This is a genomic window from Phaeovulum sp. W22_SRMD_FR3 (assembly GCF_052113705.1).
Lineage (GTDB): Bacteria > Pseudomonadota > Alphaproteobacteria > Rhodobacterales > Rhodobacteraceae > JBGQOG01.
This window is the reverse complement of the sequence record NZ_JBGQOG010000005.1, coordinates 170,155-227,825: the sequence shown is the minus strand read 5'-3', so window position 1 is coordinate 227,825 and position 57,671 is coordinate 170,155. Positions and strand designations below refer to the sequence as shown.

Genomic DNA, 57,671 nt, shown 5'->3' with positions numbered 1-57,671 from the left:
CCAATGTGCAGGCGATGCTCGATTATGGTCAGGTGGCCAATCTCGGCGCGCATCTCTCGGGGCAATTGGGGGCGCAGGCGCATTTCGCCAATGGTCTGGCGGCACTCTATCTCGCGACCGGGCAGGATGCGGCCTGCGTGGCCGAAAGTGCCGTCGGCATCACCCGGATGGAGGCGCGGGGCGAGGATCTCTTTTGCTCGGTGACGCTCCCCAATATCCTTGTGGGGTCCGTGGGCGGCGGCACCGGGCTGCCCAGCCAGTCTGCGGGGCTGAATGTGCTGGGGCTGAAGGGCGCGGGCAAGGCTGCCGCTCTGGCCGAGGTGGTGGCGGCCACCTGTCTGTGCGGTGAGATTTCGATTGTGGCCGCGATTGCGGCAGGGCATTTCAGCCGCGCCCATGAAAATCTGGCGCGCCACAGATGAGCCTTTCCGCCCTCTGGACCTATCAGCGCGAGCGGTTTCCGCTGGCGAAAACCGCGCCGCTGCTGGCGGTGTTTTCCGCCGCAAGCCTTTGTGTGCCCGCCGTACTGGCCGGGCGACCCCTGCCGGGCGCCGGCGCCTTTCTGGCGGGGTTCCTCATTGCCATGCTGGTGTTTTTCCAGATGCGCGTCTGCGATGAATACAAGGATCGCGAGGATGACCGGCGCTTTCGCCCGGACCGCCCGATCCCGCGCGGCCTCGTGTCGCTGCGCCAGATCCTCGCGCTCGGGGCGGCCTCGCTGCCGCTGACGGCGCTGGTGGCCTGGGCCTGGTATCCACCGGTTCTGTGGCTGCTGGCGCTCGTCTGGGCCTGGCTGGCCGCGATGACGGCCGAGTTTGGCGCCCCCAGTTGGCTCAAGGCGCGCCCGCTGCTCTATCTCATCAGCCATATGGCAATCATGCCGCTGATTGATCTCCTCCTGACCGGGCTGGAATGGCTGCCCGGCGGTGGGGTCGCGCCCGGCCTCTGGCTGTTTCTGACCCTCTCCTTTGTGAATGGCTGCGTGCTGGAGATTGGCCGCAAGCTCTGGTCGCCCGCGCATGAAATCGCCGGGGTCGAGACCTATTCCGCGCTTTGGGGGCCGCGTAAAGCCGCGCTGATCTGGACGGGTTCGGTGGCACTCTCCTTTGCATTTCTGCTGGCGCTGGGGGTGGCAACCGGCACAGCGCTGCTCAGCCTGATCCTCGGCGGCATCGGCGTGGCCTGCTGCGCGGCCAGCGCGGCTCTGTACGCCAAATCCCCCACGGCACAGGCCGAAAAGCGCATGGACAGCATCGCCGGACTTTGGGTCTTTGCCTGCTACGCGCTGGCCGGATTGGCCCCGGCTCTGATGAGGGTTTTCTGATGTCCTATCTCGTGCCGCAAGCGGCAGCTCTGCAGGTGGATCAGGTCGGCGGCAAGGCCGCAGCACTCGCCCGGCTGGCAGGTTTCGGCTTTCACCCGCCCGCCTTTTTCGTGATCCGCGCCGAGGCATTTGCCGAAAGCCACCCCTGCGACGGGCTGGACGCCGCGCTGGCCACACTGGGCGATGGCCCCTTTGCGGTGCGCAGCTCGGCCCGTCAGGAAGACGGCGCCGCCCACAGCCATGCGGGCCAATTCGAGACGCTGCTGAATGTCGCGGCGCCCGATGTCTGGCAGGCGGCAGAGAAGGTCTGGCGCTCGGGCTTTGCCGAGGGGGTTGCGACCTATCGCAAGATGACCTCCGGCAGTACCGCCGAAGGCCCCGCCGTCATCGTGCAAAGGATGATCGACGCTCAGGCCGCAGGCGTGGCCTTTTCCGCCGATCCGGTCACCGGGCAGCGCGGCGTTGTCGTCCTCTCGGCCATTGCGGGGCTGGGAGAGCGGCTGGTTTCGGGCGAGGCGGATGGCGAGGACTGGCGCATCGGCACCACCCTCTCCGGCCCCGAGGCCCCAAAGGTCCTCACCCCCGCGCAGGCGCAAGAGGTCGCAGCGCTCGCCCGCCGGGCCGAGGCGGCCTTTGGCGCGCCGCAGGACATCGAATGGGCCTTTGACGCCACGGGCCTGCACATCCTGCAATCACGCCCGATCACCACGCCGCTGCTGCCCGCACCGCAAGCCGATACCGCCCTGACCATCTTTGACAATTCCAACATCGTCGAAAGCTATCCCGGCATGGTCAGCCCGCTGACCTATTCCTTTGCCGTTCACGTCTATACAAGGGTTTACATCGCCTTTGTGGCGCTCTTGGGGGTGCCCGAGCCCACCATCGCCGCCAATGCCCCGGTCTTTGGCAATATGCTCGGCCGGGTGGACGGGCGGGTCTATTACAATCTGGTCAACTGGTACCGGGCGCTGGCGCTCTTGCCCGGGTTTTCGCTGAACCGGGCCTATATGGAAACCATGATGGGGGTGGCGACCCCCATGCCCGCCGAGGTGACCGATGCCATCGGCCCGCCCCCGGCACACGGGCTGGCGCGCGGGCGGGAATATCTGAAACTGGCCCGGGTCGGCGGCAATCTGCTCTGGCAGGCGCTGCGCCTGCCCCGCACCCGGGCGCGGTTTTACGGGCGGCTCAATGCCGCGCTGAACAGCGGGCTGGACACCGACACCGCCGGGCCCACCGCGCTCGCGGCGGAATACCGGCGGATCGAGAGCACGCTTCTGGACCGCTGGGACGCGCCTTTGGTCAATGATTTCCTTTGCATGATCGCCTTTGGCGCCTCGCGCAATCTGATGGGGAAATGGCTGGGGCCTGCCGGGCTGGCCCTGCACAATGACCTGATGATCGGTCAGGGCGACATCATCTCGGCCGAACCCGCGCAACGCATCGGCAGGATCGGGCAGATGGTGGCGGCGGCGGGCCTCACCGAAGCGCTGCGGGAGGCGGGGCTGGCGGCGCTGACGGGGCATCCCGCGATCATGGCGGAGGTGCAGAGCTATCTGGCGAAATTCGGCGACCGCTGTACCGAAGAGCTGAAGCTGGAAAGCATTCCGCTCGGCGAGGACCCCACGAGCCTCATTCAGGCGATTGTGGCCTCGGCCACGCGCGGCGTTGCCACCCCGGCAGCGCCGCACATGCCCGATCCCGATTGGACGCGCCTCTTTCCCAAAAGCCCGGTCCGGCGGCGGCTGGCCAAAGCCCTGATGTCCTGGACCAAGGCCCGCGTGCGCGACCGCGAGAACCTGCGTTTTGAGCGGACCCGGATCTTTGGCTACACAAGGCGGGTGTTTCTGGCGCTGGGGCGCGAGTTCGCCGCGCGCGGCCTGATTGCGGCGCCGCGGGACATTTTCTTTCTGACCGTGGAGGAGGCATTGGGCGCGGTGGAGGGCGCGGGCCTGTCGCCGGACCTGAAATCCCTCGTTGCGCTGCGCCGTGCCGAGGATGCCGCAGCGGCGCTGCGCCCCGATCCGCCCGAACGCATCGAACTGCGCGGCCCGGCGATTGCCCCCCTGTGGGAGACGACCGCCACCGCACAGGATGCCGCAACACATCGGGTGGCAACGGGCTGCTCTGCCGGCCGGGTCACCGCCCGCGCCCGGGTGATCCGCGATCCGCGGACCGAGACGCTGACGCCCGGCGATATTCTGGTGGCGCGCCACACCGACCCCGGCTGGATCGCGGTCTTTTGCAACGCCTCCGCGATCGTGGTCGAGCGCGGCTCGCTCTTGTCGCATTCCGCCATTGTGGCGCGCGAATTGGGCATCCCTTGCGTCGTCGGGCTGAAAGGTGCGACTGATTGGATCAGGGATGGCGAAATGATTGCCGTCGACGGGGCCACGGGGCGGGTAGAGAAGACCGATGCAAAGCTCTGAGATTGCGGCGAAAGCCGCCTTTGATCACATCCGCTATGCCCAATTGTGGGAGGATGCCGATGTTCTGACGCAGGCCTTGGGCGATTGCCGGGGCGGCACTCTGGTGTCGATCTGCGCGGCGGGCGACAATGCGCTGGCGATGCTGACATTGGACCCGGCGAAAGTGGTGGTGGTCGACCTCTCCCCGGCGCAGATCGCCTGCCTGAACCTGCGGATCGGCGCGTTCCGGCACCTCACCCATCCCGAGTTTCTGGAGCTGATGGGCGCGCGCCCCAGCACAAGGCGCAGGGCATTGATGGCGCAGGCGCTGACCGGCGCCGATGCGGAGACCCGCGCCTTGTGGGACAACCTCGCCGGAGAGGTGGCGCTGCACGGGGCGGGCGGCGTCGGCAAATTCGAGCGCTATTTCCGCACCTTCCGCACCCGCCTCTTGCCGCTGGTGCATGCGCCAAAGACCATCGATGCGATCTTCGTCTCGCGGCCCCTGCCCGAACGTCAGGCCTTTCTGGACAAGCGTTTCAATACCTGGCGCTGGCGGCTCTTGCTGAACGCCTTTTTCTCGCGCTTTGTCATGGGGCGGATGGGCCGGGACAAGGCGTTTTTTGACCATGTCGCGGGCAGCCCGGCGCAGCATGTGGCGCGGCGCATTCGCCATGCCGCCGTCACCTGCGATCCGGCGGATAACCCCTATCTGCACTGGATCATGAAGGGCACACACGGTGCCGCCCTGCCGATGACCTGGCGGGCCGAGCATTTTGACACGATCCGGGCGCGGCTCGACCGTCTCGACATCCGCCCCGGCTCGCTTGAGGCTTTTGTCTCGACCGGGGAAAAAGCCGACGGGTTCAACCTCTCGGATATCTTTGAATATATGTCGCCCGAGGTTTTCGCCTCGGTCTATGGCACCATTGTGAACGCCGCATCGCCGGGGGCGCGGCTGGTCTATTGGAACATGATGGCGCCGCGCCGGGTGCCCGCCGCCCATGCCGCGCGGGTGACCACCCTGACCGGGGTCGAGGAAAGGCTGAAGGCCGTCGACAAGGCATTCTTCTACTCCGATTTCGTGGTGGAAGAGGTGCAGGGGTGAGTGCCGCGCTGCAAATGGCGCTGGCGCTCGGCTCGGTCGCGGTACTCTTGGGGTTGATGGCGATTGTCCGCGCCCTCGCGCCGCGCTGGGGCATCGGCAGCGAGCTGCAACGCAAAATCGTGCATATCGGCACCGGCATCTATGCCATCCTCTTGCCCTGGCTGTTTCCGGACCGCTGGCCGATCTACGCGCTTTTGGCCGTGACGCTGGGGGTGATGCTGGTGCTGCGGCTGCCCAATTCGGGGCTGGGCACGACGCTGCATGGGGTCAAACGGACCTCTTATGGCGATCTCCTGCTGGCGGTCTCGGTCGGGCTTTGTCTGTTTTTCGCGGGCGATCAGCTCTATCTTTATGTCCTGCCGCTGGCGGTGCTCACCCTGGCGGATGCGATGGCGGCCTTGGCGGGCAGCACCTATGGCACGCGGTTCTTCGCGGTGGAGGAAGGCCAGAAGAGCGTTGAGGGCAGCACTGTCTTTTTCGCCGTCACCCTTCTGATCTCGGTCATCTGCCTGATGCTGATGACCCCCTTTGCGCCTGTGAATATCCTCGTGCTGTCGCTCATGGTGGCGGCCTTTGGCACCTTTGTCGAGGCGGTCAGCTGGCGCGGTTTTGACAACCTGTTCCTGCCGATGGGCCTGCTGATCTTTCTGTCGGTCCATGCCGCGGATCCGCTGGCGGATCTCATGATCCTTGCCGCCATTTTCGCGGGCACCATCCTTGCCTTCAAACGCATCGCGCCGAAAATCGGCCTGACCCATCATGCGGCGCGCGTCTATGTGACGGCGGTATTCCTGCTGCTGGCGGTGATCGACTGGCAAAATGCCGTCTTTCCGATCTGCACTCTGGCCGCCCATGTCTGGAGCCGGACGACGGCGCCGGGTGACAGCGCATTCCCGGATCTGGACGTTGTTGCAAGTCTGGCGCTGGTCAGTTTTGGCGCCTGGACGCTTGGTGATGCCACCGGCTACAACGCAATTTCCTTTTATGGCATGATCACCATGGCGATGACGACCGCGCTCGGCGCGCTCGCGCTGACCCCGCAACCGCGCGCGCGGCAGATCGGCACCCTGCTCTGCCTTCTGGGCGGGGCCTGCCTGATCCGCGCCGGGGTGATCGGCCTGAACCCCGCGGGCACGAACTGGAACGGCCCGATGTGGCCCGGGGTCATCGCCTGTCTGGCGCTGAGCGCCCTTCTTCCGACGCTGTCGCCAAAGGCTTTTGCGGCGCGGCGCATGCTCAAGGTGACTCTGCTGTCGCTGGCGGTGCCGGTGCCGGCCTATCTTTACGCCATGGCTGTTGCAGGGGGATCACTATGACAGAACAGGTTTTCAAAACCGAGGGCGCACGCCTCACCCTCTATCCGGACGGCCCTGCGTGGGAGGGCGCCCCGGCTGCCACCTTCGGGGCGTTCAGCTGTAAAACCGCGGCCGCCGGGGCCGAGGTTCTGGCGCAGGCAATCGCATCTGCACGGGCGCAGGGGCTGCGGCAGATCATCGGTCCGATGGATGGCGACACCTGGCACAGCTATCGCTTCGTCACCAGAACCGATGGCAGCCCGGCGTTCTTGCTCGAGCCTGCGCCGAATGACATCGGGCTTGCGGTGGTCAAGGCGGCGGGCTTCCGCCAGATCAGCAGCTATTTTTCGGCACGCGTTCCGTTGGCGCAGACCGCGCTGACGGCACCGCCCGCCACCACCGATTTCACGGTCGAGACCTGGGATGGCAGCGACCCCGAGGCGCTGTTCCATCAGGTCTATGACCTCTCCTGTAGCGCCTTTTCACAAAACGCTTTTTACAAGCCGATCAGCCGCGCGGCTTTTCTGGCGATGTACATGCCACTGGTGCCGATGCTGAAGCGCGAGCTGATCTTTTTCGCCCGCAGGCCGGATGCATCGCTGGCGGGGTTTCTCTTCGGCACCCCGAATTACGCCGAGGGGCCAAGCCCGTCCGGCGTGATCCTGAAAACCTATGCCAGCCTCGCGCGCGGGGCCGGGCAGCATATGGCCTATGCCTTTCACAAGGCCGCCGCCGCGGCGGGCTATGCAACCGCCATCCATGCGCTGATCCATGACGACAACCTCTCTGCCCTGCGCAGCGCCTCGGAAGGGGCCGAGGTGTTCCGGGCCTATGGGCTTTTCGGGCGCAAACTGGATGGCTAGCCTGCTCGGGAATTTCGCGGCAGCCGTGGCGCGGCACCCGCAGCGGGTGGCGATTGTGGATGGCAGCGGCCGTGAAACGACCTTTGCGCAGCTGCAGGCGCGGGCGCAGGGCCTGGCGCGGTTCTGGCAGATGCGGGGCGTGCAAAAAGGGGACCGCGTGCTGGTGGCGATGCCCCTCAATGCCGATCTTTACGCCAGCCTCGCGGCGCTGTGGGCAGTTGGGGCAACGGCGGTGCTGCCCGAGCCTGCGATGGGGCTGGCCGGGCTGCGCCATGCCGCGAAAACCGTGGGGGCGGTGGCCTATTGCAGCGCGGGGCCGTATGGCCTGCTCAGATACCTGCTGCCCGCCCTGTGGCGCCTGCGCCCCTTGCCCCTGCGCAGCCGGGCGGGCGCCGCGCCGGATCTTGCGCCCCCGGCCGCGCATGACATCGCGCTGATTTCCTTCACCTCGGGCACCAGTGGCGCGCCCAAGGCCATTGCGCGCAGCCACGGCTTCCTGAACGCGCAACATCAGGCCATCGCCCCCCTGTTGCACAGCGCGGCGGCCGAGCGTGATCTGGTCGCGTTTCCGGTGTTTGTGCTGATCAACATCGCCAGTGGCCAAACATCGGTCCTGCCCAACTGGAAGATGTCACGTCTGGCCTCACTGTCCCCCGCAGCGATGGCCGACTGGATGCAACGCCAGCAGGTCACCCGCGCCCTGATCCCCCCGTCGCTGTGCGAAAAGCTGGCGATGGCCCCGGTTCCCGCCGGGCTCCACAGCGTCTTTACCGGCGGCGGCCCGGTGTTTCCGGATACCCTGGCCAAGATGGCGGCGGCGAAACCGGGGCTGACGCGGATGTGCGTCTATGGCTCGACCGAGGCCGAGCCGATTGCGCATCTGGACGCGGCAGAGATCACCGACGATGACCTCGCCCGAATGACCGCCGGGCATGGTTTGCTGGTGGGCCATCCGGTGCCGGGCCTGCAACTGCGCCTTGTGGGGGGGGAAATTCAGGTGGCCGGGGCGCATGTGAACAACGGCTATCTCGACCCCCGGCATGACATCGACAACAAGATCCGTGAGGGCGCCGTGATCTGGCACCGGACGGGGGATGCGGGATCGCTCGACACGCAGGGGCGTCTGTGGCTGCTCGGGCGGATGGGGTCAGAGGTTGAGATGCCGGGCGGGCCGGTGTTTCCCTTCGCCGTCGAGGTGGCCGCGCATGGCTGGGAGGGGGTCGCGCAATGCGCCTTTGTCAGCGCAGAGGACGGCCCCTGTCTGGTGATTGCAGGCGCCGAACGTCATCTGCCCGATTGGCAGCGAAAGGCGCGCGCCATGGGCATTTGCACCGTGACCGTGCTGGCCGAAATACCGATGGACCGCCGTCACGCGTCAAAAGTCGACCGCGCCGCGCTGAGGGCCCTGATGCGGTGATGCCCGCTGCGGGGCGGCGCCGCCCTCAGACCCCCGATTGCACCGCCGGTTCCAGATCCGCCCCCCAGCGCTGGATCAATCCGCGCGCCTGTGCAAAGCGGGCGCGCCAGACGCGCCCGTCCCGTTGCGGATCTATCCGCCGGGTCACTTCCTGCACAGGCGGCACCTCTCCCGTCACCTCGCCCGCCATGAGGGCCACGCCAATCGCCGTGCGCTCATTCTGATCCGAGAGCACCAGCGCATGCCCGCTGCAATCGGCCAGAAACTGCATCATATAGCCATTGGCCGCCATCCCCCCGTCGACCGAGATCGGCCCGGTCAGTGGCTGCACCGCCGCAATGGCCGCCAGCGCCTCGGCCATGCGCAGCGCGACGCCCTCAAGCAGCGCCTGCATCAGATCGCGCGGCGCGGTGGCCAGCGTCATGCCCAGCCAACCGCCGCGCGCGCTGCGGTCCCAATGCGGACAGCCGAGCCCCGCCAGCGCCGGCACAAAGACCAACCCGCGGCCAATCGCGGCGGGCGCTTCGAACTGGTTGATCTCGCTGAAGGTTTTGAACAGCCCCAGATCGCGCGCCCAATTGACTGCCGCCGCCGCTGTGGTCACCCCGGCATCCAGCGCATAGACCGGTGCCTGGCCCGCGCGCTGCCAGGCCAGCGTTTGCAAAGGCCCCTCGCAGGGCGCAAGCGGCTTTTCGGTGACGGCCAGGGCAAAGGCCCCGGTGCCAAAGGTCACCTTGGCATCCCCCGGCGCCCGGCAGCCATGCCCGAACAGCGCCGCCTGCTGATCGGTGAGGCTGGCGGCCAGCGGCAGGCCCGGCGCAAGCGCGCCCAGATCGCCACTGGAGGCGGTGATCCGCGGCAAGGCCTGCAACGGCACATCAAAAATCCGACAGAGTTCCGGGTCCCACTCGCAGGTCGCGAGGTTCATCAGCGAGGTCCGCGCGGCAGTGGTGACATCGGTCTCGAACCGCCCGGTCAGCTGCCAGCGGAACCAGGCGTCGGTGGTGCCAAGGCAAAGCCGCCCCCGCGCCGCCAGCGCCGCCGCCGCCGGGTTGTGCCGCAGGATCCAACCGAGCTTTGCCGCCGAGAAATAGGCATCCAGCGGCAGCCCCGCCCGCGCCATCACCTCCGGCCCCAACCCCGCCGCCGCCATCTCCGCAATGACATCCGCTGTGCGGCTGTCTTGCCAGACGATCACCGGCCCCACCGGCACCCCGCTCTCCGCATCCCAGCCCAGACAGCTTTCGCCCTGATTGGCCAGCCCCACCGCGCCCGCCCCCGCCGAGATCCCCGCCGCAAGACAGGCCCTGAGATGGGAGAGAAGTTCCTGCGGATCATGCTCCACCCAGCCGGGTTGCGGATAGAGCTGGCGGTGCGTCAGGCTCGCCAGCACTTCGGCCCGCCCATCGGGCGTCAGCAGCACCGCGCGGGTGCTGGTGGTGCCCTGATCCAATGCCAAAAGCTTCATGTCTCTGCCTCCAGCGCAAGGTCGAAATCCCCCGGCCCCGCCGCCGCCAGCAACCCGGGCTTGAGATGCAGCCGCCGCTCGGGACGCGCGGTCATCGCCTGCGCCGCGATCTCGGCCCCCGCCTGCCGCAGGACCAGCCGCCCCCGCATCTCCGCCGCCGCCCGCAGCTGCGGCGCGAGCGCCACCGGCACCCCCGGCACCATCGGCACCCGCCGTTGCGGCACCAGATAGGCCAGCGCCCCGGCCGCACGGATATGCTGTGCCACATCCGCATCCGGCAGCGCGCCCGACAGGCTCGCGGCCAGCGCCGCCGCCACACGCCGCCCCTCGGCCCAGCACCAGCCCGCCGTCTCGACCGGGTGCAACAGATTGCCCGCCGCGAAGTAACCCGGATCCGAGCAGCGCCCGTATTGATCCACCTCCGGCCCGCCCGAGGCCGGGTCAAAGCGCAGATGGCTGGCGCGGATCAGGCTTGCCTCGGGACGAAACTTTCCGCTGATGATCACGCCGTCGCAGGGCAGGGTCCGCTCCGTCCCCCGGTGGCGCAGGGTCACCCCCTCGACCTGATGCCTGCCATGGATGGCGACAAGCGCGGTTTCCAGATGCAGCGGCACCCCCAACGCGCGCGGCAAGAGCGGCGCGGGCCAGCGGGCGGTGACGCGGCTGCCCGGCTCGATCATCGCCCGCGGGCGGATCCCGGCATGGCGGCAGGTGAGCAGCGCGGAGAACGCCACCATCTCGCTGCCCAGAATGACCGGCTGCAGGTAGGGGCGCGGCAGGCCGTGGCTTTGCGGCAGATAGACCAGCTGTTGCAGCGCCCCGGTGGAGAGCACGCCGCCAGGTTTGCTGCCGCCGATCCCGCGCGCGGCGCGGCTGCTTTCGCGCAGACCCGTCGCCAGAAGCACGCGCCGCGCGCCGATCTCAGAGGGCCCCTCCGGCGTGGTTACGCTTAGGCGCGGCCCCGGATGCAGTGCGGTCACCGTGGTGCGGGTGGCCACCAGCACCCCCGCCGCCCGCGCCTCTGCCACCAGCCGCGCCGCATAGGCAGGCCCGCGCATCAGGCGCTGAAACTCCCGCATGCCAAAGGGATAATGCCCGCAATGGCGCGGAATGCCGCCCGCCTCGGCCTCGCGCTCCAGCACCACCACGCTGTGGCCCTGCGCCCGCAGCTGGATGGCCGCCGCCAGCCCTGCCGGACCGCCGCCGACAATGACCACATCCGCCCTCTCTGGCAGCGTCATATCGCGCCCTCCCCGCCCAGCATCGGCTGCGCCAAGCGCCCCTCGGTCATCTCGGCCAAGGCACCGGTGCAATAGAACCCCTGACAGCGCCCCATCGTCACCCGCGTGCGCCGCTTGAGCCCCGCCAAGCTGCGGGCGGCGAGCGGCCCCTCAAGCGCCGCCGCCACCTCTCGCCGGGTCACCAGCTCGCAATGGCACAGGATGCCGCCATGGCCGGGGCGCTGCCAGTCGCGCACCTCGCCCTCGGCCAGCATCGGCATCTGCGGCCAGACCGGATCGGTCAGCGGCCCGCCAAAGCCCGGCAAAAGCCCCGCCACATGCTGCGCCAGCCCCAGGGCCGCACTCAGACCGGTGGAGCGGATGCCGCCAAGGCCGAGATAGTGCATCCCCGGTTCATGCCGGATCCGGTAGTGCTTTTCGTCGCTCGCGGGCCGCAGCCCGGCATAGATCGCCGTCACCTCATGCCCCGCGAGACCGGGCAGGATCTCTGCCCCCCGCCGCTGCAATGCCGCCAGCGTTTCCGGCACCAGATCGGCGCGGTCTCGCTCGGGCTGTTCCTCGGCCGTCGGGCCGACCAGCAAATTGCCAAAGGCTGTGCGGCAGACCACGATGCCCTTGGTCGTGGCGCTGGGGACCGGCAGCAGGATATGCCTGGCCAGCGCGGCGGCGGATTTGTCATAGACCACGAACTGCCCCTTGCGCGGGCGGATCTCAAAGCTGGCGGTGCCGGTCAGCATGGCCTCCACCCGGTCGCCATAAAGCCCCGCCGCATTGATCACCTGCCGCGCCTGCACCGGGCCCTGCGGCGTTGTCAGGTGCCAGCGTTCGCCGTCGAAAATCCCCGCCGTCACCGGGCAATCGCGCCGCATTTCTGCGCCGTTCACCAAGGCTTGCATCAGATAACCCTGCGGCGCCGACCAGGGGTCGATCAGATATTCGCGGGGCACCCGAAAGCCCCCGCGCACCGCCGGGTTCAACGCCGGTTCCAGACGCAGCAGCGCCTCTGGCCCCAGTTCCTCCAGATCCTCCACCGCATTCGCCCGCGCCTGCGCCATCAGGCCGGGCAGTTGCGCCAGTTCCTCCTCCGTCCAGGCGAGCACCAGTGCACCCGCACGGATCAGCGGCAGGTTGAGCCGCGCCCGGATCTCGAGATATTCTGCATGGCCCGCCGCGACACAGGCCGCCTCCAGCGAGCCGGTCGGCGCGTCAAAGCCGGTGTGCAGGATCGCGCTGTTGCCCTTGGAAGCGCCGTCGAGCACATCCGCCGCCTTTTCCAGCACCACCACCCTTGCGCCCGAAAGCGTCAGCCGACGCGCCACCGCACAGCCCACGACACCCGCGCCGATGATGGCCACATCATACGCCCCGCGCGCCGGGGCCGCCTGTTCCGCCATCATCCACTCCTGCATCTGATGAGTCGCAGCCTTGCGAATAATGCCCGTTCGGTCAATTAAATTTCCGTTCGGTAGAAAATTCTTGCGAAAACCGCCCAAAAATCCGACCATCGGCCCCGGATTGGCGGAGGCCCGGATGAAACCCAGAGCACGACAGGCGCGGATTGCCGACAGGATCAGCGCCGAAGGCGCCGCCACGGTTGAGGCTTTGGCCGCGGCTTTCGACGTCTCGCCGGAGACCATCCGCCGCGATCTGGGGCTGTTGGCGCAGGCGGGGCTGGTGACCAAGGTGCATGGCGGTGCGGCCCGCCCGCGGCTGACGGTGGAGGCCAGTTTTCAGCAGCGGATGGCCGAGAATGCCGCCGCCAAGGCGCAGATCGCACAGAAACTGGTGGCGGAAGTGCCTGTGGGCGCCACCCTCTTCATGGACACCGGCAGCACGACCTTGGCCGCGGCCGAAGCACTGGCCCCGCGCGGCGGCCTGCGGGTGATCACCAATGCGCTGCGGATCGCGCAGGTGATGGGCGCGGGCGGCTCCGAGATTTACCTGCTCGGCGGGCGGTTCGGCCCCGACAATGGGCAGACCCTCGGACCGCTGGCCCTGACACAAATCGCCGGGTTCCAGGCGGATTTCGCGGTGCTGACCCTCGCGGCGCTGGCCCCGGCGGGCGCGATGGATGCCGATTTCGACGAGGCGCAGGTCGCCCGGGCGATGGCCGCGCGGGCGGGCCAGCGGATCTTGCTGGCGGATGCCACGAAATTCGACCGTCACGCCGCCTTTCCCATTTGCGAACTGGCCGAGATCGACCTGTTGATCAGCGATCAGCCGCCCCAAGGCAGGCTGCTGCACGCCCTTGATGCGGCGGGCGTGCGCCGCCTCTAGCCAAGGCTCAGCCGACCCGCCGATAGGGCACCTTTCGCGCCAGCCAGCAACCAATGGTCAGCCCCGCAATCGCCCCGGAAGCATCCCGGTGGAAGCGCAGCGTCCAGTCGCCCGGCGCGGGGGCATCCAGCGTGCGCCGACAGGCCATCACCCAAAGATCTGCCGCAACCGGGGTCAGCCGCTCCATCGCGCCCTGCCCCAGCAAGCCCTTGAAACCGGCGTAGAAAACCCCGCCACGCTCGGTGATCTCCATCTCTCCGGTGATCTCGCCGCAGGCATAAAGCCCGGCAATATCGGTCTGCGCGGGGCCGGTGACGCGCGGCACCAGCCCCGCCAGATTGTCCCCCGGACGCCGCAGCATCATGCCGCCCTGCCCGCGCTCCAGCGTCATTTCGGCGCTGACGGCCAGCGTCTCGCTCTCCAGCCGCATCTGGTCTGGCACGGTGCCATAGCGCGCCTGCACCCCGTGCCCCTGCGGCGCCACGCGCAACAAAAGCCCGGTCTCGGCATCCCAGTAGCTGCCCGCCCATTCCGGCCCCGGCACCTCCCCCGGCGGCGGTGCGCTCTGACCCAAGGCCGCGCGCATCAGGCTTTCGGCGGCGCTGTAGGCGCTGGCCTCGTGGTTGAAAAGCACGACGACCGACAGCCGCGCCGCCGCCGCGTGAAAGCGTTGCGCGCGAAAGCCGCGCAATGCGCCGCCATGCCCGGTCACCCGCAATCCGGCGATCTGATCGTGGCGCAGCCCGTAGCCATAGCGCGCGGGCCGCCCATCGCTGAACTGCTGCGGCGCGCTCATCCGGGCATAGAGCCCGTCGGCTGCGTCGCGGCTCTGGTCGATCCAACGCTCCCAGGCCAGCATGTCGTGCAGGCTGGCGGCCATCCCGGCATCGCCCGTCCAATAGATGCGGTTCCGCGCCGGGAAATAGCCCAGAGCTGCGCTGCCCTCATAGCCCACCACACCATCCGCGGGGTGGCTGGTGTCGGCGTTCAACCCCGCCGTTTCCATCCCGGCGGGTGCAAAGAGCCGTGCGGAGAGAAGCTCATCAAGCGACCGCCCCGTGGTTTCCTCCAGCATTTCGCCCAGCAGACGGAAATTGCCGTTGCTGTAGGAATAGTGGCTGCCGGGGGTGAAATGCGTGCTCCGCGTCTCAGCCAGCGCGGGAAGCGACATTTCGGGGCCAAAGACATCCTCGGTCTGCGCGCCCTGCAAAACGGTCATCGCCCAGTAATCGCGCAGGCCCGATTGGTTGTGGCACAGATGCTCCAAGGTCGGGCGCGGCCCGGTCAGATTGGGCAGATAGCCGTCGATCACCGCCTGTTGCCGCGCCCGGTCGCCGGGCAGCTCCAGGAAAAGCCCGCAGGTGAACTGCTTGGTGATCGAGCAGATCGGCAGCCGCAGCGTCGCCGACATCGGCAGACGCCGCGCCAGATCGGCGTAGCCCCAGGCATGGGCGGCAATCACCTGCCCCTCGAACACCACGCCTGCGACGCCCCCCGGCCCGGTGAAAAGATCGGGCAGCGCGGCAAGCGCCGCCTCCAGTGCCGGTCGGTCAATCTCGGTCATGCTGCGTGCCTTTCTGCTGCCTTTAGGCCGGTTTTAGGGGATCTGCCGTCAGGCCGCGAGGGCCGCGGCATCGGCGGGGAAAATTTCCCCGGCGGTCAGATGGCGCGCGATCAGCCCCTGCCCCAGCGCTTCCGCCGTGAAATCCGCGATCATCTTCGCATTGGCGGCCAATCCGCTGGCCGCCCAATCGGGGCGCAGATGCGCCTCGGCGCAGGCGATGTCCTGCAGGATCCAGGGCGTGGTTTCCGCATATTTGCGGCGTTTTTCCTGCCACATCGCAAAGGACCGGTCGTAGAGATCACTGAGCGCTGCCGCCAACCAGGGATGCGCCGCCGCCACCTCTGCCTTCAGCCCGAGGATATGCATCCCCGGCACATAGCCCACGCGGCTGTAATAGCCGATTTCCGCGCTGCGGAAATCGGTGACCAGCTGACGGAAAGGCGAGTCGGGCGCAAAGAACCCGACCGGCATGAAGGGGGTAAACAGCGCGTCAAGCCCCCCGTCCATCAGCGCCTCCATCATCGGCTGCTCGCCCGCCAGCGCCTCGATCTGGCCGGGGCGGGCAAAGCGGCCCAGCCGGTCGGTGATCGGATGCGCGGCGGTCAGCCGCCCGGCGTACCAGCGCGCGTCCTCGACCCCGACTCCGGCATCGGCCAATGCCGCGCGCGTCCAGGTGTTGCCGCTGTCCTGCCAGCCGGTGACGCCGATCCTGCAGCCCGCCAGATCCTCAAGCCGGGTCATCGGGCTGGATTTCAGCGTCAGGATGCAGCGGTGCCGGAAACCGCGCATCAGGAAACAGGGAACGCCCAGGACTTGCCCATCCCCCGCGCTGCGCGCCTGCAGATAGCGGCTGAACGACAGCTCGGCCCCGTCATAGGCGGGGTCGCTTGCCAGATCATCGACCAATGTCCCCACCCGCTCGATCCGCAGATCAATCCGCGGATCGACGATATCCCCCAGCAACAGCGGGGTCAGATAATCCCAATCGCGCAGGGCAAGACGGACGGTCAGCTTCATCGGCATTCTCCGGACAGGCCGCCGGAGACTGCCTCCGGCCATGGGGCGAGAGGACCGCAGGCGCGGGCCGGGGTCCAATCGAAAAAACTTTGATCGGACTTCGATAATTTTGATCGTGGCATGCGCACGATGCCTGATTGCGCGGCAAAAACCCGGCCGGTGACGGTTTGGATCCGCGGCCTCAACGCCCCCGCGCACCGCGAATTTGCTCGGGCCGATCACTTGCAGACTGGGCTTTTCCATTGAAAATCAATATACAAACATCACGGTTCGGAAATTCGCCACCTGTCACAGAGGTGCCAAGGAAAAGAAATCTATCCGTCATAAAAGTTTTTTCGATTGGACAGCACCCGCCCCCCCGGCGTTCGATCCACCCCAAGACGAGGCACAAGCCCGCATCCCCTCCAACAGCTCCGAGGTAACCATGAAACGCTCTTCCATGATGGGTCCCACCGCCACCCGCCGCGCCGTTCTGCTCAGCCTGGGTGCGGGTGTTGCAGCCCTCGCATTGCCGCAGGGCCTGCGCGCGCAATCGGCCGGATCCGTGCTGAAATTCGGCCTCTCCACCTTCCCGCCGACGATCAAGCCCTTTGACAACACCGGGGGGGCGGCCAACACCGTCAAGCTGATGATGTACCGCGGGCTGATGGGCTATGACGCCTCGGGCAAGCTCTTGCCGGAAGTGGCGGAAAGCGTGGAATGGAGCGATCCGCAAACCGCCGTCTTCAAGATCCGCGCCAACGCGGTCTTCCATGACGGCAGCCCGGTGACCGCCGCCGATGTAATCTATTCTTTGGGCGAAATCACCAAGGAAGGCTCGACCGCCTATCTGAAAAGCGACCTGACGATCATCACCGATGTCACCGCTGTCGACGATAAAACCGTACAGATCACCCTGAACAGCCCGAGCGCGATTTTCCTCGATCTGATGGCCAGCTATTGTTGCCCGGTGATCTCGGCGAAAAGCACCGAAGATGCGGTGATCGGCGCCGGTCCCTTCACGATGAAGGGCAGCGAAAAAGGCGTTTATATCGAGCTGGAACGCTTCCCGGATTATTACATGTCGGATCAGCCGAATGTGGATGGCATCCGCTTCATCGCCTATGCCGATGAAAACCTGCGCTATGCGGCGCTGGAGGCGGGCGATGTCGATCTGATCGAATATCTGCCCTGGACGCAGTTTGACGCGGTCGAGGCATCGGACAGCCTGCAGATGAAGAGCACGTTGGGGCCGTTCATGTTCCTCTTGTTCAACGTCACCGAGGGCCCCTTTGCCAATGCCAAGGTGCGGCAGGCGGTGGGCTATGCGATCGAGCGTCAGGATGTCGTCGATGGCGCCTTTGCCGGGCGTGGCGTGCCGCTGTACGGCCTGCCGAACCCGCAGGGCTCGCCGTTTGACCTCGCGGATCCGGCGCATGAATGGAGCTTTGACATCGAGAAGGCCAAGGCTTTGCTCGCCGAAGCGGGCTATCCGAACGGCTTTGACTGCCGCCTGCTGGCCACCGCGACCTATGGGATGCACCAGGACACCGCCTCTGTTGTGCAGGCCTATCTCTCGATGATCGGCATCAATGCGACGCTGGATCTGCCCGATTGGGGCACCCGCGTCACCGCCGGCAAGGAGGGCAAATATGACATCGCGGTGCATGGCACCTCGGGCAATTACAACGACCCCGATGCGCTCTGGTCGCTGCTCTATTCCGGCAACCCATCCTATCTGCAATCCTTCGGCTTCAAGAGTACGCGGATCGATGGCCTTCTGGAACAGGGCCGCGCCGAGGTGGACCCCGAGAAGCGCAAGGCGATCTATCAGGACCTCGTCGTCGCCTATTACGAAGAAGTGCCGCAGGTGCCGCTCAACTGGCGCATTCAGGCCTATGCGATGAAGAAAACCGTCACCGGGTTCGAGGAGCTTCCGGGCTTCCTCAGCGGCTCCTCGGCCTATGCGCTGGACGAGACGAAACTGGGCTGACGATACTGGGGTAAGGAGTTCCGCATGCTGGCTTTTCTGATGCGTCGGGTGGTGGCGGCGGCTGCCATGCTGCTGGTTGTCGGCACGATCATCTTCTCGCTGTTGATGATCGTGCCGGGCGATCCGGCGGAACTCCTGCTGTCCACCGGCGGCGGCTCGGCGACGCCGGAAGCCATTGCCAATCTGCGCGCCGAAATGGGCCTCGATCAGCCGGTCTGGGTGCAATATGCGGATTTCCTGCGCAACAGTCTGGCGTTCGATTTCGGCCGCTCCATCGTCGATGACGGCTCGATCTCGGCCGCCATCGCACTGCGGCTGCCACGCACGCTGGAAATCATCATCGTCGGCGCTGTTCTGGCGCTGACCTTGGCGATCCCGGCGGGCACGGCGGCGGGGCTGCGGGCGGGCGGGCGGTTTGACATTGCCGCCTCCGGCCTCAACGCGCTGCTGACCTCGGTGCCGGGTTTTGTGATCGGCACGCTCTTCATCTATTTCTTCGCGCAAACGCTCGGCTGGTTGCCGGCGGGGGGCTATGTCTCCTTTGCCAGCAACCCGGGCCAGCATCTGCAAATGCTGGTGCTGCCCGCGCTGACAGTGGGGCTGCATCTGGCAACCATCGTCTTTCGGATGACCCGGGCGAGCGTGCTCGAGATGCGCGGCCATGACTGGGTGCGCACCGCCACCGCCAAGGGGCTGCGCCGCAGGCTGGTGGTGCGCCGCCATATCCTGCGCAATGCGATGGGGCCGGTGATCACCGTCGTCGGGCTGCAGCTTGGCATCCTGCTCGGCTCCACCGTGCTGGTCGAATTCGTCTACAACTGGCCCGGCCTCAGCGGCCTTCTGGTCACCGCGGTCGAGCAGCGCGACTATCCCACCGTGCGCGCCATCATCCTGACCGTCGCCGCCCTGTTCATCGGCATCAATCTGGTGATCGACATCCTGTCCTCGCTCTTGGACCCGAGGATCCGCCTGAAATGACATTGCTTCCCAAACGCTTTCCCAAACGGATGATCCTGCCCAGCCTGCTTCTGGCGGCGCTGATCCTGATCCCCTTTGCCGCACCGCTGATCACCGGCGCAGACCCCGTCAAGATCGCCGTGCGCGACCGTCTGGCCGCCCCGAGCCTGAGCCACTGGCTGGGGCAGGATGAATTTGGCCGCGACCGTCTGGCGCGCGTGCTGTACGGCGGCCAGGTCTCGCTGACGGTGGCCTTTGTCGCCACCTCGATCGCCTGTATCGTCGGCACGCTCTTTGGCCTGATCGGTGCCTATTTCCGCGGCCCGTTTGAGTTTATGACGACGCGGCTGGCCGATGTGGTGCTGTGTTTCCCGCCCATTCTGCTGGCGCTGCTGGTGGTCACCCTCTTTGGCCCCGGCGCAGGCACGCTGGTCGCCGTGCTCTCGGTGCTCTATTTCCCCAGCTTCGCCCGTATCGCCTTTTCCGAGGCCCTGCGCGTCTCCGCCCTCGATTTCGTTGAAGCCTCCCGCGCGCTTGGCACCTCCTCCTGGCGCATCGTCTTGCGCACCGTGCTGCCCAACATCGCGGGCCCCGTCTCGGTGCAATATTCGCTGACCGCCGCTGCCGCGATCACCATTGAAAGCGGGCTGTCGTTCCTCGGCCTTGGCGTTGTGCCCCCGGCCCCCTCCTGGGGCCAGATGATCCGCGGCGCGCGCCAGTTCATGAACCAGGACCCTTTGGGGATCATCATCCCCTGCGCCGCCCTCGTGCTGACCATCTATGCGATCAATTTCTTCTGCGACCGGCTGCGCGACACGCTTGATCCCAAAGGCGCCTCGGCACGCGGCAAGGATGAGACGTCGCGCCCGCTGTCGCTGGCCGAACGCCCCGCCGAGGAGGCCGGGGATGTGGTCGCCGCCATCCACAATCTGAAACTGGAAGTGCCGCGCCCCGGCAGCCCGATCACCCTGATCAATGACCTCTCGCTGACCCTGCGCGCCAATCAATGCACGGCGCTGGTGGGCGAGAGCGGATCCGGCAAATCGCTGTCCTCGCTGGCGCTGATGGGGCTGTTGCCGGGCGGCATCCGGCAGGCGGGCGGCACCTTGCGGCTGCGGCGCAAATCGGGCGAGATGATCGACCTCGGCACCCAGAGCCCCCGCGCGCTGGAGGATATCCGCGGCAATGATGTGGCGATGATCTTTCAGGAGCCGATGACCGCGCTGAACCCGATCCACAAGGTCGGCGCGCAGATGGTCGAGGCTTTGCTGGCGCATGAGCCGATGTCGGCGGCCGCCGCCCGCACCCGCGCGATTGCGCTCTTGGAACGGGTGGGGATCAACGAGGCCGCGCGGCGCTTTGACGGCTATCCGCATGAAATGTCGGGCGGGATGCGGCAGCGGGTGATGATCGCCATGGCGCTGACCTGCGCGCCGCGCCTCTTGATCGCGGATGAGCCGACAACCGCGCTCGACGTGACAATTCAGGCCGAGATTATCGAACTGCTGCAAAGTCTTCGGCAGGATCAGGCGCAGGGGCTCAGCCTGTTGTTCATCAGCCATAACCTTGGCATTGTCGCCGATATCGCCGACCGTGTGGCAGTGATGTATTCGGGCCAGGTGGTCGAGGAAGGCCCCGCGTCCGAGGTTTTGCGCGATCCGCATCACCCCTATACCCGCGCGCTGCTGGACAGCATGCCCTCCTCGCATGAGGGGCTGCATTCCACCCGCGGCGACCGGCTGCCCGCGATTTCCGGCACGCCGCCCTTGCCCGACGCCCGCCCCTCGGGCTGCGCTTTCCGCGACCGTTGCCCGATGGCCCTTGCCGCCTGCGCCGAGACGGAACCAGCCCTCTTCCCCCACAGCGATGGCACAAGATCGGTGCGCTGCCTGCGCGCCCCCGAAGCGCCCGCCCTGCCCCAAGCCGCGGAGGATGCCGCATGAGCCAGACACCGCTGCTGGAAATCCACGACTTGAACAAAAGCTATCCCGTTGGCCGCAGTGGCATCTTCGGCAAGAAGATGATGCAGGTTCTGCGCGATGTCAGCCTGACCGTGCAGCCCGGCGAAGTGCTGGGGCTGGTCGGTGAAAGTGGCTCGGGCAAAAGCACGATCGGCAAGGCGGTGCTGCGGTTGATCCCCTCGCAAAGCGGCGCGATGCGCTTTGACGGGCAGGATCTGAACACCCTCGCCCCCGAGGCGCTCCGTGCGCTGCGCAAAGAGATGCAGATCATCTTTCAGGACCCCTATGCCAGCCTCGATCCGCGCAAATCCATTCGCGCGGTGCTGGCGGAGGCGCTGGACACCCATCAGCTGCATCTGGGCCCCGCGCGAGAGGGGCGTTTGCGCGAACTGATGGGGCTGGTCGGGCTGAACCCCAGCTTTCTCGACCGCCTCCCGCATGAATTTTCCGGCGGCCAGCGGCAGCGGATCGGCATTGCCCGCGCGCTGGCGGTAGAGCCGCGTTTCATCGTCTGTGATGAGGCGGTCTCGGCGCTCGATGTCTCGATCCAGGCGCAGGTGCTGAACCTTCTGGCCGATCTGCGCGCCAAGACCGGGATTTCGCTGTTGTTCATCAGCCATGACCTCTCGGTCGTGCGCTATATTTCTGACCGGGTGATGGTGCTTTACCTCGGGCGGGTGATGGAGGTCGGCCCCGCCGATGAGATCCATTTCGCGCCGAAACACCCCTATACCGCGGCCCTGATCTCGGCTGAACCCAGCCTGCATCACGATGGCCGCCGCATCCGCCTGACCGGCGAGATCCCCTCGCCGCTCTCTCCGCCCTCCGGCTGTGTGTTCCGCAGCCGCTGCCCCTATGCGCAGGACGCCTGCGCCCAAAGCGTTCCGCCCCTGCGGACGGTGGGCGCCGGCCATCAAACCGCCTGCCTCCGAGACGACATTCTGTAAGGAAATCACACATGCTGACCGATAAAATCAAGATCGCTGAATTGACCAGCGAGGAAGCCCGGCAATTTTTGAACGAGGATGCGGTGATCCTCTTGCCGATGGGCTCGCTCGAAGATCAGGGCACGCACGCGCCGATGGGCGATTATCTTGCCGCCGAAGCGGTGGCGCTGGACATTGCGCGCGCTGCGCGGGCCGACGGTATTCCCACTTTCATCGCCCCGGTGATCCCCTTTGGCGGTGCCGATTACTTCGGCTCGTCGCATGGCGGTATCGCACTGTCGCAATCGACGCTGGTGGCGGTGCTTGACGACATGTTCGCCTGCCTCGCGCGGCATGGGCTGACCAAGGTGCTGGTGATCAACGGCCATGGCGGCAATGTCACCGCGATCAACGATGTCTCGCTGAAATGGCGGCAGACAAACGGCATGTTCGTCGCCTCGATGTATCTGTGGCAAATCAGCTATGAATTGCTGAAAGACATCCTCGGGGCTGAGGCTGCGGCGAAATCCTCGGGCCATGGCGGCGATCCCTTGACCTCGGTCGGGCTGCATTACTACCCCGAGATCCTGCGCATGGATCTGGCGAAAGCGCCGCCGAAAGGCCAGACCGCGATGGGGGTTGAGGTGGCGGGCTTTGCCGCGCTGAAATATGCCGGTGCCCGCCTGCAGGCCCCGATCGAGGCGCTGGAAACCGCGCCTCATGGCGTCTGGGGCGGCGATCCGGTCTATTGCTCGGCCGAGACCGGGGCGGCGTTGACCGCGCGGCTGGTCAGCATCGGCGCGGGCTTTATCCGCGACCATGTGTCCAAGCGGTTTGCGGCCTGATCCTCGGGTCACCCCGGGCTTCCGGCACACAGCCGGAAGCCCCCGATCAAAGGCGGATCATGGACCTTTACGCGGATTTCCTCGCCGCCCTGCGGCAGGCGGGCTTTGCCGGTGATCTGAGCGCGCGCGCCTCGGACCGGCTGGTGCTGGCCACCGACAATTCCATCTATCAGGTGACGCCGGAGGCGGTGGCCCATCCGCGCCATGCCGGGGATCTGCGCCTGATCGCAGAGCTGTTGGCGCGGCCCGAATTTGCCGGGGTGGTGATCCGCCCACGCGGCGGCGGCACCGGCACCAATGGCCAGTCGCTGGGCCATGGCCTCGTGGTCGATTGCGCCCGCCACATGACCGGCATTCTGGAAATCAACGCGACTGAGCGTTGGGTGCGGGTTGAACCGGGGGTGATCAAGGATCAGCTCAACACCGCCCTTGCGCCGCATGGGCTGTTCTTTGCGCCCGAACTCTCCACATCGTCGCGCGCGACCATCGGCGGCATGATCTCGACCGATGCCTGCGGTCAGGGGTCCTGTGCCTATGGCAAAACCTCGGACCATGTGCTGAACCTGACGCTGGTCATGGCGGGGGGCGAGGTGCTGGACACCGGGCCGCAGGACCCGGAAACGCTGGCCAAGCATCCGGGCCGCGCGGGCGAGATTTTGCGGCTTCTGGCAGGGATCGCCACCGATCAGGCCGCATTGATCGCCGAGCGTTTCCCGAAGATGAACCGCAGCCTCACCGGCTATGATCTGGCGCATATCCGCCGCCCCGACGGGCGCATCGATGCGGGCGCGGTGATCTGCGGCGCCGAGGGAACGCTGGGTCTGATCGCCGAGGCGCGGCTGAACCTCTTGCCGATCCCGCGCCTCGCCACGGTGATCTTGCTCTTTTACGACGATTTCCAATCGGCGCTGCGCGATGGGCAGGTGCTGGCACCACTCGGGGCCACCTCGATTGAAACCATCGACAGCCGGGTGCTCAACCTCGCGCGCGCCGATCCGGTCTGGGCGGGGGTGGCGGCCTGTTTCCCCGATGCCACCGCGCAGGGTGTGAACATGGTGGAGATCACCGCCGATGATCCGGCAGAACTGGAGGCGCGGATCGCCCGGCTGCAGGCGGTCCTTGCCACACCGATGCCGGGACGGCGGGGACAGGCCCGCGCCGATGGCGCCGCCGTCGCCCGCATCTGGGAGATGCGCAAGAAGGCCGTGGGCCTCTTGGGGCGCAGCGGCACCACCCGCCGCCCCCTGCCCTTTGTCGAGGATTGCGCGGTGCCGCCCGCCGCGCTGGAGCCCTTTATCGCCGGGTTCCGCGCCATTCTGGATGCCGAAGGGCTGGATTATGGCATGTTTGGCCATGTGGATGCCGGGGTGCTGCACGTCCGCCCCGCGCTTGATCTGACCGATCATGCGCAAGAGCCGCTGATCCGCCGCGTGACCGAAAAGGTGCAAACCCTCGCGCGGCAGCATGGCGGGCTCCTTTGGGGCGAGCATGGCAAGGGCATGCGCTCGGAATATGTGCCCGAAGTTTTCGGGCCGCTCTATCCCAGCCTGCAGGCGATCAAGGCCGCTTTTGATCCCGGCAACCAGATGAACCCGGGCAAGATCGCCGCGCCCGTGACGGCAACCGATGCCGCGCCACTGTTGCGCATCGACGGGGTGCCGCTCCGGGGTCAGCAGGATCGGCAGATCGCGCCCGCGATCCGCGCGGATTATGCCCCCGCGCTGGCCTGCAATGGCAATGGCGCCTGCTTTGCCCAGAGCGCCGCCGAGGTGATGTGTCCCTCGTATAAGATCACCCTGGACCGGCGGCATTCGCCGAAAGGCCGCGCGGGCCTCGTGCGCGAATGGCTGCGGCAGGGCGGCCCCGAGGGACGGGCCGAGCCGACGTTTGAGGCCGAGGTGAAAGCGGCGCTCGACGGGTGCCTGTCGTGCCGCGCCTGTTCGCGGGCCTGTCCGGTGCAGGTGGATGTGCCGCGCTTTCGGGTGAAGTTTCTCGAAAGCTGGTACAGCCGCCACCGCCGCCCGCTGGCCGATCACGCCCTCGCCTGGCTCGAGCCGCTCTTGCCTCTGGCCGAGCGTCTGCGCCCGTTGTTCAACGCGGCCACCAGCGGCCCCTGCGCGGCCTTCCTCCGCCGGATCGGCCTGCAGCATCTGCCGCAGATGCCCGCCGTGAACTTTCGCCAGCGCGCCGCGCGCGAGGGCCTGCCCCTGTTGCCTGCGGGGGCGCTGCCCGATCCGGCCAGCAATGTCGTGTTGGTGCCCGATGCCTTTACCCGGTTCTTTGAACCCAATCTGCTGCTTGACCTTGCCGCCGTGATCCGGGCTTTGGGATATCAACCCTGGCTCGCCCCCTACCGCCCCAGCGGCAAACCCCTGCATGTGCTGGGCCGCCTCACCGCCTACCGTCGCACCGCCGAGCGGCAGGTGGCACTATTGGACCGGCTGCACGCGGCCGGATTGCCGCTGATCGGCCTCGAACCCGCGGTGGTGCTGAGCTACCGCGATGATTATGCCGAGGCTCTGGGGCGCGAGGGGCCACCGGTGCTCTTGCCGCAGGAATGGCTGCGCACGCACATGGCCGCGCGGGCCACGACAGGGACAAAAATCGGAGCTACGGCGGGGACACCGCTGCGCGCGCGTCTGCTCAGCCATTGCACCGAATCCACGCTCTGCCCCGACAGCGCGGGCGATTGGGCGGCGATCTTTGCGCATCTGGGCGTCACGCTGGAGCGGCCCAAAACCGGCTGTTGCGGCATGGCGGGCACCTGGGGGCATGAGACCCGCAATGCGAAAGCCAGCGCCGGGATCTTTGCGCAATCCTGGGCCGCGCAGATGGAGGCGGGCGATCTGCCGCTGCTCGCCACAGGTTTTTCCTGCCGCTGTCAGGCAGAGATTCAAGCGGGGGCGACGCTGCGCCACCCGATCAGCCTGTTGCGCGAGCTGCTGGCCTGATCAGGTCGGGCGGAAACTGACATAGCGCGGATGCGCCACCGCCCATTCCTCTGCCGCCTGCCGGGCGAGCTGAAAGATCGCCTCGGTCTGCGCCTTGCGCGCCTTGTTCACATGCACGCAGCGGATGTCGAGCGGCGCGAGCTTCACCGTGGTGGGAATCTCGACCAGCATCCCGGTGGCAATCTCTTGCTCCAGCGCCGCCAGCGGCACGGCGGACGCCCCATAGCCCGCCTTGACCAGATCGCAGATCGTGCTCATCGAATTGCCGGTATGGCGCGAATTCGGCCGCCGCTTGGTTTCCTCGATCAAATCCGCCACCGGGCCGAACAAAGGCGAGGTATGCGGATAAAGCACCAACGGCAATTCGCGCAGCTCATCGGGCGTCAGCGGGCGGGTGATCTCGCCCACCACATCGGGACGCGCGACCCAGCCCACGTCATAGAGCACCGAGAAACTGTTCTGGATCTGCGGCAGCCCCGCCTCGCCGGTGACAAAGGCCATGTCGAGCGCGCCGGATTTCACCTGCGGGCGCAGATCGACATTGGCACCGGAATAGAAATCCACCAAGGGCGCATCGGCCATGGTCGCGATCTTGCGGCGCAGGGTGATGCCCCAGGTGATGGTGACCATCGACACCAGTCCAATCGTATAACGCCTTTTTTGCTTCAGCATCAGACGGCTGGTCAATGCCTCGCTCAGATTGAGGAAGGTTTCCGCATATTCCGCCACTTCATGACCCTGTTCGGTCAGGGTGAAATCCGCCTCGGAGCGGTCGATCAGCGGTACGCCAAAACTATCCTCAAGCCCGGAAATGCGCGCAGAAACAGCCGGTTGCGTCAAGCCGATGTGATCGGCGACGCGCTGATAACTTTTAAGACGGGTGAGCCAGTAAAAGGCTTCCAACTGTTTGAAGTTCATGGGCGGAGCCTAACGCAACCCGGATGAAATTCCACATAAATATTTTCTATGGGCAGCCGCAGAATTTTTGCTTTGACGCAGCGCCCCCCACTGCGGTGAATGGGACAACCCTGATGCAATACCCAGTTGAGGACCCGCCATGAGCATTGCCGTCTCCCTGCCCGCCGAAGACAAGACCGAATGGTGGTGCCAGATGCTGCGCGATCTGATGCCCGATTGGGACATCTATCCGATGAGCAAAGTGCCCGACCCCGAAAAGGTGACCTATTCGGTGGTCTGGCGGCCGACAACCGGCGCGATGACGCCGTTCAAGAACCTGAAGGCCATCGTTTCGCTCGGCGCGGGCATCGACCATGTGCTGGCCGACAAGGAACTGCCCGAAGATGTGCCGATCATCCGCACCGTCGGCACCGATCTGACGCAACGGATGAAGGAATATGTGGCGCTGCATGTGCTGCGCCATCACCGCGAATTGCCCGCCATTCAGGCCAATCAGAACCGTCAGGCCTGGGAGCAGATCATCGTGCCGCCCGCCACCGGACGCCGCGTCGGCGTGATGGGGCTGGGCAATCTCGGGGCGGCGGCGGCGGAACTGCTTACCCAGATCGGCTTTCAGGTGGCGGGCTGGTCGCGGGCACCGAAGGACATCCCGGGCGTGCAATGCTATGCCGGGGCCGAAGGTTTCGGCGCGTTTCTTGAGGGCACCGAGATCCTCGTTTGCCTCTTGCCGCTGACCGAGAACACCCGTGGCATCCTGAATGCCGATACGTTCAACCGCCTCAAACGCGGCGCCTCGGTGATCAATGCCGCGCGGGGGCCGCATCTGGTGGACAGCGATCTGATCGAGGCGCTGAATTCCGGCCAGATCGGCGGCGCCACGCTGGATGTGTTCCATGTTGAACCCCTGCCCGCCGCGCATCCGTTCTGGACGCATCCCAAGGTCACCGTCACGCCGCATGTCGCCTCGCTGATCGATGCGCCGACCGGCAGCAAGATCGTGGCGAAGAACATCCGCACCTTCCAGGAAACCGGCAGTGTGCCCGATCTGGCCGATGCCAAACGCGGCTATTAAACGCGCCTTCCCTACCCCTTTCCCCCTCCCTCCCTGTCCTCCGGCACGTTCGCGTGACCGGAGGTTTTTTTGATTATTTACGGTTAGTTACGTGAATCGTCACGGCCCGTTATCGCCGCCCCACCGCCCCAAATTTTTTCGATACCCACCGAAGAAAAATTCGATTGGACTTTATCCGCCCCAGATCGTTGCATCGGATCTGCAAAGGGACATCCGAAGCCCCGCCACTTTCTGTTCCGCCGCCAGAGCCTCTGGCAAAGCGGAACCTGCCCCCGCACTGCACCGCCCCAAGACGGCCCCGCTTGGCCGCCCTGGCCGAGGCGTGCCCGGTCAGATCCAAACCCGAAAAACAGGGCCCGCCCACCCAAAGGCCCCGGATCCAACAGGAGCACTTTTCGATGAAATGCCATCTTCTTCCCGCCGTCGTTGCCGCCGCGATTGCCGCCTCGGCCACGGCCGCCGCCGCGCAGGATGTCTCGGGCGAGATCACCCTCGCCGCCTATTCCGGCATCTTCCAGGACAAATACACCGAAGCCGTGGTCAAACCCTTTGAGGCGAAATTCCCCAATGTGAAGGTGACCTATTTCGCTTCGCCCTCCTCTTCGGCCATGCTCGGCAATCTGCGCTCGCAGGCGAGCGACGCGCAGACCGATGTGGTGATTTTCGACGTCTCCACCTCGCTGATCGGCGACAAGGAGGGGCTGCTGGCGCCGCTGAGCACCACGGATGTGCCGAACCTGGCCGATCTGGTGCCGCAGGCGATTGTGAAAGAGGGCTATGGCCCCGCCGTCACCTTCGACAATCTGGTGGTGCTCTACAACACCGAGGCTTTCCCCACCGCGCCCACCTCACTCTCTGTCCTGTGGGACAAGACCTATGCGGGCAAGATGGCGGTCACCTCGATGCCCTCGATCCTCGGCTCGGGGCTGATGGTGATGACCTCGGCGATGCTGGGCGAAGATTACACGCAAAGCGTTGAGAAAGCCGCCGCCAAGCTGGCCGAAATGGCACCGGGCGTGCAGACCTTTGACCCCAAGCCCGATGCCTACACTTTGGTGATCAATGGCACCGATGTTCTGGGCACCGGCTGGAATGCGCGTGGCCAGTATTACGCCGATGAATCCGGCGGCAAACTGGGGGTGATGCTGCCCGCCGAAGGTTCGATCCTGCAGATCAACACGATCAACCTGGTTGAGGGCTCGAAAAACGCCGAAGCCGCCAAGGCCTTCATCAACTACGCCCTGTCGCCCGAGGCACAATCCGCCTTTACCGAAGCGATGTTCTACGCCCCGGTGAATGCCAAGGCCGAGGTCAGCGCCGAGGCGACCGCCCGCACCGTGGCCGGTCAGCTCGACAAGATGCTGCCGCTCGACTGGGGCTGGGCTGCGACGAAATCCGAGGAATGGAACCAGATCTGGAAGCGTCAGATCATCTCGGCCAGCAACTGAGCCCCTCCCCGGCATGAGACAGGACGGACCCATGACCCTCTCCCCCGCCACCACCCCGGTACCCGCTGCGCATATCCGCATCGAGAACCTGACCTTCGATTACGGCGGCAAGCGACCGGCGGTGGACCGGCTGTCCTTTGACATCGCCAAAGGCGAGTTCATCGGCCTGTTGGGTCCGTCCGGCTGCGGCAAATCCACCACCTTGCGGATGTTTGCCGGGCTTTTGGCGCCCACCTCCGGGCAGATCAGCATCGGCGGGCAGGACATCGTGTCCCGCCCGCCCTGGGAACGCAATCTGGGGCTGGTGTTCCAGTCCTATGCGTTGTTCCCGCATATGACCGTCGCGCAAAATGTGGCCTTTGGCCTGCGCCTGCGCAAAGTGGGCAAGGAAGAAACCGCCGCCCGCGTCGCCGAGGCCTTGCGGGCGGTGCGGCTGGACAGTTTCGGCCAGCGTCGCCCGTCGGAACTCTCGGGCGGGCAGCAACAACGGGTGGCCATCGCCCGCGCCATCGTGATTGAGCCGGAGATCCTGCTCTTGGATGAGCCGCTCTCGAACCTTGATGCGCGGCTGCGCGACGAGATGCGCTTTGAAATCCGCGACATTCAGACCCGCACCGGCATCACCACCCTTTTCGTCACCCATGACCAGCAAGAGGCGCTGACCATGTGCGACCGGATTGCCGTGATGAATGCGGGGCAGCTGGAGCAGATCGGCACCCCCACCGAAGTGTACGACCATGCCGCTACGCCTTTCGTGGCGAATTTCATCGGCCGCGCCAATGCGATTGAGGCGACGCTCGACCGTGCCGCGCAGACGACGGGCGCGCCCATCCTGCGCCATCACGGCCAAAGCCTGCCGCAACCCCGCGCCCAAGACCTGCCGCCGGGCAGTGGCACGGCGGTCTCGGTGATGCTGCGCCCGCATGTGGTCCGGCTTTCCCCCCCTGCCGGCGGGCTGACCGCCCGCGTTCTGCGCCGCGTCTTTGTCGGCAGCATAATCGAGGTGGAGCTGGAACTGCTCAGCGGCAGCCGTCTGGTTGCCGAGCTGCGCCCCGGCGGCCCCGAGGCGGCGCTAGCCGAGGTGGGCTCCGAAGTGGGGCTGGACTGGCGGCCGGAAGACATGCGGATTTTTGCCGCATGAGCCCGTTCATCGTTCCCGGCAGCAGCACCCGCCTCACCCCCTGGCTGTTGCTGGCCCCCGTTCTGGCGGTGCTGGCGCTCTCCTTTGCCGCGCCGATCCTCTGGCTCTTTCGCATGTCGCTGAACATCTCGGATTACGGCGCGATCACCCCCGCCTTCAGCCTGCAAACCTATGCCAAGATCCTGCAGGACAGCTATTTCCTCAGCCTTCTGGGCCGCACCTTGCGCCTCTCGCTGACCTGTGCAGCGCTGGGGATGCTGCTGGCCTATCCGATGGCGCTCACCCTCTCGCGGATGACCTCGCGCTGGCGGACGGTGCTGACGGTGTTGGCCGCCTCGCCTTTGCTGATTTCGGCGGTGGTACGCTCGTTTGGCTGGATGGTCACGCTGGGAGATGCGGGCGTGGTCAATCACCTGCTGATGGTCACCGGCCTGCGCAGCGCGCCCTTGCAGATGGTGAACAACTATACCGGCGTGGTGATCGGTCTGACCGAAAGCATCATGCCCTATATCTTCCTGACCGTCGCCGCCGGTCTCGGCAAACTCGACCGGCGGCTGGATGAGGCGGCGATGTCGCTTGGTGCGCCGCCGCAGGTGGTGTTCTGGCGCGTCACCCTGCCGCTCAGCCTGCCCGCCATTCTGGCCGGGCTGACCATCGGCTTTGTGCTCTCGGTCTCGTCCTTCATCACACCTTCGCTGCTGGGTGGCGGCCGCGTGTTCCTTCTGGCGACCGAAGTCTATGATCTGGCGCTCGTCTCGCTCGACTGGCCCACGGCGGCGGCGCTTTCCTTCCTGATGCTGGCGTTTTTCGTAACCGCGATGGGGTTGACCGGCCTTGCCCTGCGCCTGCTGACCCGGAGGGCCCTGTGATGACAAAATTCCTTGGATGGGCCGCCCGCGCCTATGTCACCGCGATCTTCTGCCTGGTGTTTCTGCCGATGGCGATCATTCTGGTGATCTCGTTCAGCGCCGACAGCTACTTGTCGTTCCCGCCCTCGGGCTGGAGCCTGAAATGGTACGGTGCCGTGCTCGGCAATGCTACCTTCATGGAGGGGCTGCGCAACAGCGCGATCATCGCGGTGATCGTGGCGGGGCTGAGCCTCGTTCTCGGGCTGCCCGCCGCCTATGCTTTGGTGCGGCTGGAGTTTCCGGGGCGGCAGATCATCCGTAACCTGATCCTCGCGCCGCTGATCCTGCCCGCGATGATGCTGGGTCTGGGCATCCTGATGGTGTTCACCCCCGCCGGGCTGGTGGCCACCTATCCCGGGCTGGTGCTGGCGCATCTGGTGATGACGCTGCCCTTTGCCATCCGCATCCTGCAAACCACGCTCAGCAACCTCGGCACCGATGTCGAAGAAGCGGCGATGACGCTGGGCGCGCGGCCCCTGCAGGTGTTTATGCAAATCACCCTGCCGCGGCTGATGCCGGGGGTGATCGCCTCGGGCGCCATCGCGCTGATCCTGTCGTTTGATGAGATCGTGCTCTCGCTCTTCATCGTCGGGCCGCGGCTGCAAACCCTGCCGGTGGCGATCTTCCGCTATGTCGATGAGCGGACCGACCCGATGGTGGCGGTGCTCGCCGTCCTCCTGATCCTTCTGTCGCTCGCCATCGTGCTGATCGTTGAGCGCAGCGTCGGCTTTGCCAAGGCCTTTGGCCGCTAACCCCTTTCCCGAACCAGACTGGACCTTGAAAATGACTTATAAGATCAATCCGATGCCCGCCCAGATCCCCGATGCCGATCTGGCGCTGCTGGCGCAGGTGGAAACCGCGACGCTCGGCCATTGGCGGCAGTTCGGCTTTCTCAGCCGTCAGATCCAGCCGGTGATCCCGCGCCGCCGGGTGGTGGGCACCGCTGTTACCATCGCGATCCCGGGGCCGGACAGCACCCTGTTGCACCACCTGCTCAGCCTGCTGCGCCCCGGCGATTTCGTCATCGTCGACCGGCTGCACGATGACCGCTATGCCTGCTGGGGCGGCGGTGTCACCGTGGGGGCCAAGGCGGCGGGCGCGGTGGGCGCGGTGGTCGATGGCCCCTGCACCGATGTCGAAGAGATCGAACAGTCGGATTTCCCGATGTGGTGCCGGGGCGTCTCGCCGATCACCACGCGGCTTTATGACATCGGCGGCGCGATCAACGTGCCGGTTTCCGTCGGCAACACCGTCGTGATGCCGGGGGACGCGGTGCTGGCCGATGAAAGCGGCGTGATCGTGCTGCCCCCCGAAGAGGTCGCGGCCGAGGCGCAAAAGGCCATCGACACGCAGCTGCGCGGCAAAGCGCGCGAGGCGAGCGTCCGCGACACCGGGGTCAGGCTCGGCGATCTGTCCGGCGCCACCAAGATGGTCATGGCAAAACTCGGCTGAGCCCGCATCGCCTCTGGCCGGGGCCCGGCACCCCGGCTACCCTATTGACGAGACAACAGATGAGACCCCCCATGCCCGCAAAGCCCCTGCCCTTTACCTGCGAGAAAACACCCGCCAGCGGTGCGGGCGGCATGGTGGTCACCAACCATCCCCTGGGCTCGGCGGCGGGGTCCGAGATGCTGGCGGCGGGGGGCAATGCGGTGGATGCGGCGGTGGCCGCCCTTCTGGCGCTGACCGTGGTCGAGCCGATGATGGTGGGCATTGCGGGCGGTGGCCTTTCGCATCTGCGGCTGGCCGATGGGCGGCATCTGGTGGTGGACGCGCTTTCCTCGGCGGCAGCCACGATGCACCCTGAAATTTACACGCCGGTCTCCGATGATCCGGCCCTCTATATGGAGGCCGTCGGGCGGCGCAACATGATCGGCGCCTCTGCGGTGGCGGTGCCGGGCAACCTTGCGGGCTGGCATCAGATGCAGGCGCGCTATGGCCGCTTGCCCTGGGCGGATGTGGTGGAACCCGCGATCCGGCTGGCGGCGCGCGGCTTTGCGGTGACACATTACCTCTCGGGCGCGATTGGCGAGGCGGCGGGCGAGCTGTCGCAAGACGCCGAAATCGCCCGCATCCTGCTGCCGGGGGGCCGCGCGCCCGCACCCGGTGACCGGCTGATGATGGGCGATTATGCCGAGAGCCTGCGGCTGATCCAGCGTGAGGGGGCGGCTGCCCTGCATGACGGTGCCTTGGGGGCAGCCCTTGCCGCGCGGATGCAGACCGGCGGCGCCGATGCGGGCTGGGTGAGCATGGATGATCTGCGCGCCTATCGACCGATTGAGCGCGCGCCGATCATCGGCAGCTACCGCGGGTTCGAGATTGCCGGACCGCCGCCCCCCGCCTCTTCCGGCGTGCATGTGACGCAGATGCTGAACATGCTTGAGGGCTATGATGTGGCGGGCATGGGCTTTGGCAGCCCGGAAAGCCTGCATCTGCTGGTCGAGGTGATCCGCATCGCCTTTGCCGACCGCCGCGCACATTCGGGCGATCCGGCCTTTGTCGATGTGCCGGTCGAGCGGCTGACCTCAAAATCCTATGCCGCCGAGTGCCGCGCGCAGATCCGCCGCGCCGCCGCTTTGCCCGCGCCCCGCAGCCCCGGTTATGAGAGCCACGATACCACCCATATCACCGTGGCCGACCGCGAGGGGAACATCGTCAGCGCCACCCATACGATCAACGGCCTTTTCGGCGCGCGCTTTGCCGTGCCCGGCACCGGCATCATCCCCAACAATTACATGAGCAATTTCGACCCGCATCCGGGCCGCGCCCTCTCGGTGGTGCCCGGCAAGCGGGTGCCCACCTCAATGGCCCCGATGATCCTGATGAAGGATGGCGCGCCGGTCTTTGCGCTGGGGTTGCCGGGCGGTTTGCGGATCTTTCCCTCTGCGCTGCAGGCGATCGTCAACCTGATCGACCACGGCATGAGCCTGCAAGAGGCGGTTGAAGCCCCGCGCATCTGGACGCAAGGGCAGGAAGTGGAGATCGAACAGGCCTATGCGCCGCAGCAGGCCGCGCTGGAGGCTATGGGGCATGAGGTGCGGGTGATGCCGCATATCGGCGGCGGGATGAATGCGATTGCCTTTGGCGAAACGATGACCGGTGCCGCCTGCTGGCGCGCAGATGGCACGGTGGCGGCCACCGGTGGCGGTCTGGCGCGACCCGGCGTGCGGTTCTGGCCCGACAAGGCTCCGGCGATCAATCCGGGCACGACCTGAAACCACCGGAGCACGTCCCCCCGTCGCTCCCGGGATCAAGGCCCGGCTGGGTGCCTTCAGAGCAAAAGCAAACCATCGGAGGCTGGCGGCAACATGCCACTGCGCGGGGTGGATCGCCGGAGCCGGGAGGCACCGCCCCGGAGCTGACAGCGGAGGCAATTTGCCGCCCATCTGGCCCGGACAGGCCCAGAAACCGCCATGAGAGAGGAAGGCTCCCCGGAACCCGACCCCAGAGATCAGATACGCCGGACGCGCCTCCCCCGTCGGGAAGCGCAGCCGCAGACCTGCAAACCCATTTCGCCCGGACGGCGGTCTGGCGCCGATGACGGCCTGCGGTAGGGACTGCGGGCGACACTCGTGACGCGCCCAAGGATCCCGGACGCCGGCGTGGCCTTCCCCGATCCGGCGTCACAGATGCGGTGCCTGGCGATTATTGTGCCGCGAAGAGATCGGCCCGGCCGCGCCGGAGCGCTGCCAATTCATCCGCAATCTGCTGCCACACCCGCGGCTTGGCGGCCGCCATCCCGGCCGCAAGCTCTGCCTGACGCTCAATCGCCTGCCGCATCGCAGCAACCAGCGACGGCGCGTCAATTTCGGTCAGAATACCACCGGCCCCCAGCACCTCTTCCAGCGTGCTCGATGTGTTCGTCACCACCGGCGTGCCGATGGTCATCGCCTCGTGCACCGCCATTTGCATGATATGTGCCCGGGTGGACAAGGTCAGCATCGCCGAGGCTTCGGCCATGGTTGCCAGATAGTCGGCATAGTCCATAAAGCCCGCCAGCCGAATGTTTGCAGGCATCTGATCCGGCGACAGGCCGCGCTTGCGGTAGTTGCCCGAGATCACGAAATCAACCTCGGGCATCGCCCGCATCGCGTTGAGCGCAATGTCGATAGGCTCGTCTTCTGCAAAGGAACAGACGAAGAAAATCAACGGACGGCCCGCACGCGGCGCGTAGCGCACGCCCGGAAATTCGCTTTGCGGCAGCGCGATCATATGGATGGGACGACCGCCCCATTCGGCCATGACCTCGCCGTCAAAACGGTTGTGCACCAGCGTGAACGGCGCCTTGCGCACAAGTCGCCGATAGAAGGGCACAAACGGGCGCCAATAGGGAATGGTCAGCGCGCCGGAATGAAAATCCAGGATCAGCGGCGCCCCGGTCAGCTTGCAGTAGAGGGCGCAGACCATTGGCAGGAAAGGCGGCTGGTTCAGGCAGATCACCGCTTTGGGGCGACGGCGCATCAGACAGCTGATTGTCGCGCCGATATTGCGGACATAGCCCCAGGCCTTGGCCAGTTTGCCCCCCGGCCGCCCCCGGCTGATCAATTCCAGCGGCACGCCCAAACTACGCGACGTCGCCATAGAGCGATAGCACTCGCGTTTCCAGGTGATCATCAGGCCCCCCGCAAGCGGGGCAACGGGCGGTTCGGTCAGGGCAGTGGCGTTGTTCATGCTAATCAAATTCCCAAAAATATGCGGCGGAGGACTATGCTCTGGCGGCCAATGCGTGGTCGCACAACCAATCGTAGTCGCGGCGGTCAATCGTCGTTTCAAGTTGAGCGACCTGTTCCGCGCCGATATGGGTGGCGGCCCGGTCAAGCTGACCGATCCCATGTTGGGCAGTGTCGGTTTTCCAGCTCTCATCGGCACGCACAATCTCTGACAACACTTCAGTGCGGCGCAGAAGGTCGGCCTCGCTCAGCTCAAAACCGCATTTGCGCGCCAGCGACAGGGCGACGGCTTCGGGCGTCTTCACGAGATGTTCGTAGATCACCAGATGGTGGTTGGCCCGGCCCATCAGCGCGCGCGTCAGCCGAACTTCCTTTTGCCACCGCGCGAGCGCATCGGCAGGATCCGTGGGCCGGTTCCAGCTTTGCGAGGCCTTGGCGAGGGATGACGCGACCCCGACACCATCGCGCACCAAATGGATGAACTGCACGGGTTTACGCACCGATTGCGCCGCGGTCTCGATCAGATCGGTGTAGAGCAGGTGGCGCGGTGTCTTTTCAAGCCAGGCCGTGCGGCCACGGCTGCTCGCCGCGCGATCCAGCACCTCGAGAAAGTAGCGCGCGATGGCGCGCGACGACAGCCGTGCCGGGGCGAAGAACGCGGGCAGTGCCGCGGGATCAATGCCGTTCTCGGTGTAAAAGCGCCGGGCCAGCGCCACAGGCGACCGCAGCGGCACCAGCACCGGCAGACGACGCGACAGCGCATGCGAATACAGATGCGATTCCTGAAAGGTTGTCAGCTCAGGCGAACATCCCAGCAGGCTTTGCAGCAATGTCGTGCCCGAGCGGGGAGAACCGACGAGAAAGAACCGTTTCATTGCCTAAACTCCGCGGGACGGCGCCATGCCTGTCCGGCTGCTGGGGCAAATGCTGCAGCTTTTGCTGGCGCAATGCGTGTATCAAGAACCAAGTAGCTGAATAGTCCGGCGAAAATAAACACCGAAAAATCGCTGCCGCTGAAAAAGTTGAACTCAAACGTCGAGCGGAGCAGCATCGAAACCAGCACCATCAGGGCCAGAGTGAAGCGCGGACTACGGGTGTCGACGCAGGACAAGACCTGATTGGAGAGCGACAGGATGGCAGCTGTCGCAAGGATCCCCCCCAAGACCCCGGATTGCAGGGTCACTTCGAGCAACACATTATGCGCGTGCGGAGCCTTGAAATAGGGCAGCTCAGGAATAAAACCAAGCGGACCATCCCAGATCGAGACCGGGCCATATCCAAAGATCGGCTGCAGTGAAATCGCGCGCTCGGCCGTGGCCCAGACGTAGACGCGCCCGGTCAGCGTCACGTCTTTGCCAAGGGCCGTCAGCGCGATGTCGATGAGCAGCGGGATCGAGAACGCAAAGATCGCCAAGAGCAAGAACAACATGATCTTTGCGCCGATACGCGAGCGGGTCAGCCCGATCAGCAACCGCCAGGTCAACAGCGCGGCAAAGGCACCCACCACTCCCATCAGTTTGTTGGCAGACCCTGCCTGCAGCAACAAAAAGAATGAAAGCGAGAACAGCACGATACGGTAGCGCGTGGAAATAATGCCCCGCGCACCGATGGCAATGATCACCCCCATCGCCATCGCATCCGCAAGCTTGTTCTTGTGAATAAAGACCCCTTGCGGCACCCCATAAAGGGAAGAGTTGCTGAGGTCATCTCCCACGGCACCACGGCCCTGCATCAGCCCCATGGACGGGATAAAATAGATATAGACCAACGAAGCGACACCGACCACCAACAGCGTGCCCGACAGCAGGCGCACGAAACGCGGGAAATCCATGCGCAGCGAAATGCCAATGCCGGACACGAACACCATCAGCGACGGGATCCACAGCCCGACGTTCAGCAACGCCTCCGGGCGAAACATCCCGTTCAGCAGAAAGTAGATGAGAAACAGCCAGACCAGCAAATATGCATGCAGCACCGGAGCGGCCAGCCGCCGATACCGCGCGAGCCACCAAAACGCGGCGATATAGACAGGAAGCAGTTTTGCCGCATTCAGGATCCGAACCTGCAGGGAAATCCCACCGCCCGCACCGCTGCCAATAAGCAATTGCTCAAAAAACGCGCCGGAGAAAAAGAGAACGGCCAATATGGTGATCACTGCGGCCGCCCGGCCAACAGTGTCGGGCCGGGCGGCGCTCAGCTGGTCGGCATAGGCAAGGGGGGACGCCGGACTATTCATGAGACTGACGCGACCCTGCCAGAACGGTAAAGCGGGTGACCACGCCCCCGGCCGCGAAGGCGCGGGCAGGCAGGCTCATGCTGAGCGCTTGGGTATCAGCGCGGCGTCCAAAATCGGGAGACACTTCGGCCGCCATGATCTCGAGCGGCACAGGCTCCGGCTGAGGGTTTTGTGTCGCGTCTGCCCGGAAGGCGTCAATGCGCATCACGGCCTCCGCGTCCCGCCGCAGCACGACCCCCGATCCCTCCTGATGCAGGGTCAGTTCCGGCGCGATCAGCCAATGCAGGGTCGCCACAGCCTCGGCGCGGGCTGGCGTGCCCGAGAGCCAGTCCCGAATTTCGTATCCATCCGCGACCGGGGTGATGCTGCGATGATGCAAGACACCTTGGCCGCTGTACCCGTCATGCACGGCTTCAATCGTCGCATCAGCACGCGCGATGCGCCGGGCCTGAGCCTTGCGTGACCAGTTGAAAGCCCCCGAAATCGTGCTCTGATCCACCCCGTCGAGACAGAGCGTGTTGTGGACCGCCGTGCCCCGGAACCGATCGCGGATGCTGCCGCCGGCGTGGTACAGATAGGTCCCGGCATCAATCAGCACCGGCTGGTCGTCAAGGTGCCACCATACGGCCAGCGCATCGGCATGGCCATGCGCCGCAATGGCCAGAAAGCCCAGGGGGCCGTGATCAACGCAGAGAATGCTTTCGCGGCCCGCAATGGTGCTGCGCACGACGGAATAGCCGCCCGCATCGAAATGGCGAACCCCTTCGGCGGGGACTGCCCCCGCATCAGCGCGCCCCAGCCAGAGCTGGCGCAAATGTGCGCGGTCGCGCCGGGGGGCAAGATCCGGGCGCGCCAATAGCGCTGACAAGGACGACAGGATCAGCGCCGGATAATCCGCTTCGCGCGCCGCACCAGACAGCAAAACCCGGCCTTCGTCATCGTCGCCAATCCGCGGCAGGTTGCCCAGCGTATCCGCCATGACATGCAGCACCGTTGCCGCGGCCGTCAGCCGGGCCGTGACCTCGGCGGGCACAATGTCGCCCGCATCCCGCCCGACGGCGACCGACAGTGCGAGCCATTCGAGCGTAAAGCTGGTGTAGGTGGGCGATTGCTCGGCCCCGACCCCATCGGGGTGAATTTGCAAGAGCGCCTCTGCCATCAATTCGCGCCAGGACGCATCCGCCTCGGCCCGCGCGCCCGTAAGGTCCGGCATGCAGCGGCCCAGAATGTGCAGAGCCGCCAGTTCGGCAATCCGGTGGTTGTTGGCGGATGAAAAGCGTGACGGATACCGGGCAAGCCAGAAGCGATGCGCATCCAGGCTTTCGACAAGGCGGCGCCCAAGGTCCGGGGAGAGCGTTTCCGGCCCCAGAAGGGCCACGGCGGCAAGGATGTTCACCGCGCGGATGGCCAATTCGATGCCCGAGCACCAGTTCACCCCCCGATAGGGCGGGTTTGCCGCGATCCAACTGTCGATCAGGGAGAGCGCGAAATCGCGGGCCTGCGTGTCACCATCCGCGCGGGCCAGTGCCGCCGCGACCGGGAGAATTTGCAGGCGGTTCACTTCCCAGACAAATTTGATGTCGCCGAGGCGCGATTGGTGGCGGTAATTGATGTCAAAGCAATATGGCTCGGCGGGCCAGTCAAGGCCGCTGGACGGATCAAGGTGCCACAAGCGGTCGAGCGGCGTTTGCGGCCAGTCGGTTCCGAGGAAATGCCAGGCCCCGGCCTGGGCGCGTGCCACTTCGGCGCGCCATTCCGGCACCGCCTCGCGCGCGAGGGCGTCAAAACGATCCGGATCAAAAGGCATTGCCCCAGCCCGGACCGCCCCCGTCTGTGCGAACCGCGCGGCACCGATGGCGCGGCCCGCCTTGCGCAGGCGGCGTTCGCGCAACCGATGCGCCAGTTCCGGCACGGACATCGCGCGCAACCGGTTTACATACCAAAGCAGCTTTGCGTTCATCCCCGTTCCCCTCCTGCGGTGCTGTCATCGGCGGTCCGGCGCCCGCCTTTGCGGAAAAGCCACCGCACCCCGAGTATGGATGGGTCGTAAGGGGTCAGTCGCAAAACCTCAATCCACAGCCAGATATTCCAAATGGAGATTCCGATCGTGCTGGCCAGAGCCGTACCGTTCAAGCCAAACAGCGGCGTAAAGATGGCCAGCAAAATCAGGCTGACCGGCATCGTGATCAACTGGACGCGGGCACTGACCCGTTCGTGACCGGTCATATTCAGCACGACACCCGAGCTGCCGACAAACACATTCACGCATTGCCCGAGCGACAAGATCAGCAAGGCAGGATAGGCCTGCACGAAATCAGGATCCATCAGCGCGAGAATGGTGCGGCCAAAGAAGATGAAGGCGAGCATCAGCGCCGCGGAGGTCGCGAGCAAAAACACGGCAAGCAAGGACAACTTGCGCTGGGTTTCCTCGATCCGGCCCTCCGCCGTGCCGCGCGCCACGGTGGGCCCCACGATCATGTTCAACGCCGAGAGCATGAAACCCAGAAGCTCAGCCGTGCGGCTGACCGCAAAATAGGCCCCGGCAAGCGGCACCGACAGCAGCGCACCCACCAGCAAGACATCGAATGTCCGGGCGGCATTGCGGGCAAACGAGCCGACCAACAGGTGTTTTGCGCTTGCCGTCCAGGCGGGAATATCCGTCCGGATCTGGGTAATTTTGCCGTCCCGACGCAGGCGCAAGGCAGCTTGCTTGCGGTATTGCAAAAAGGTCAGGACCATGAGTGAAATGCCGGAGCCCGCCATCAGCACCGTCAGGGCGGTGCCCTCCGGCAGCGCCAGCAACACAACCACCCCCGCAACGACAACCGTTGCCACCCGCCAATAAATATCCTTGGGCGCCAATGCGGACACATTCTCGCCATAGCTGCGCAGGACGCCACTCATGACATCCGTCAAGGTGAAGGCCGGAAAGACGAGAAGAGCCGACACGATGTAGGGAAAGGGCTTGTCCGACAGCCCGGGCCAAAACCACGCCGCCACCGAAGCGATCAACCCAATGGTGACCGAGAGGCCGATGACCGCCCGCGTCGCGGTGCGCACCAGGCCCTCGGCCAGATCAGCCTGACCATTCGCCCGATAGAGACCCAGAAACCGCACCACGCCAATATCGGCCCCGAGACGCGCGACGAAAGCCGTGATCGTCATCACGGAGATGATCATCGAATAATGGCCGAAGTCTTCTGCTGTCAGCCAACGTGCCAGCACCACCACAAGCGCATAGGCCAGACCCGCCGCGCCGATGCGCAGCGCGATCACTGTGGCACCCGATTTCATCTCTCGGCCTTGGCGTTGTTTGCTCATGCATAGCCCCGATGATGACTGGTCGCGATGGTCTGGGCGGCGTGCTGCGCAACCGGCCGGAAACCGCCTGTGCGCTGCTGACGGCAGATCTCGACTGCAACGCCGCGGTTGGCGCCAACTGCGCAAGAACCACCTTGCATGGCCGTTGTTTCCCGCAACATCCGGGCCTCCCAGTTCAGGAGAGCGCCCGCCCTGCGGTCACCGACCAAAGGCAAGGCGGCACTGTCGCCCCGCAAACGCGCCCCTTGCCACCGGCGCACCGCCCGCAGGCAAGTCAACCCTTGCATGATACCGCATCGCCTCTGCGCAACCCGCGGCAGCAGTCCGGGGCCCCGAGCAAGGGGCACCCTGGTTCGCGCCGCACAGGATGGGCATCTTGTGGCGACCGCAGTACCGCCCCGGTCATTGGACGGCCTCGCTCCGTTTTACCGCCGGATTTTTCGCCAGCGCACGTTGGTAGGCCGCGATCAGTTGCGGCACCTGATGTGGCCAGGCAAACTGGGTCTCGACGCGCGCGCGGCCAATGCGGCCCATCTCTGCCCGACGCGCCGGATCTGCGAGCAATTCTTCAATCTTGCTGGCAAAGTCGACGATATCGTTGGGCACGGCATAGAGCGAGGCCTCACCCGCCGAATACCGGCCCTCTGTGACCTCGTATTGCACGATGGGCCGCTCAAAAGCCATGTATTCCAGGATCTTGTTCATCGTGGATTTGTCGTTCATCGGGTTCACGCGATCAGGATTGACGCAAACATCCGCGCTCGACAGCACTTCAAAAAGATCGGCATCAGGCGCGCGGCCGGTAAAGGTGACATAATCAGAGAGGCCCATCGACGCCGTCATTTCCTGCAATTTCTGCAGCGACGGCCCGCCCCCGACCAAGACGAACTGGATATCGTCCCGGCCGCGGTCCTTCACAAGATAGGCGATGGATTCCAGCAGCAGATCAATGCCTTCCTGATCGCCCATAACGCCCACATAGCCAACCAGATGCTGGCGTCCGTTGCGCCATTTCGGCTGCGGCGCCACCGGCACCAGGCGGCTGAGATCGGGGCCCGACCGCACCACGAAGACGTTTTCCGGCGCCATGCCGCCGCGCTCAATCGCGATCTTGCGGTAGCTTTCATTCGTGGCAATCGACACATCGGCGGTGCGGAAGGTCAGCCGCTCGAAAGCCACCATCAGCTTCCAGAAAAAGCCGCGCTTGCCAAATTTCGCCTCGTAGAGTTCGGGATTGATGTCATGGTGATCAAACACATAGCGGATGCCGAACAGCTTGAAGGGCATCGCGACGATGCAGATCAGATCGGGCGGATTGCAGCCCTGGATCACGTCGATGCCTTGCTTGCGCAGCACTTTCAACGTGAGCCTGAACTCATGCCAGAGCGCCGCGCTGTATTCGAGAAGGTAACCCAAGGCCCCCGACGCATCGAGCGGCAGCGCGTGCCGGTAGACGGCGATCCCCTCGATGACCTCTTCGCGCGCCTCATGGCCTTTGCCGGTGGGACAAATCACAGAGACAGCAGCCCCTGCGGCTTTCAGGGTGCGCGCCTCCATCCAGACCCGCCGATCAAAGGGCACGGGCAGGTTTTCGACCACAATCAAGACGCGCCGACCCTCAAGCGGGCGGTGGGCGAGTTGGGTGTCGAGGCTTTCCGTTGGCAAATCCACTAACTATTCCTCTTTGTTGCAATGGCCGCGCCGCCACCAAGGGCGCCGCGCAGGCCGTAGCGGGCAATATGGGTCAGGGGGGTTTCGACCCAGCGATAGACGTAATATCCGATCACAAACGCGATGCCGATCACTGCTGTCTGGTAGATTGCCTGATCCAGATAGCTGGTGGCGGGCAGTTTGAGGGCCTTCCAGGCGACGCGTGCCACGGTAAACACGAAAATATGGGAGAGATATATCGAGTAGGAAGCGTTCCCTATCGCGCCAGCCGTCCGCATGAACAGATTTGGCGCACGCTTGGGTTCAAGCGACAGCCCCGCCACAATGATGGCGACCGCAAGGGGGCCCCAGAAAATTCCTCTCAGGTCGGTTCGCACAACCAGATCCGTCAATCCATAGGCCGCCACAAGCGACAGGACGATCAGCGCCCAGGCAAAGGGTGCCGGGATGACCGGCAGTTTGTTGTGGAAAAACAACTTGCCAGCCGCCATGCCGAGAATGAACTCGAGCAATATGTCCTGGCTCCAGAACTGCAACGGTGCGGGTGCCGAGGCAAACAGAAGCGTCGCGGCCAGACTTGCCAGAAACACCGCCAGCACCAGCCCTGCCGCAATCACGACACGCCGCCGGAAGCTGATGGCAATGCCGATGGCGAACAGCGCGTAGAACATCATCTCCATGTTCAGCGTCCACCCCAGACGGAGCAGCGGCGAATAGGTCAGCGTCGCCGGATTGACATGCGGCATGAAGAACATCGACATGATCAGATGCGTAACGCCGAACTCGCTGTTGCGCAGGAGGCTCGGGGCGATCAGCGCCCCGGCCGCCATGAGCAGCGTGAAAAACCAGTAGTTCGGGACAATGCGGGCGATGCGGTCGAGCATGAACTTCACCGCAGACTGGCGTTTCATCTCCGAGGTGTAGACCATGATGAAGCCAGAGATCACGAAGAAGATATCGACCCCGAAATTTCCGGCCTCAGGACGGAAAATCAGGGGTGCGCCGATTTGTTCCGAACTGTGAACCAATGCCACCCAAACCACGGCAAGCGCAGGCAGACACCAGCGCGGCGACATCAGCCACCGCTCGAGCACCTGCGTCTTTTGGGAGGCATTGACCATCAATTGCTCACACGATCGAGTGGGTGGCGTAAACCGCGCGGTTTGTCAGGTCGAGCAACTTGCCGGTCGCATTATTGACGACCACCAGATCCCAATCACCGGCCTCGGCTTCGGCCTTGTCGATCAGCAGTTCATCGATCGTGGGCAGCGCAGAGTAAACATACCCAAGGTTCTGGCCACGCAGACGTGCCGGCTCAAGTTTGGGGTCGAACACCCGCAGCTCATAGCCCGCCTCAAGAAACTTGCGCGCGAGGTCGACGTTGGGGCTTTCGCGCAGATCGTCCGTGTCCGCTTTGAACGCCAGCCCCGCCATCAGCACCTTGCCACCCCCCGCCGGAAGCCGCTTGAGGGCATTCTCGAACTGGTGGTTCTTATGCGCCTCGTTCGAGCGCAGCAGGCTGTCCAGCAAATGGGTCTGCGCATTGACATCCGAGGCGATGAAATTCAGCGCGCGCACATCTTTGGGCAGGCAAGAGCCCCCGAACGCACCCCCCGGACGGGTGTAATAGGACGAGATGTTCAGCTTGGTGTCCGAGACGAGAATCTCGTGCACTTTCGTGGCCGAGATGCCAAGCTTTTCGCACACCCGGCCAACCTCATTCGCGAAGGCGACTTTGACGGCATGCCAGGAATTGTCGACAAACTTGGTCAGTTCGGCCTCTTCAAAGCCGGTGTAAAAGACCGATGCCTCGATGTTCTCATGCAATTTGTCCATCACCGCCGAAGGCTCGCCGGTGCGGGTGCCGATGACGATCTTGGGCGGATTGAAGTAATCCGCGATCGCGGTGGCCTCGCGCAGGAATTCGGGGTTGTAGACCAGATCCACGCGGCTTTCCCAATCGGCACCGACGATCGACCGGAAAATCGGCGAAATCAGCCGCGCAATCGTGCCCGGACGCATGGTCGAGCGGTAGGAAACCGTCAGGGAAGTGCCCGGCATTTCCAACAGCGCCTGCGCAATCTGGCGCGTGACATCGGCGATGTAGCGCATGTCATGCGCGCCGTTCGGCCCCGAGGGCGTGCCCACGCAAACGATGGCCAGATCGGTGCCGACAAGCGCCTCTGACACCGACTTGGTGGCCGACAGCAAGTTGGCGTCCAGCGCCGTTTTCATCAACTCTTGCAGGCCCGGCTCCTCGAAGGGCGCAACGCCCCGCGCGATATCGGCGATTTTGACATCCGAGGCGTCCGCACCCACCACCGAATGACCTTCACTTGCAATACAGCAAGCAGCTGTGAACCCGCCATAGCCCAGGCCGAAAATTGCGACCTTCGTGTTCTTCCCCGATTGTGTTCTTGATTAGCCCTTGGCGCCCTGACCGCGGGCGTAAACGTCTTCATAGCGTACAATATCGTCTTCACCGAGGTAGGTCCCGGTCTGCACTTCAATAAGCACCATCGGCACCTTACCGGGGTTCTCCATCCGATGGAGCGACCCGAGGGGGATGTAAACGGATTGATTTTCAGTAACGAGTTTCACCGTGTCATCAATCGTCACTTTTGCGGTGCCCTGCACCACGATCCAATGTTCGGAGCGGTGGTGGTGGCTTTGCAGGCTCAGGCTGGCGCCGGGATGCACAACGATGCGCTTCACCTGGAAGCGGTCGGCAAGTGCCAGCGTTTCAAACCAGCCCCAGGGGCGGTGATCCTTGGGAAACTGCACAGCCTGTTTGACGGCACGGCTCTTGAGCAGGTCAACCGCCTTTTTCACATCCTGTGCGCGGCTCATATCCGCCACCAGCACGGCATCGTTCATCGCAACGGCGATGATGTTCTCCAATCCGATGCCGACCAGTTCCAACCCGTCGCTGTCAGACCGCAAAAGGCTGTTGCTGCAGTCGATCGCACTCGCGGCGCCCCGGGTCACAACACCGGTTTCATCCGGCGCGCTGCCCGACCAAACCGCATCCCAGCCGCCCAGATCGGACCATTCGCCGTCGAATTGCACCACGGACAGGTTCGTCGCCTTTTCCATGACCGCATAGTCGAGCGAGATATCCGGCGCTTTCGACCAGAATTCCGGCGCCAGCCGCAGGAAGCCCAGATCCGCCTTCGCGGCGTCCGTGGCCCCGCGCACCGCCGACAGAACTTCGGGGGCATGCGTTTCGAAAGCGGCAACCATATCTGCCGCCCGGAACAGGAAGATACCCGCGTTCCACAGGAAATTCCCTGCGTCGAGCATTGCTTGTGCATTGGCGAGGTCAGGCTTCTCGACAAACCGGCTCAGTGCCACGGGCTCTCCTGCGGCGGTCGGGCTTTGGGCCAGTTCGAGATAGCCATAGCCGGTCTCGGGACGCGACGGGGTGATCCCGAAGGTCACGATACGGCCCTCGGCGAGCGCGGGCAATCCGCGGGCGACCGCGGCCTTGAACGCCGCGGAATCGGGAATTTCGTGATCCGACGGCATCACGAGCAGCACCGCTTCCGGATCGTTGGATTGGGCATAAAGCGCCGCCGCCAGCACTGCGGGGGCGGTATTGCGGCCCTCCGGCTCGATCAGCACCGCACCCGGGTCAATGCCCAACTCGGCGAGTTGCTCGGTCACGATGAAACGGAAATCGCTGTTGGTGAGGACGATCGGCGCCGCAAATTCGGCCCCCACCACACGCTCCACCGAGGCCTGAAACAGCGTTTGCGCGCCGACAAGCGGTACAAATTGCTTGGGATAGCTTTTGCGGGAGAGCGGCCAAAGACGCGTTCCGGAACCACCACAAAGTATCGTCGGATAGATCATCGTACCTCAGTCCCCAATCAGCATGTCAATTGAATGCCGCGCCGCAGCGCAAACCTTATCATGCAAGCCCAGAAACCACCAAGGAAAGTGCCGATGCAAGCAATATACGCGCGTTTTCGGTGCTGTCGGCCTCTGCATAGACGCGGAATTCGGGCGCGTTGCCCGAGGGCCGCAGATGCACGACACGCTTGCCGTCCAGATAGATGCGCAAGCCATCGGTCAGATCGACAGCGACTTCCTCGCCCATCGTCGCCACAAAGGCTGCACGCTTTTCAGGGCTGTGGATCAGCGCATCGAGGAAGGCATTTGACGCCTCCGTCGGGATATCGGTCAACCGGTCGGCGGCCGTCACCCGGGCAGGCAGGCCGCCCCGCATTTCCGCCAAGCCGCATCCGCGCGCCCGCGCAAAGGCAAGCGGCGCCACCATCGGCAAGAACGCATCCCGCGTCATCAGCGCCGGCAGCGCGCCGGCCGGGCCCTGCGCGTCAAAGCCGAGCAGGAAGCCGCCATTGGCCTCGAACCCAACCACTTTCGCGTCGGGCGCCTGCGCCAGACAGCCTTCCATCGCGGCAATCACGAAGGGAGACCCGATCCGGGTCAATTCAACGGCCCGGAATCCAAGCTCGGTCACCATCGAATTCGACGACACCGGCGTGCAGATCACCTCTGCCCCCAGCGCCTGCGCCGTCAACACGCCCAACAGATCGCCCGCGACAAGCGTGCCGGTGGCATCGACGAGCATCGGCCTGTCGGCATCCCCGTCGGTCGACAGCACCGCATCGAGCCCGTATTCGGCGCACCAGGCGGCCAGTTGCGTCCGGGTGTCGGGGTCAACCGCTTCGGTATCCACGGGCACGAAGACTTCGGAACGCGCCAGAGGCACCGCGTCGCCGCCCAACCCGGTCACGACGTCGCAGAGCAGATCACGCGCAACCGATGAATGCTGATAGATCCCCAGCCGCAGCCCGGCGAACAGGTCCGTGCCAAAGGCCGAGACATAGCGCCCGACATAGTCGGATGCTGCCTCGGGGTACTGCGTGAGTGCGCCCTCGGCCGCGGCAGAAACGGCTGTGCCCAGATGCCCGACAATCGCCGTCTCGTCGGATTTCGATATTTCGCCGGACGGCAGATAAAACTTCAGCCCGTTGCGATCCGCCGGGATGTGGCTGCCCGTCACCATGATCGCCGCCGCGCCAGCCCGCATCGAGGCCAGCGCCAGTGCAGGGGTCGGCACCTCTCCACAATCCGTGACGTCAACGCCCGCCGCACGCGCCGCCGCGATGACATCTCCCGCGATGCGCCCGGACGAATCCCGCAGGTCACGCCCGACAAACAACCCGGTCCTGACCGGGCAGGCCGCGAGAAACGCATGTGTGTACTGGGTGATGCACTCGGTGGTCAAAGCGGTCACAAGCCCTCGCAGGCCGCTTGTGCCAAATTTAGGTGTAGCTACGGACATCGTCCACTGCCTCTCACTGCAAATAGGTTGACCCAAATCAAACCTGTCAAAAATAGAATTTCAGACAGCAATACGCCGTCTTTTGGAACACCTTAAATGATTCCGAGTCTAGAATGCCCAAATCTTCCGGGTCGAAGCTGCTTGATCTGGCCCCAGAATGCAGCACTTCGTCACTTTCTGACAGGGATCCTTCTGAGCAGGGGTGTTTGCTTTTGCACCCTACCCACCCTTTGGGCACCCGCCGAACAAAGGCTCGGCGCGATGGCGATTCCCTCTGATCCGGCGGATCGAACCCGCGGCCCGGACGCGATCACATTGAGGATTTCACGCGATAGGGCCCGGCGGGGCATTGCGTCATCCGGCTCTGCTTGGCCGCGCCATCAGCGGCCTTCCGGTCACCCCAAACCGAGGGGTGGTGGTTGGGGGGGGGGGCGCCCGGGGCGTCAGGCTGTTCCGGGCGGATTGAACCGCGCGCGGTAGGCGCCCGGCGTCTGGCCCGTGTGTCGCCGGAAGGCGCGCGAAAAATAGGCGGGATCGTTGAACCCCAGCGAATAGCCGACCTCCGCGACCCCCATCCGCGTATAGGCAAGCATGCGACAAGCCTCGTGAAACAGCCGCGTCTCGATATAGCGCGCGGCCGACAGGCCGACGCACCGGCGCGTGATCCGGTTGAGATGCGTGGGCGTCATCGCCAAGGCCGCGCAATAGGCCGCCAGCGTCCAGTGATCCCGCAGATGCGCGCGGATCTGCGCATCAAAGCGCTCCATATGACGGTCTGAATGCGTGGAGGTGCCGTCATCGGGCAGCCCCCGGGTGAGGTGACACAAAAGCTGCATGGCGCGCGCGTGCAGCATCACCGCGCGGTCTTTGGCGTCGCCCGCATGCTCGGCACTGATCGCCAGAACCGCAGCCCGCAGCTCATCGGTGAGCGGCGCCATGCCCCATCTTGCCAGAGGCGCCCGCAGGGCAGAGCCTTCGCCAAATGCCGCCGGAAATTCGGCAACCGGCAAGGTCAGCACAAAGCCCTCGGTCCCCTGCGCAAAGGTGAAACTGTGAACCGCGCCGCGCGGCACGCTGAGAATGACCGGCAGCGCGGGCGTTTGATCCGTGCCGTCCACGTGGATCTGCGCCTGACCGCGGAGCAGCACGAAGACCTGATGCAGGTTGGGGTGGCGGTGCGGGGCAATCTCCCAGTCATGCAGCGAGGCACGATCGGTGATCTCTTCGCAATGCAACAGGTCGGGAAAAGCGTCGCTTTCACCGTAAAGCGCATAGATGGGGACGGCCTGATTCATGTATCAAAAATGCCATTTAATTTCGCATATGTCCATTAATTTGCATCATTGATGTTTTATTATCACCATCATTCGAGGAAGGGATGGTCTTATGAAAACGCAAGTTGCCATCATTGGCGGCGGCCCGTCGGGGCTTTTGTTGTCGCAACTCCTGAACCTTGCGGGCATTTCCACCGTGGTTCTCGAGCGCAAGAGCCGCGACTATGTGCTCTCACGGATCCGCGCCGGTGTGCTGGAAGAGGGCATGGTCGACTTGCTGCGGCAAGCCGGGGCGAGCGCGCGGATGGACGCAGAGGGGCACCCGCATGAGGGCTGCTATCTCTCGACCGCAGAGGGCATGTTCCGGGTGGATTTCAAGGCGCGCGCCAACAGTGAGGTGATGGTCTATGGCCAGACCGAAGTAACCCGCGACCTCTATGAGGCGCAGGACTCGCTGGGGGCCACGATCCTGCATGAGGTCCACGATGTCGAATTGCATGATGTTGAAAGCGGCGCGCCCTATGTGACCTTTGTGCAGGACGGCAAGGCACAGCGTCTGGCGTGTGATTACATCGCGGGCTGCGACGGTTTTCACGGCGTCAGCCGCCCGACCATCCCCGCCGCAGTCCGCCATGAGTTTGAAAAGGTCTATCCCTTTGGCTGGCTTGGGATTTTGTCGCGGACCAAACCGGCGGCGGATGAGCTGATCTATGCCAACCACCCGCGCGGATTTGCGCTGGCCTCGATGCGCAATGAGCATCTGTCGCGCTATTACATCCAGGTGCCGCTGACCGACAAGGTCGAGGATTGGTCCGACGACGCCTTCTGGGCAGAGCTGAAACGGCGCCTGCCCGAAACGGTTGCGGCCCAGATGGAAACCGGCCCGTCGATCGAGAAATCCATCGCCCCCCTGCGCAGTTTCGTTTGTGAGCCGATGCAGTTCGGGCGGCTCTTTCTGGTGGGCGATGCGGCCCATATCGTGCCGCCGACCGGGGCCAAGGGGCTCAACCTTGCGGCATCCGATGTGCATTACCTCTTTACCGCGCTCAAGGCCGCCTATCAGGACAAGGATCTGAGCCTGCTTGCGGGCTATTCGGACAAGGCGCTGGCCCGGGTCTGGGGCGCGATGCGGTTCAGCTGGTGGATGACCACGATGCTGCATCGTTTCCCCGAGCAATCGGCCTTCGATCAAAAAGTGCAGGAAAATGATCTGGCGCAGTTGCATCACCTGCCCTCGGCGCAAGAGACGATGGCGCGTAACTATGTGGGTTTACCCTATTGAACCCACCCCTTTGACCGCCCTCGGGCGGCAGGGATGCAACGGCGACGCCCGTGGCGGGTTGGTTTTCCAGCGCGCAGGAACTGACAAACGAGCCCGTCGCGCTGGTAAGGCGGCATAAGGCACCCTGCCATGCTGACCGCTCCGCGAAAAGCGGCCAAACAGGCCGTGAGGGCGCGTGACAGCGCGCTGGAGTCGCCCGCCTTAGGCCCAAGCCCGTGGCCCACTGGCCGAGAGGAGGCGGGAGAGACCGGGGAAGCCGCATCGCGGCCACAGGCCGCCGATGCCGCACGGTCTGAGACTTGCCCCTTCGGTCAAGGGGCCGCGAAGGACGATTCTGATCCCGCCCCGGTGCCAAAAGCGCGCGGTGAGGCGGCATTCTCTGACCAAGCGATTAATATTTCCGCAGAATGCAGCTTTTGGCGTTTCTGCACCGCAGCGCGTTCGTTTTGCTACTGCACGAAAACATGAGCTTCTCCAGCCTTTCTTCTCGGGGGCCCGCCCAAGTGGCCCCATCGCGACAAGGAGGCCACGCGTGATGAGACTGAAAAAGAGCTTTGCAGCGCTCGCCCTGACGGCGGGTCTGATCTGCGCGCAGACGGCGGCCGCGCAGGGGACTTTGCGCGTTGGGATGACCGCTTCCGACATTCCGCTGACCACCGGCCAGACCGACCAGGGCGGCGAAGGCATGCGCTTCATGGGCTATACCGTCTATGATTCACTGATCGAGTGGGATCTGACCAGCGCCGACAAACCCTCCGTCCTGATCCCGGGTCTGGCGACCGAATGGTCGGTTGATGCCGAGAACAAGACAAAGTGGACGTTCAAGATCCGTGAAGGCGTCACCTTCCACGACGGAAGTCCCCTCACCGCCGAGGTGGTGGCCTGGAACCTCGACAAGCTTCTGGTCGACACCTCCGAGCAATATGACTCGCGTCAGGCCGCACAGGGCAAATCGCGGATCCCCGCCGTCGCCAGCTACACGGCGCTCGACGATCACACGCTGGAGATCATCACCAAGACGCCCGACGCAACCCTGCCCTATCAGCTGGCCTGGATCCTCATTTCCTCCAAGGCGAACTGGGAAGCCCAGGGCAAAGACTGGGAAAAGGTTGCGGCCGCGCCCTCGGGCACTGGCCCGTGGAAACTGGAAACCTTCGTGCCGCGCGAGCGGGCCGAGCTGGTGCCGAACCCGGATTATTGGGACACGACCCGCTTGCCGAAACTCGACAAGATGGTGCTGATCCCGCTGCCCGAACCGAATGCGCGCGCCGCCGCGCTGATGTCGGGCCAGGTTGACTGGATCGAAGCCCCGGCGCCGGACACCATCCCGGCGATGACCGGCAATGGATTTGTCATCTCGTCGAACGCCTATCCGCACAACTGGACCTGGCATCTCAGCCGCATTGACGGCTCGCCCTGGAACGACATCCGCGTGCGCAAGGCGGCCAACCTTGCCATCGACCGCGAGGGAATGTCGACGTTGCTTGGCGGGCTGATGGTTCCGGCCAAGGGCTTCCTGCCGCCCTCGTCGCAATGGTTCGGCAATCCGACATTTGACGTGAAATACGATCCGGAAGAAGCCAAGAAACTGCTCGCCGAGGCGGGCTATGGCCCCGACAAACGTCTCAAGGTCAAGGCGCTGATCTCGCCCTCGGGCTCGGGTCAGATGCTGCCGCTGCCGATGAACGAATACATCCAGCAAAACCTTGCCGAGGTTGGCATTGATGTCGAGTTCATGGTCGTCGAGTGGAACCAGATGATCAACCTGTGGCGCGCCGGTGCGGCCGATCCCTCGGTCGAGGGCAGCCAGTCGATCAACTTCACCTATTTCATTCAGGACCCTTTCACCGCGCTCATCCGTCACCTTGATTGCAACCTCGTCGCGCCGAACGGCACCAACTGGGGCCATTATTGCGATGACGAGATGCAGGGCCTGTTTGACGAGATCAAGACCACCTTTGATCCGGCGGCTCAGGATGCGGTCATTCAGAAAACGCATGAGAAATTCGTGAATGACGCGCTGTTCCTGATGGTGACGCATGATGTCGCGCCGCGGGCGCTGAGCCCGAAGGTCAAAGGCTTTGTACAGGCGCAGAACTGGTACCAGAACTTCTCCTCCATCACGATGGAATGACACCCATGACGCACACCCGCCGCGGTGCGCGCGGCGGGGTCTCATCTGAAGGAAATCTGCCGTGATAAGCTATTTTCTGCGCCGTCTGATCCTTGTTCTGCCGGTTGCCTTCGGGGTTTCGGTGATCTGTTTCATGCTGGTTCAGATCGCGCCCGGTGACCCGTTGACCGCCATCATGCCGGTGGATGCCACCGCCGATGAACAGGCCGCCATGCGGGCAAACTACGGGTTGGATAAACCGCTTCCGGTGCAATACGGGATCTGGATTGCAAACCTCGCACAGGGCGACATGGGCCGGTCGATTGCGACGGGCCGCCCGGTGGCGGGCGAGGTGTTCGGCGCGGTCAACAACACGCTCCTTCTTGCCTTCAGCGCGGCGGTCATTGCCTTTCCCATCGGGGTATTTCTGGGGTTTCTGGCGGGGTATTTCCGCGACACGCTTCTGGACCGGGCGGTGACGGCGCTCTCGATTGCGGGTGTGTCGGTGCCCAATTACTGGCTCGGGATCGTTCTGGTGATCATCTTTTCGGTGTCGCTCGGCTGGCTGCCCTCAATGGGCGCGGGGCCCGGCGGCTCTCAGGATTGGTCCTGGGACTGGCTTCACATGCGCCACCTGATCCTGCCCGCCGTGACGCTGGCCGTGGTGCCCGTCGGCATCGTGGCGCGGACGGTGCGCGCACTCTCGGGAGACATCCTGACGATGGATTTCGTCCAGGCCCTCTACGCCAAGGGCATGAGCCGGTTTGACGTTTTGCGCCATGTCGCCCGGAACGCGGCGGCCACGGCCCTGTCGGTGATGGGCCTGCAACTGGGCTATCTGCTGGGCGGCTCGATCCTGATTGAAACCGTGTTTAACTGGCCGGGGTCGGGCTTTTTGCTGTCGAACGCCATTTTCCAGCGGGATCTGCCGCTCCTGCAGGGCACGATCCTCGTGCTGGCGCTGTTTTTCGTGGCGATGAACCTGATCGTGGATGTCGCGCAGGCCGCGATTGATCCCCGTATCAAGAGGAACTGACGCATGGCACTCATTGAAACGGACGCCGGGGCGCCCGGCGCGGCCGCACAGTCCGGATACTGGTCGGGCGTGGCGAAACGCTTGCGGCGCGACCCGGTCGCCATGTTCTGCCTGACGGTCCTGCTGGCCCTGATCCTGTCCGCCATCTTCGCGCCCTGGCTCGGGCTGGCGGACCCCTACAAAGGCTCGATGGTCTCACGCCTGAAGCCGATCGGCACCGAAGGCCATTGGCTGGGCACCGATGAGCAGGGCCGCGACATGTTTGCCCGCCTGATTTATGGGGGCCGCCTGACGCTCTTCATCGGGTTGATGCCGGTGGTGCTGGCGTTCTTCATCGGCTCGGTCCTCGGGATCATCGCCGGGTATACGGGCGGTCTGGTGAACACGATCATCATGCGGACCGTCGATGTGTTCTTCGCCTTTCCCTCCGTGCTGCTCGCCATCGCAATCTCCGGAGCCCTTGGCGCCGGGATCGTGAACAGCCTCGTATCGCTGACCATCGTTTTTGTTCCGCCGATCACCCGCATCGCCGAGGCCGTAACCTCGGGCGTCCGGGCGCTGGACTATATCGATGCGGCCCGCGCCTCGGGCGCCACTGCCCTGACCGTCATCCGCGTGCATGTGATCGGCAATGTCCTCTCGCCGATCTTCGTCTACGCAACCTCGCTGACCAGCGTCTGCATGATCCTCGCGGCGGGGCTGTCCTTTCTCGGGATCGGCGTGCGCCCGCCCGAGCCGGAATGGGGGCTCATGCTCAACACCTTGCGGTCCGCCATCTATGTCAACCCCTGGCTCTCGGCGCTTCCGGGGCTGATGATTTTCGTAACTTCGCTGTGCCTCAACCTGCTCAGCGACGGCGTAAGGAGCGCGATGAATGTCCGCGACTGAGACCATGATCCTGCCCGAAAACCTGCCCTCCAAGGGCGGCCCCGCGCAGGCACTGCTGACCGTCAAGAACCTGCGCAAGTATTTCCCGGTGCGCGGCGGCATTCTGGGCCGCACCCGCGCGATGGTGCAGGCGGTCGATGGCGTCTCGTTCAGCGTGAAGAAGGGCGAGACGCTGGGCATCGTCGGCGAATCCGGCTGCGGAAAATCCACGACCGCGCGGCTGCTCATTGGCCTGACCGAAAAGGACGATGGCGAGATCATCTTTGACGGACAGGGGCTGGGGGATGCGCTGACCCTGCGCGATCTGCGCCGTGGCGTGCAGATGGTGTTTCAGGACAGTTATGCCTCGCTCAACCCCCGGCTGACGATCGAGGAGTCGATTGCCTTCGGTGCGCGGGTTCAGGGGCTGGATGACCCGATCGGGCGGGCGCATGGCCTGATGGCGCGCGTTGGCCTTGATCCGGCGCGCTTCGCCCAGCGCTACCCGCATGAAGTTTCGGGCGGGCAACGTCAGCGCATCAACATCGCGCGGGCGCTGGCCATGTCGCCCCGGCTGGTGATCCTTGATGAGGCCGTCTCGGCCCTCGACAAATCGGTCGAAGCGCAGGTGCTGAACCTGCTTGCGGATCTGCGCGAAGAGTTCGGGCTGACCTATATCTTCATCAGCCACGACCTGAATGTCGTGCGCTATATCTCTGACCGGATTCTGGTGATGTATCTGGGCGAGGTGGTCGAGGTCGGCCCGGTCGACGCCATCTGGAGCCAGCAGGCGCATCCCTACACGCGCTCGCTGTTCTCGGCGATGCCCTCGATGGACCCGGACAACCGGACCAAGACCCCGCCGCTGTCCGGCGATCCGCCCAATCCGATCAACCCACCCTCCGGCTGCCGCTTTCACACCCGTTGCCGCTTTGCGGATATCGTTTGCAAAGCCCGCGCCCCCCAACTCCTCGAACTGCCGGGGGCCCCCGGCCATTTCGCCGCCTGCCACCTCCACGACCTTGGCTCAGGTCACCCGAAAGCCGGGAAGGAGAGCCTGGGATGACGCAAAACCTCGTTGAGATCCGCAACCTCACCGTGCGCTTCAAGGGCGCGCGCACCGTGCATGCGATCAACAACCTCAGCCTCACCCTCGCACAGGGGGAAACGCTTGCCCTGCTGGGGGAAAGCGGATCCGGCAAATCGGTCACGCTGAAGACCCTGCTCGGCCTTTTACCCCCCAAACGCAGCGAGATCGAAGGCGACATCCAGGTCAACGGTACCGATGTGCGCAGCCTTAGCGGCAAGGCGCTGCAACGCTATCGCGGCGGCGAGGTCTCGATGGTGTTTCAGGACCCCGGGCTGGCGCTCGATCCCGTCTATACGGTGGGTGCGCAGATCGCCGAGGCGGTGATGCGCCACAAGGGCCTGCGGAAAGAAGAGGCGGTGTCGACCGCCTTTGATATGTTGCAGCGTGTCCGCATCCCCTCGCCCGAGCGCCGCCTCAAGAACTATCCGCACGAATTGTCGGGCGGGATGCGGCAGCGGGTGATGATCGCGCTCGCCCTTGCCTGTCGGCCGCGATTGTTGCTGGCGGATGAGCCGACAACCGCGCTTGATGCCACCGTGCAGATCCAGATTCTGCTGCTCCTGCGCGAATTGCAGCGCGAATTCGGCATGGGGGTGATCTTTGTCACCCATGACATCGGTGTCGCCGTCGAGGTCTCTGAACGGATCGCCGTGATGTATGCCGGACAGATCGTCGAGGAAGGCACCACGCATGAGGTGATCAACGATCCGCGCCACCCCTACACGCGGGGGCTTCTGGCCGCCAACCTGCACGATGTGGCGCGGGGAGAGCGTCTGAACGCCATTCCCGGCGCACCGCCCGCGCTGGAAGTGCCGCCCGCCGGCTGCTCTTTCGCGCCGCGCTGCCCGCTGGCGGGGCCGGAGTGCCGTGCCGCCACCCCCGCTTTCGTGCCGCTGGGACCCCGCCGGCGGGTGGCCTGTCTGCACGCAGACCCCGTTCCTGCAGAGTGACCTGATGCTTCTCAAGAATGATCCCTACCATGCCTTCATGCCCTATGAAGCGATCCCGGTCGCAAGCGCATCAGAGGGCCCGCTGGCGGGTCTGACCGTCGCGGTGAAAGACCTGTTCGACGTGGCCGGCTATCGCACCGGCTCCGGCTGCCCGCTGAAACTTGCCGCCAGCCCGGTGATGGCCGAAACCGCGCCTGCGGTGCAGCGTCTGTTCGATGCCGGGGCCCGCTTTGTCGGCAAGACCCATACGGACGAGCTGGCCTGGTCGCTCTACGGGTTGAACGCGCATTTCGGCACGCCGATCAATCCCGCCGCCCCGGACCGGATTCCCGGAGGGTCGTCTTCGGGCTCCGCGGTCGCAGTGGCGGGCGGCTTGGCCGATATTGCGGTCGGCTCCGACACCGGCGGCTCGATCCGGGCACCGGCAAGCTTCTGCGGCATCTGGGGCCTGCGCCCCAGCCACGGCCGCATCTCGCTTGAGGGCGCGCAAGCCCTGGCCCCCAGTTTCGACACCGCGGGGCTTTTCGCACGCGATGGCGCGACCCTGCACCGCGCCGCCGAGGTCATGATCGGCCCCGACACTGCTGCCTTGCCCGACAGCCCCGACCTTCTGTGGCCCGAGGATATGCATGCAAGGCTGAACCCCGAGGCCAGATCGCGCGTCGACAGGGTCTTCGGCGGCCTGCACGCCCGCCCGGTCACGATCTACCCGGACAGCGCCGCCACCGCTTATGCCTGCTATCTGGGGGCCAACGGTGCCGATTGT

At 65.0% G+C, this 57,671-nt stretch carries 45 protein-coding genes (2 of these 45 only partly in view); 28 read left to right on the top strand and 17 right to left on the bottom strand.

Annotation, left to right across the window (positions count from 1 at the left end):
* The 7 genes in view from ACEN2S_RS09105 to ACEN2S_RS09075 are tightly spaced (each overlapping or abutting the next) and all read left to right on the top strand, a layout consistent with a single transcriptional unit that may run on beyond the window.
* Positions 1-422, top strand: the 3' portion of a protein-coding gene (locus tag ACEN2S_RS09105) for a hydroxymethylglutaryl-CoA reductase (protein WP_441865259.1). It extends 841 nt beyond the left edge of the window; only the last 422 of its 1,263 coding nucleotides appear in the window; its start codon lies beyond the left edge, outside the window; it ends in the stop codon at positions 420-422.
* Positions 419-1,324 carry a UbiA family prenyltransferase gene (locus ACEN2S_RS09100; RefSeq protein WP_441865256.1) on the top strand — a complete coding sequence of 302 codons (906 nt, stop codon included), beginning with the start codon at positions 419-421 and terminating at the stop codon, positions 1,322-1,324. Before ACEN2S_RS09105 ends, ACEN2S_RS09100 begins: the two co-directional genes overlap by 4 nt.
* On the top strand, positions 1,324-3,753 hold the full coding sequence (locus tag ACEN2S_RS09095; protein ID WP_441865254.1) for a PEP/pyruvate-binding domain-containing protein: 2,430 nt from the start codon (positions 1,324-1,326) through the stop codon (positions 3,751-3,753). The genes ACEN2S_RS09100 and ACEN2S_RS09095 overlap by 1 nt, the downstream gene beginning before the upstream one ends.
* A complete protein-coding gene (locus ACEN2S_RS09090) occupies positions 3,740-4,840 on the top strand; it encodes a DUF3419 family protein (protein ID WP_441865251.1) in 1,101 nt (366 codons plus the stop codon). The genes ACEN2S_RS09095 and ACEN2S_RS09090 overlap by 14 nt, the downstream gene beginning before the upstream one ends.
* Positions 4,837-6,156, top strand: a complete 1,320-nt coding sequence (locus ACEN2S_RS09085) for a diacylglycerol/polyprenol kinase family protein (protein WP_441865248.1) — start codon at positions 4,837-4,839, stop codon at positions 6,154-6,156. The genes ACEN2S_RS09090 and ACEN2S_RS09085 overlap by 4 nt, the downstream gene beginning before the upstream one ends.
* On the top strand, positions 6,153-6,998 hold the full coding sequence (locus tag ACEN2S_RS09080; protein WP_441865245.1) for a hypothetical protein: 846 nt from the start codon (positions 6,153-6,155) through the stop codon (positions 6,996-6,998). Before ACEN2S_RS09085 ends, ACEN2S_RS09080 begins: the two co-directional genes overlap by 4 nt.
* Positions 6,991-8,415, top strand: a complete 1,425-nt coding sequence (locus ACEN2S_RS09075; protein ID WP_441865242.1) for an AMP-binding protein — start codon at positions 6,991-6,993, stop codon at positions 8,413-8,415. Before ACEN2S_RS09080 ends, ACEN2S_RS09075 begins: the two co-directional genes overlap by 8 nt.
* A 25-nt stretch (positions 8,416-8,440) precedes the next feature.
* On the opposite strand, the gene ACEN2S_RS09070 is transcribed toward ACEN2S_RS09075, so the two are convergent.
* Genes ACEN2S_RS09070 through ACEN2S_RS09060 form a run of 3 tightly spaced genes read right to left on the bottom strand, consistent with a single transcriptional unit; the run spans position 8,441 to position 12,518 of the window.
* A complete protein-coding gene (locus ACEN2S_RS09070; RefSeq protein ID WP_441865239.1) occupies positions 8,441-9,883 on the bottom strand; it encodes an FGGY family carbohydrate kinase in 1,443 nt (480 codons plus the stop codon).
* Positions 9,880-11,124 (bottom strand): NAD(P)/FAD-dependent oxidoreductase, encoded by a 1,245-nt coding sequence (locus ACEN2S_RS09065; protein WP_441865236.1) that lies wholly within the window; start codon positions 11,122-11,124, stop codon positions 9,880-9,882. The genes ACEN2S_RS09070 and ACEN2S_RS09065 overlap by 4 nt, the downstream gene beginning before the upstream one ends.
* A complete protein-coding gene (locus ACEN2S_RS09060) occupies positions 11,121-12,518 on the bottom strand; it encodes an NAD(P)/FAD-dependent oxidoreductase (protein WP_441865233.1) in 1,398 nt (465 codons plus the stop codon). The genes ACEN2S_RS09065 and ACEN2S_RS09060 overlap by 4 nt, the downstream gene beginning before the upstream one ends.
* A gap of 136 nt (positions 12,519-12,654) precedes the next feature.
* Here ACEN2S_RS09060 and ACEN2S_RS09055 point away from each other — a divergent pair, with 136 nt between their 5' ends.
* Positions 12,655-13,401 (top strand): DeoR/GlpR family DNA-binding transcription regulator, encoded by a 747-nt coding sequence (locus ACEN2S_RS09055; protein WP_441865231.1) that lies wholly within the window; start codon positions 12,655-12,657, stop codon positions 13,399-13,401.
* A gap of 7 nt (positions 13,402-13,408) precedes the next feature.
* Here the strand turns inward: ACEN2S_RS09055 and ACEN2S_RS09050 are convergent, their stop codons facing one another.
* Both ACEN2S_RS09050 and ACEN2S_RS09045 read right to left on the bottom strand, forming a co-directional pair.
* The gene (locus ACEN2S_RS09050; protein ID WP_441865228.1) at positions 13,409-14,965 is read right to left on the bottom strand and encodes a D-aminopeptidase; all 1,557 of its coding nucleotides are present in this window, start codon (positions 14,963-14,965) and stop codon (positions 13,409-13,411) included.
* A gap of 48 nt (positions 14,966-15,013) precedes the next feature.
* Positions 15,014-15,982, bottom strand: a complete 969-nt coding sequence (locus tag ACEN2S_RS09045) for a nitrate ABC transporter substrate-binding protein (RefSeq protein ID WP_441865225.1) — start codon at positions 15,980-15,982, stop codon at positions 15,014-15,016.
* A gap of 424 nt (positions 15,983-16,406) precedes the next feature.
* On the opposite strand from ACEN2S_RS09045, the gene ACEN2S_RS09040 reads away from it, so the two are divergent.
* Genes ACEN2S_RS09040 through ACEN2S_RS09015 form a run of 6 tightly spaced genes read left to right on the top strand, consistent with a single transcriptional unit; the run spans position 16,407 to position 25,594 of the window.
* Positions 16,407-17,954, top strand: a complete 1,548-nt coding sequence (locus tag ACEN2S_RS09040) for an ABC transporter substrate-binding protein (RefSeq protein WP_441865223.1) — start codon at positions 16,407-16,409, stop codon at positions 17,952-17,954.
* Positions 17,955-17,978: 24 nt separating this feature from the next.
* Positions 17,979-18,932 carry an ABC transporter permease gene (locus tag ACEN2S_RS09035; RefSeq protein WP_441865220.1) on the top strand — a complete coding sequence of 318 codons (954 nt, stop codon included), beginning with the start codon at positions 17,979-17,981 and terminating at the stop codon, positions 18,930-18,932.
* Positions 18,929-20,854, top strand: coding sequence for a dipeptide/oligopeptide/nickel ABC transporter permease/ATP-binding protein (locus ACEN2S_RS09030; RefSeq protein ID WP_441865217.1), 1,926 nt, complete (start codon positions 18,929-18,931; stop codon positions 20,852-20,854). Before ACEN2S_RS09035 ends, ACEN2S_RS09030 begins: the two co-directional genes overlap by 4 nt.
* A complete protein-coding gene (locus tag ACEN2S_RS09025; RefSeq protein ID WP_441865214.1) occupies positions 20,851-21,819 on the top strand; it encodes an ABC transporter ATP-binding protein in 969 nt (322 codons plus the stop codon). Before ACEN2S_RS09030 ends, ACEN2S_RS09025 begins: the two co-directional genes overlap by 4 nt.
* An 11-nt stretch (positions 21,820-21,830) precedes the next feature.
* Positions 21,831-22,643, top strand: a complete 813-nt coding sequence (locus tag ACEN2S_RS09020; RefSeq protein ID WP_441865211.1) for a creatininase family protein — start codon at positions 21,831-21,833, stop codon at positions 22,641-22,643.
* 59 nt (positions 22,644-22,702) lie between these two features.
* Complete coding sequence (locus ACEN2S_RS09015; RefSeq protein ID WP_441865208.1) at positions 22,703-25,594, top strand: FAD-binding and (Fe-S)-binding domain-containing protein; 2,892 nt, start codon at positions 22,703-22,705, stop codon at positions 25,592-25,594.
* Here the strand turns inward: ACEN2S_RS09015 and ACEN2S_RS09010 are convergent, their stop codons facing one another.
* Entirely contained in the window at positions 25,595-26,512 is a 918-nt protein-coding gene (locus tag ACEN2S_RS09010; protein ID WP_441865206.1) for a LysR family transcriptional regulator, read from the bottom strand.
* Between the two features lie 139 nt (positions 26,513-26,651).
* Here ACEN2S_RS09010 and ACEN2S_RS09005 point away from each other — a divergent pair, with 139 nt between their 5' ends.
* The 7 genes from ACEN2S_RS09005 to ggt all read left to right on the top strand — a co-directional run bounded on the left by ACEN2S_RS09005 (position 26,652) and on the right by ggt (position 34,296).
* Positions 26,652-27,584, top strand: a complete 933-nt coding sequence (locus ACEN2S_RS09005; RefSeq protein ID WP_441865203.1) for a 2-hydroxyacid dehydrogenase — start codon at positions 26,652-26,654, stop codon at positions 27,582-27,584.
* A 398-nt stretch (positions 27,585-27,982) separates the two neighbouring features.
* A complete protein-coding gene (locus tag ACEN2S_RS09000; RefSeq protein WP_441865200.1) occupies positions 27,983-29,032 on the top strand; it encodes an ABC transporter substrate-binding protein in 1,050 nt (349 codons plus the stop codon).
* Positions 29,033-29,063: 31 nt separating this feature from the next.
* Positions 29,064-30,173 (top strand): ABC transporter ATP-binding protein, encoded by a 1,110-nt coding sequence (locus ACEN2S_RS08995; RefSeq protein WP_441865198.1) that lies wholly within the window; start codon positions 29,064-29,066, stop codon positions 30,171-30,173.
* The gene (locus ACEN2S_RS08990; RefSeq protein WP_441865196.1) at positions 30,170-31,042 is read left to right on the top strand and encodes an ABC transporter permease; all 873 of its coding nucleotides are present in this window, start codon (positions 30,170-30,172) and stop codon (positions 31,040-31,042) included. The genes ACEN2S_RS08995 and ACEN2S_RS08990 overlap by 4 nt, the downstream gene beginning before the upstream one ends.
* Positions 31,042-31,833 (top strand): ABC transporter permease, encoded by a 792-nt coding sequence (locus tag ACEN2S_RS08985; protein ID WP_441865194.1) that lies wholly within the window; start codon positions 31,042-31,044, stop codon positions 31,831-31,833. The genes ACEN2S_RS08990 and ACEN2S_RS08985 overlap by 1 nt, the downstream gene beginning before the upstream one ends.
* Before the next feature lie 31 nt (positions 31,834-31,864).
* The gene (locus ACEN2S_RS08980; protein WP_441865192.1) at positions 31,865-32,533 is read left to right on the top strand and encodes an RraA family protein; all 669 of its coding nucleotides are present in this window, start codon (positions 31,865-31,867) and stop codon (positions 32,531-32,533) included.
* 71 nt (positions 32,534-32,604) lie between these two features.
* A complete protein-coding gene (gene ggt / locus ACEN2S_RS08975) occupies positions 32,605-34,296 on the top strand; it encodes a gamma-glutamyltransferase (RefSeq protein ID WP_441865189.1) in 1,692 nt (563 codons plus the stop codon).
* A gap of 430 nt (positions 34,297-34,726) precedes the next feature.
* Here the strand turns inward: ggt and ACEN2S_RS08970 are convergent, their stop codons facing one another.
* From ACEN2S_RS08970 to ACEN2S_RS08920, 11 genes are all read right to left on the bottom strand, one after another.
* The gene (locus ACEN2S_RS08970; protein WP_441865186.1) at positions 34,727-35,752 is read right to left on the bottom strand and encodes a glycosyltransferase; all 1,026 of its coding nucleotides are present in this window, start codon (positions 35,750-35,752) and stop codon (positions 34,727-34,729) included.
* Between the two features lie 34 nt (positions 35,753-35,786).
* On the bottom strand, positions 35,787-36,626 hold the full coding sequence (locus ACEN2S_RS08965; RefSeq protein ID WP_441865184.1) for a sulfotransferase family protein: 840 nt from the start codon (positions 36,624-36,626) through the stop codon (positions 35,787-35,789).
* Positions 36,623-37,987 (bottom strand): O-antigen ligase family protein, encoded by a 1,365-nt coding sequence (locus ACEN2S_RS08960; protein ID WP_441865181.1) that lies wholly within the window; start codon positions 37,985-37,987, stop codon positions 36,623-36,625. The genes ACEN2S_RS08965 and ACEN2S_RS08960 overlap by 4 nt, the downstream gene beginning before the upstream one ends.
* The gene (locus ACEN2S_RS08955; RefSeq protein ID WP_441865179.1) at positions 37,980-39,947 is read right to left on the bottom strand and encodes a heparinase II/III domain-containing protein; all 1,968 of its coding nucleotides are present in this window, start codon (positions 39,945-39,947) and stop codon (positions 37,980-37,982) included. Before ACEN2S_RS08955 ends, ACEN2S_RS08960 begins: the two co-directional genes overlap by 8 nt.
* Entirely contained in the window at positions 39,944-41,308 is a 1,365-nt protein-coding gene (locus ACEN2S_RS08950; RefSeq protein ID WP_441865177.1) for a lipopolysaccharide biosynthesis protein, read from the bottom strand. Before ACEN2S_RS08950 ends, ACEN2S_RS08955 begins: the two co-directional genes overlap by 4 nt.
* A gap of 402 nt (positions 41,309-41,710) precedes the next feature.
* Complete coding sequence (locus ACEN2S_RS08945) at positions 41,711-42,979, bottom strand: glycosyltransferase family 4 protein (RefSeq protein ID WP_441865175.1); 1,269 nt, start codon at positions 42,977-42,979, stop codon at positions 41,711-41,713.
* Positions 42,979-44,100: an acyltransferase family protein gene (locus ACEN2S_RS08940; RefSeq protein WP_441865173.1), complete on the bottom strand. Its 1,122-nt coding sequence runs from the start codon at positions 44,098-44,100 to the stop codon at positions 42,979-42,981. Before ACEN2S_RS08940 ends, ACEN2S_RS08945 begins: the two co-directional genes overlap by 1 nt.
* A gap of 7 nt (positions 44,101-44,107) precedes the next feature.
* On the bottom strand, positions 44,108-45,364 hold the full coding sequence (locus tag ACEN2S_RS08935) for a nucleotide sugar dehydrogenase (protein WP_441865505.1): 1,257 nt from the start codon (positions 45,362-45,364) through the stop codon (positions 44,108-44,110).
* A 36-nt stretch (positions 45,365-45,400) separates the two neighbouring features.
* Entirely contained in the window at positions 45,401-46,834 is a 1,434-nt protein-coding gene (locus tag ACEN2S_RS08930; protein WP_441865172.1) for a mannose-1-phosphate guanylyltransferase/mannose-6-phosphate isomerase, read from the bottom strand.
* 58 nt (positions 46,835-46,892) lie between these two features.
* Entirely contained in the window at positions 46,893-48,293 is a 1,401-nt protein-coding gene (locus ACEN2S_RS08925; RefSeq protein WP_441865170.1) for a phosphomannomutase, read from the bottom strand.
* A 443-nt stretch (positions 48,294-48,736) separates the two neighbouring features.
* Positions 48,737-49,588: a helix-turn-helix domain-containing protein gene (locus ACEN2S_RS08920; RefSeq protein ID WP_441865168.1), complete on the bottom strand. Its 852-nt coding sequence runs from the start codon at positions 49,586-49,588 to the stop codon at positions 48,737-48,739.
* A 91-nt stretch (positions 49,589-49,679) separates the two neighbouring features.
* Here ACEN2S_RS08920 and pobA point away from each other — a divergent pair, with 91 nt between their 5' ends.
* The 7 genes from pobA to ACEN2S_RS08885 form a co-directional block, all read left to right on the top strand.
* Positions 49,680-50,849 (top strand): 4-hydroxybenzoate 3-monooxygenase, encoded by a 1,170-nt coding sequence (pobA, locus tag ACEN2S_RS08915; RefSeq protein ID WP_441865166.1) that lies wholly within the window; start codon positions 49,680-49,682, stop codon positions 50,847-50,849.
* 535 nt (positions 50,850-51,384) lie between these two features.
* Entirely contained in the window at positions 51,385-52,983 is a 1,599-nt protein-coding gene (locus ACEN2S_RS08910; protein ID WP_441865164.1) for an ABC transporter substrate-binding protein, read from the top strand.
* Positions 52,984-53,044: 61 nt separating this feature from the next.
* Positions 53,045-53,998: an ABC transporter permease gene (locus tag ACEN2S_RS08905; protein WP_441865162.1), complete on the top strand. Its 954-nt coding sequence runs from the start codon at positions 53,045-53,047 to the stop codon at positions 53,996-53,998.
* Positions 53,999-54,001: 3 nt separating this feature from the next.
* Positions 54,002-54,886: an ABC transporter permease gene (locus ACEN2S_RS08900; RefSeq protein ID WP_441865160.1), complete on the top strand. Its 885-nt coding sequence runs from the start codon at positions 54,002-54,004 to the stop codon at positions 54,884-54,886.
* On the top strand, positions 54,873-55,931 hold the full coding sequence (locus tag ACEN2S_RS08895) for an ABC transporter ATP-binding protein (protein WP_441865157.1): 1,059 nt from the start codon (positions 54,873-54,875) through the stop codon (positions 55,929-55,931). Before ACEN2S_RS08900 ends, ACEN2S_RS08895 begins: the two co-directional genes overlap by 14 nt.
* Positions 55,928-56,905 (top strand): ABC transporter ATP-binding protein, encoded by a 978-nt coding sequence (locus ACEN2S_RS08890; RefSeq protein WP_441865155.1) that lies wholly within the window; start codon positions 55,928-55,930, stop codon positions 56,903-56,905. Before ACEN2S_RS08895 ends, ACEN2S_RS08890 begins: the two co-directional genes overlap by 4 nt.
* A gap of 4 nt (positions 56,906-56,909) precedes the next feature.
* A protein-coding gene (locus ACEN2S_RS08885; protein WP_441865153.1) for an amidase crosses the window boundary here: on the top strand, positions 56,910-57,671 show its 5' portion. 417 nt of this gene lie beyond the right edge of the window; 762 of the gene's 1,179 nt are visible here — the first part of the coding sequence; it begins with the start codon at positions 56,910-56,912; its stop codon lies beyond the right edge, outside the window.

Bases quoted from the DNA above. Each gene is read 5' to 3' on its own strand.
- ACEN2S_RS08900 (WP_441865160.1), top strand. From the start codon at position 54,002: ATGGCACTCATTGAAACGGACGCCGGGGCGCCCGGCGCGGCCGCACAG.
- ACEN2S_RS09090 (WP_441865251.1), top strand. From the start codon at position 3,740: ATGCAAAGCTCTGAGATTGCGGCGAAAGCCGCCTTTGATCACATCCGC.
- ACEN2S_RS09065 (WP_441865236.1), bottom strand. From the start codon at position 11,124: ATGACGCTGCCAGAGAGGGCGGATGTGGTCATTGTCGGCGGCGGTCCG.
- ACEN2S_RS09025 (WP_441865214.1), top strand. From the start codon at position 20,851: ATGAGCCAGACACCGCTGCTGGAAATCCACGACTTGAACAAAAGCTAT.
- ACEN2S_RS09050 (WP_441865228.1), bottom strand. From the start codon at position 14,965: ATGACCGAGATTGACCGACCGGCACTGGAGGCGGCGCTTGCCGCGCTG.
- ACEN2S_RS09035 (WP_441865220.1), top strand. From the start codon at position 17,979: ATGCTGGCTTTTCTGATGCGTCGGGTGGTGGCGGCGGCTGCCATGCTG.
- ACEN2S_RS08925 (WP_441865170.1), bottom strand. From the start codon at position 48,293: ATGTCCGTAGCTACACCTAAATTTGGCACAAGCGGCCTGCGAGGGCTT.
- ACEN2S_RS08930 (WP_441865172.1), bottom strand. From the start codon at position 46,834: ATGATCTATCCGACGATACTTTGTGGTGGTTCCGGAACGCGTCTTTGG.
- ACEN2S_RS08960 (WP_441865181.1), bottom strand. From the start codon at position 37,987: ATGAATAGTCCGGCGTCCCCCCTTGCCTATGCCGACCAGCTGAGCGCC.
- ACEN2S_RS09000 (WP_441865200.1), top strand. From the start codon at position 27,983: ATGAAATGCCATCTTCTTCCCGCCGTCGTTGCCGCCGCGATTGCCGCC.
- ACEN2S_RS08955 (WP_441865179.1), bottom strand. From the start codon at position 39,947: ATGAACGCAAAGCTGCTTTGGTATGTAAACCGGTTGCGCGCGATGTCC.
- ACEN2S_RS08965 (WP_441865184.1), bottom strand. From the start codon at position 36,626: ATGAAACGGTTCTTTCTCGTCGGTTCTCCCCGCTCGGGCACGACATTG.
- ACEN2S_RS09060 (WP_441865233.1), bottom strand. From the start codon at position 12,518: ATGGCGGAACAGGCGGCCCCGGCGCGCGGGGCGTATGATGTGGCCATC.
- ACEN2S_RS08990 (WP_441865196.1), top strand. From the start codon at position 30,170: ATGAGCCCGTTCATCGTTCCCGGCAGCAGCACCCGCCTCACCCCCTGG.
- ACEN2S_RS08950 (WP_441865177.1), bottom strand. From the start codon at position 41,308: ATGAGCAAACAACGCCAAGGCCGAGAGATGAAATCGGGTGCCACAGTG.
- ACEN2S_RS08895 (WP_441865157.1), top strand. From the start codon at position 54,873: ATGTCCGCGACTGAGACCATGATCCTGCCCGAAAACCTGCCCTCCAAG.
- ACEN2S_RS09070 (WP_441865239.1), bottom strand. From the start codon at position 9,883: ATGAAGCTTTTGGCATTGGATCAGGGCACCACCAGCACCCGCGCGGTG.
- ACEN2S_RS09045 (WP_441865225.1), bottom strand. From the start codon at position 15,982: ATGAAGCTGACCGTCCGTCTTGCCCTGCGCGATTGGGATTATCTGACC.
- pobA (WP_441865166.1), top strand. From the start codon at position 49,680: ATGAAAACGCAAGTTGCCATCATTGGCGGCGGCCCGTCGGGGCTTTTG.
- ACEN2S_RS08985 (WP_441865194.1), top strand. From the start codon at position 31,042: ATGACAAAATTCCTTGGATGGGCCGCCCGCGCCTATGTCACCGCGATC.
- ACEN2S_RS09020 (WP_441865211.1), top strand. From the start codon at position 21,831: ATGCTGACCGATAAAATCAAGATCGCTGAATTGACCAGCGAGGAAGCC.
- ACEN2S_RS08995 (WP_441865198.1), top strand. From the start codon at position 29,064: ATGACCCTCTCCCCCGCCACCACCCCGGTACCCGCTGCGCATATCCGC.
- ACEN2S_RS09080 (WP_441865245.1), top strand. From the start codon at position 6,153: ATGACAGAACAGGTTTTCAAAACCGAGGGCGCACGCCTCACCCTCTAT.
- ACEN2S_RS09095 (WP_441865254.1), top strand. From the start codon at position 1,324: ATGTCCTATCTCGTGCCGCAAGCGGCAGCTCTGCAGGTGGATCAGGTC.
- ACEN2S_RS09100 (WP_441865256.1), top strand. From the start codon at position 419: ATGAGCCTTTCCGCCCTCTGGACCTATCAGCGCGAGCGGTTTCCGCTG.
- ACEN2S_RS09010 (WP_441865206.1), bottom strand. From the start codon at position 26,512: ATGAACTTCAAACAGTTGGAAGCCTTTTACTGGCTCACCCGTCTTAAA.
- ACEN2S_RS09015 (WP_441865208.1), top strand. From the start codon at position 22,703: ATGGACCTTTACGCGGATTTCCTCGCCGCCCTGCGGCAGGCGGGCTTT.
- ACEN2S_RS09055 (WP_441865231.1), top strand. From the start codon at position 12,655: ATGAAACCCAGAGCACGACAGGCGCGGATTGCCGACAGGATCAGCGCC.
- ACEN2S_RS09040 (WP_441865223.1), top strand. From the start codon at position 16,407: ATGAAACGCTCTTCCATGATGGGTCCCACCGCCACCCGCCGCGCCGTT.
- ggt (WP_441865189.1), top strand. From the start codon at position 32,605: ATGCCCGCAAAGCCCCTGCCCTTTACCTGCGAGAAAACACCCGCCAGC.
- ACEN2S_RS08890 (WP_441865155.1), top strand. From the start codon at position 55,928: ATGACGCAAAACCTCGTTGAGATCCGCAACCTCACCGTGCGCTTCAAG.
- ACEN2S_RS09005 (WP_441865203.1), top strand. From the start codon at position 26,652: ATGAGCATTGCCGTCTCCCTGCCCGCCGAAGACAAGACCGAATGGTGG.
- ACEN2S_RS08980 (WP_441865192.1), top strand. From the start codon at position 31,865: ATGACTTATAAGATCAATCCGATGCCCGCCCAGATCCCCGATGCCGAT.
- ACEN2S_RS08940 (WP_441865173.1), bottom strand. From the start codon at position 44,100: ATGGTCAATGCCTCCCAAAAGACGCAGGTGCTCGAGCGGTGGCTGATG.
- ACEN2S_RS08910 (WP_441865164.1), top strand. From the start codon at position 51,385: ATGAGACTGAAAAAGAGCTTTGCAGCGCTCGCCCTGACGGCGGGTCTG.
- ACEN2S_RS08970 (WP_441865186.1), bottom strand. From the start codon at position 35,752: ATGAACAACGCCACTGCCCTGACCGAACCGCCCGTTGCCCCGCTTGCG.
- ACEN2S_RS09075 (WP_441865242.1), top strand. From the start codon at position 6,991: ATGGCTAGCCTGCTCGGGAATTTCGCGGCAGCCGTGGCGCGGCACCCG.
- ACEN2S_RS09030 (WP_441865217.1), top strand. From the start codon at position 18,929: ATGACATTGCTTCCCAAACGCTTTCCCAAACGGATGATCCTGCCCAGC.
- ACEN2S_RS08920 (WP_441865168.1), bottom strand. From the start codon at position 49,588: ATGAATCAGGCCGTCCCCATCTATGCGCTTTACGGTGAAAGCGACGCT.